Source organism: Sphingobacterium sp. UBA6317, from assembly GCF_002440385.1.
GTDB lineage: Bacteria > Bacteroidota > Bacteroidia > Sphingobacteriales > Sphingobacteriaceae > Sphingobacterium > Sphingobacterium multivorum.
In genome coordinates this window covers 57672-106649 of sequence record NZ_DJTD01000045.1, presented here as the reverse complement: position 1 = coordinate 106649, position 48978 = coordinate 57672, and the positions used below count along the sequence as shown (strand labels likewise).

The window sequence follows — 48978 nt, the reverse complement described above, 5'->3', positions numbered from 1 at the left end:
ATAAATTTGAGACAGCTTCTTTGTTATACAATCTATACCTATTCCCCTCACCGATTATACGCGTTTAGATCCCAGCTTTTCATGCAAAAGATCCTCGTCCAAACTATTTTCATATTTTGAAATGACCAGCGTTGCCGCTGAATTTCCGATCAAATTGGTTATCGCCCTTGCTTCACTCATGAAACGATCCACACCAAAGATCAAAGCGACTGATTCCACCGGTACATGGCCAACAACAGGCAAGGTCGCAGCGAGGGTAACGAAACCACTTCCTGTTACACCTGCAGCACCTTTAGAGGTCAATAACAACACCAGCAATAAGGTAATTTCCTGCTCCAGGCTGAGATGCATATTGAGGGCCTGCGAAATAAAAACCGCTGCCATGGTCAGATAGATACTTGTCCCATCCAGATTGAAAGAATAGCCCGTGGGGATAACTAAACCCACAACAGGCTTGGCACAACCCGCATCTTCCATTTTCTGCATAATTCCAGGCAATGCGGACTCTGAAGAGGAAGTCCCCAATACAATCAGAATTTCTTCCTTGATGTATTTTAAAAACTTAAAAACATTCACCTTGAGATAAAAATACAATACCGCTCCAATCACGATGACCACGAAAATAAAACAGGTTAGGTAGAAGCTCAACATCAACATACCGAGTTTGGATAAGGCCTGGATCCCAAACTTACCGATCGTAAAACCCATTGCTCCCATTGCACCGATTGGCGCCAGGTACATGATCATTTTGATAATGGAGAAGAGCACCTTCAGAAAAGATTGCAATACATGGAGGACCGGCTCGGAAGCTTTCTGCCCGATTTTTGTCATACCGATCCCAAATAGTACGGCAAAAACGAGTACCTGCAACATGTTGTCCGAAGCTACCGCAGCAATCACATTATCTGGAATGATCCCGATGATAAAATCCATAAAACCATGTGGTTTCTTGGATTCTGAGATGTAATGGGATATCGAAGATACATCAAGGCTCGCTGGATCGGCGTTCATCCCGGTCCCCGGCTGTATCCAATTAACAAAGACCAGACCGATAATCAGGGCAATCGTGGTCATGATCTCGAAATAGATAATGGAAGTCAAGCCGATTTTTCCCACTTTTTTCGTATCCTGCATTCCAGCTATACCGATCACAATGGAACTAAAAATCAATGGCGCAATAACCATCTTGATCAGTTTAATAAAAGCGTCTCCCAATGGTTTTAGCTTGACAGCGAAGTCAGGGTAATAGATACCACAGATGATCCCCACAAGTATCCCAACGATGACTTGAAAATAGAGACTCTTAAAAATATGCTTCATGATCGGTTTATTTACGGACAGCAATTTCCCTTGCTTTAATTGGTTTTTTAATTTAGGATATTGACACTAATTGGTACGAATATATAAAAAAAAAGGGACGCATAAATGCATCCCTCTTTAATATAATTTTGAACTTAGCTGCTGAAATATGCTCTTACATTCTTTCCTTCAATCCAGTTCATATACGCTTTGTTAACAACCTTGTTTCCACCAGGTGTTGGATAATCACCCGAGAAGTACCAATCACCTTTATGGTCCGGACAAGCTTTGTGTAAATTATCCAATGTTTGGTAAACTACTTCAAGCTCTGCCTTTAGGTGGTGAGGTCTTACAATACGAGCAATTTCTTCTGAGATCTCTTCATCCGTAAACGGTGCGTAGATCGCTTTAACATAATTCTCGATCTCATGAACATCTTGGGTCATTGACAACACACATTTTTGATAAACTTCATCAATAATATGTGCCATACCACGTTGTTTGAGGAGATTAATTGCCGCTTCGAATGCGACAAACTCACCCATACGTGACATATCAATACCGTAACAATCTGGGTAACGAATTTGCGGGGCAGAAGAAACAATCACAATTTTTTTCGGATTCAAACGATCCAGGATCGTCAAGATACTTTGTTTCAACGTTGTTCCTCTAACGATCGAATCGTCAATGGCAACGATGGTATCTTCATGATCTTTTACAATACCGTAAGTCGTATCGTATACATGTTGTACCATATCGGTACGGTCCGCATCTTGTGTAATGAAGGTACGCAGTTTAGCATCCTTTACGTTGAGTTTTTCAAAACGAGGTTTGATACTCAAGATTTCATCTAACTCCTCATCAGAAATCTTTTCTGAACGATTTAATAGCGTCTCTTTTTGAAAATCCCGAACGTAGGCATTGATACCATCCATTAGGCCATAGTAAGATACTTCGGCTGTATTTGGAATAAACGAGAATACGGTATTTTTGATGTTATTTTTGACAGATTCCAATACCTGAGGCACCAGTAATCTTCCTAATTCTTTACGTTCTTGATAGATATCAGCATCTGATCCACGCGAGAAGTAGATCCGTTCGAAAGAGCAAGAACGTTGTTCTACGGGTTGTCTAAACATCTCTTGGGATACAGTACCATCTTTTTTAGCGATCAGGGCATGACCTGGTTTAATTTCCTTTACAGCACCAATAGGAATATTGAATGCAGTTTGGATGACCGGTCTTTCCGATGCTACCACCAAGATCTCCTCATCCTGATAATAAAACGCAGGACGGATACCCGCTGGGTCGCGCATCACAAAAGCATCACCATGACCAAAGATACCTGCGATGGTGTAACCGCCATCCCACGTTTTGGCCGAACGCTTCAATATTTTGGTAACATCAATATTTTTAGCAATCAGCGAGCTGATCTCAATATTAGAATGACCTTCTTTTTTGAATTGATCGAACAGATCTTGGTTCTCATCATCCAAGAAATGGCCAATTTTTTCCAAAACGGTTACGGTATCCGCTTTTTCTTTTGGATGTTGTCCCAACTCGTATAACTGTTGCAACAATTCGTCCACATTGGTCATGTTGAAGTTACCCGCTACCACCAAATTACGAGACATCCAATTGTTTTGTCTCAAAAATGGGTGACAGCTTTCGATACTGTTCTTTCCATGCGTTCCATAGCGCAAATGTCCTAAAAGTACTTCCCCCGTAAAACTTACGTTATCTTTTAACCATTGCGTATCTTTTGACTCCTCTGGAAATGCTTTCTGAACAGAAGCAAATTTTTTCTGTACATATTCGAATATGTCTGCCACAGCAGTTGAGCCCATAGCTCTGTAACGCGAAATGTAACGATTTCCAGGTTTTACATCAAATTTAATGGTTGCAATTCCAGCCCCGTCTTGTCCACGGTTGTGCTGTTTTTCCATTAATAGGTACAATTTGTTGATGCCATAAAATGGCGTACCATATTTTTCCTGATAATAAGATAAGGGTTTTAACAGGCGAATTAGTGCGATTCCGCACTCGTGTTTAATAGCGTCGCTCATATCTTGATTTGATGTCGCAAAAATAAGAATTATTTAGCACTTAGCGATCGCCCCGCTCACTTTTTCCGCAATAAAATTACAGTGAATAGACAGAGACTCTTTGAGATAGTCACTGAGAACCTATTGAGCAATAAAAACAGGTACTTTCACTGCATGCCGCAGCTTGTTAACTGTCTCACCAAAAACAAAATCCTTCAGCCCATTATGTCCATGACTGCCTACAACTAACAGATCAGCTTTATAGTTTTCACAAATTTCAGCAATGCACTTGATCCGGTTATTGTAACCTAATTCATATTCCGTCTGATGTCCTTTGGACAAGAGAAAGTCTGCATACAATTTCAGTCGTTCCAAATCCTGACGCGATTCAAAATCATCTGTCGAATCTCCGGTATACTTTACCGATGCACTCTCAACAATATGTACAACCACAAAAGAAGTATCCTCGTGCGAAAGCTGTAAAGCATATTGGATTACTTTCTGATCTGAATTTGAGAAATCCAATGCAATCACTACTTTCTTAAAAGAGCCCTTATGCTCAAAATGCAAAGCCTCAAATGGTGGGTGCACCTCCAGCTCCGTTGGTTTTGATTTAAGTAAAATAGGGTATAATACGGTCATCATCAATAAGGCAAACAAGCCCACTGCGCCCAAGATCAATAATACGGTTACTACAATATTGTTGGCCTCACCAATCCAGCCGACCACTTCGTCGTATACTAATTTAAAATTCAAAACAGCGATAATGGCCGCGATCAGCCAGGCCGCTACTTTCGTTAACGGTTTAATGGCAAAAGTGCCCATCTTGACTTTATCGCTCACAAAATGGATCAACGGGATGACGGCAAAAGCGAGCTGCATACTCAAGATCACCTGACTAAAGATCAGCAGCTGACCAACGCGACCTTCACCCGAAATGAGTATCACCAATACAGCCGGGATAATAGCCAAAAGCCGCGTTATAATCCTCCGCAAGGTCGGACTAATCCGCAAGCGAAGGTATCCCTCCATCACAATCTGTCCAGCTAGGGTTCCCGTCACCGTTGAGCTCTGTCCGGCAAGAATCAAGGCAACAGCAAACAATTTTGAGGCCCATTCCGTTCCAAGAAGGTTGCCCAATAGGTGATAAGCATCTTCAAGCTCGGCCACGTCATGCATACCGTTCTTGTGAAAAACAGAGGCTGCAAGAATCAATATTGCCGCATTCACCAAAAAGGCCAGGTTCAAGGCGATGGCACTATCCCAAAAGTTATACTTGAGCGATTTTTGGATAGAAACCTCATTCCTGTCAATTTTTCGCGTTTGCACCAGGGCCGAATGCAGATACAGGTTATGCGGCATGACGGTTGCACCTATAATTCCTATGGCAATATATAATGCAGCGCTATTCGGGATACTGGGGATAAATCCGGTGGCTACCTCTGCAAAATCAGGTTTCGCCAAAAACATTTCTACCATGAAACACATGCCAATAAGCGCGATAAGTCCGATGATAAAGAGTTCCATTTTTCGCATCCCCAGCTTCTGCAGATAGAGCAGCAAGAAGGTATCTGCAAAACTGATCATTACTCCCCAAAGCAAATCGATTCCAAAAAGGAGGTTAAGACCGATTGCCATTCCCAAAACCTCCGCCAGATCACAGGCTGCTATTGCAATTTCAGCAAGCACATAGAGCACAAAATTCATCCGTTTAGGATAGGTCTCTCTGTTACACTGCGCAAGGTCTTTACCGCGTACAATACCTAGGCGCGCGCATAGATTCTGTAACACCAGCGCCATGATATTACTCATCAACAGCACCCAAATCAGGGTATAGCCAAATTGGCTTCCTCCAGCAAGATCGGTAGCCCAGTTGCCTGGATCCATATACCCCACGCTAATGAGATAAGCTGGACCAAAGAAACTAAGTATCTTCTTAAATTTGGATTTCCCTTGATTGACATCGACACTTTCATGGATATCAGATAGGGATTTATGATAAGATTCGTCGTAATGCATAAAGTACTATAAGTGCAATTTCGTGTATTGTCAGCCTTAAAGATAAAAAGCTTTACATTATTAGGCAATTAAACCGCGATATTATTAGAATTTAAATGCCAGCTGGCCAGAATTTTCCTTCGATTGGTTGCCAAATTGGATAAAATCGATGATCTCGTACTGACCTAAATCAGGCTTATACTGCCGCACATGAACGCCCTTGCACATAAAGCTCAGATCGACAGACCGCAACTGTTCTTTTGCGATTTCAAGCTGCTCTGGCTCCAGACGTCGCCCAATCGAAATATGGGGTTCGTCGCTAATCTCGATCAAATCAAACTCCGTCAATGTTTGAACAACCTTCCGCGCCCGGTCCTTGAGATAACTCCGGGCGTGCACAGTTGGTGCAATATAGAAAGCACCACCCGCAAATGATGAAAAATGATCGAAATAAACATACTGACTACGCTCATAGACCAAAGTCTCCTGCAAAGCCTCAATAGCCATTGTCAGTTTACACGCATCTGCTTCAAAAGCACATATCGTTACATGAGCTTTGGAATTGCAACTGGGATACCAGCCTTTGTTTTTGTCGGGAAGCAGTTCGGCTAACGATGCACGTAATCGCCGCTTCAAGCCATCTACCAAGACAATACCAGCTTCATCAGGCTGAAAAACAAACGAATATTTATTGACACTACCCTCCATAACAAAAATCAGTTTCCGATCAGTAGGTAAGATAATAAATACAGTGGAGATAACAAAACCGAAACCTAAGCAAAGCCAATGAAATACTACCACCCGATGCCGTAATCCTCCCCATTGTTGCTACTGCCGCCCCAAAGTGTACGGTGCTGCTGATCGAAATAAATCGCATTGATAGGTCCACTGGTACGATCGCCGAGCTGAATGCTATACCCCATTTTCTTCAATTGTTCAATAATTGCTGGAGCGGTATTTTTGTCCAATAGCAGGCTACCTGAGCGCGGTTTTCGATCATCGGTCTTTGTTCCTCCCAGCGATAGCCAAAGCTGATTACTGTTGATATTGGCCGCCTCGCTGGCTTGTTGTGGCGTCATACCAAACTCGACCATATTCAAGAAAAATTGCAGTAAATTCTGATCCTGAGTATCTCCGCCCTGCACGGCAAAAGAAAGGTAAGGTTTTCCGTTTTTCAAAGCCATCGAAGGGGTGAGCGTTACACGCGGTCTTTTGCCTGGCTCGACCACATTGAACGGGTTAATCAACGAATCTAAGACAAAACTCTGTAGGCGCTGACTCATGCCCACCCCAGTATTCCCGGCAATACAGGCAGGAAGCCAACCTCCACTCGGTGTGATCGAAACGACCCAACCTTCTTCATCCGCCGCTTCAACACTTGTGGTACCCCGTAATAAACGGTCAACATAGGCACTATCCACCGCTAAAGAGGCCAAAAGAGCTGTTTTTGGCAATTCCGTTAGCGACGAACTTGAGCGTGCGTCATGTTTAGGGACAAAATCATTTTTCAGCTCCGCATGTGGTGTAAATTCCTGCTTACGCTGCTCCAGTAACGGAAGATAAGGATTCTGTTTCCCTTCATAGGGATAAGGATCTCCGGGAAGTACATTCGGGTTATTTTGCTTAAGGTCAATTGTTGCGGCCCTCGCCTTCGCATAGGACTCATGTAATAGGCCTTGAATAGGTGTCTTCGGTTTACCGTAGGGATCACCATAATAAAAATCCCGATCGGCAAAGGCTAAGTTCATAACCTGATAGAGTGTATGAATATAAGAAGCAGAATTATAACCCATGGCCTTTAGGTCAAAGTTTTTTAACATTTGCAGGCTCTGTAGCATGGCTGGCCCCTGTGTCCATTCTTGTAATTTATACACGTCAACGCCCTTATAATTGACGTGCAATGGTTCCTCCTCAATAGGTTTCCAATTGGCCAAGTCTGCTTTCGTGATTAAGCCACCTTGCTCCTTACTGCCACGGACAAATTCATCTGCAATATCGCCGGTATAAAACCGGTCGTAGGCAGCCATGATTGCGGCTTTCCTATCTTTTCCCGCTGCTAGGGCCTTCTTTTCGGCTTCTACCAATTTGGACAGGGTCTTATGCAGATCCTGCTGTACAAAAACCTCTCCCGCCTCGGGAGCTTCCCAGGATTTCCCTTCATGTACTAAAAACACCTTTTTACTGTAGGGCCATTCTTTAATGCGGTCTTTACCCCGCTCTATACTCGTTGCTGTTTGTGCATCAATGGGATAACCCGCAGCAATTTCAAGAGCAGGAGCCAATACCTCTGCAAGACTTTTCGTTCCATAATGAGCCAACATATAGCACAATCCGCCGGGCGTACCCGGAGTAACCGCAGCAAGGGGGCCATATTCAGGTGGAAATTCATAGCCCTTTGACCTAAAAAAATCAACTGTCGCTCCACTGGGTGCTACCCCCAAGGCATTTATGGCAATAACCTTCTTTAATTTCGGATGATAAATTAAGGCCTGCGTCTCTCCGCCCCAACTCAAAACATCCCACATCGTACAGGTTGCTGCGAGCATGGCACAAGCAGCGTCCACCGCATTTCCGCCTTGTTGGAATAGTTGGGCACCCGCTGTTGCCGCCAAGGGCTTACCCGTAATAGCCATCCAATGTTTTCCATGTAAAGGTGGTTTCTGTGTGCGCTGAGCTGAACTCAGCATCGGCATACCGGTAGTAAGTAATCCAAATAGCGTCGTCAGTAGCAGGGTACTTCTTCTTTTCATAGCAGCAATCTTTCGTCAAGCAATGGTTTTAGTTAAACCAAGATAGGTATTTTTAAAACAAACAAAAAACTCCTATCAACCGAGATTGATAGGAGTTCTTAAAATCTTATGTGCTCTTGTTTTACCAATAAATAGAATATAAGGCTGTAACCAATAGCGCTACGATCAATGCGATGACCAAAAACGCCCGGTGTGGTTTAAACATCGTGGTATCAACTTCCAATCCAGCTGGCACGACACCACGCTTATTGTCGATAATACTGATGAGAATCATACCGATAATACAGATGACGAAAACAAATCCCATTCTATCCAAAAATGGAATTTCGTACACTCCTGTTGTTGGATTCGGAACAGAGAAACCTGTTGATGACAAGAATGACAGATCGACCCAATCTGGCAATTTTTTGAAGATGATCGAGAAAATAAAACCACCAATTGTTGCAAACAAAGCCGCATTTGAAGTTGCTTTTTTCCAGAAGAATCCTAAAATGAACATCGCAAAAATACCTGGAGATACAAAACCTGTATATTCCTGAATATATTGGAATCCACCTTTCTTATCAATACCTAGATGTGGAGCAATCAGCACGCCCAAAATCATGGCAACCACAACAGTTAGCTTGCCGATGTTGACCAATTTCTTGTCCGATGCTTCTGTATTGAATACTTTTTTATAAATATCCAAGGAGAAGATTGTTGCGATACTGTTTGCTTTACCTGCCAAAGAAGCAACCACCGCCGCTGTCAAGGCTGCAAACGACAGTCCCTTCAAACCAGCTGGCAATAAATTCAATAAAACTGGGTAAGCATGATCCGGATTTACCTCTCCATGTTGCATCATTTCATTTTGGAACAGACCATCTTTCCACATGACATAAGCTGCAATACCCGGCAACACCACAATAATAGGCATTAATAACTTCAGAAATGCTGCAAACAAGATACCGTTTCTCGCGGTTTTCAAATCTGCTCCAAGTGCGCGTTGCGTGATGTATTGATTACATCCCCAGTAGTTCAAATTAACGATCCACATCCCCCCGATCAATACGGTTAGCCCCGGTAAATCGAGATAGTTCTCGTTTTTACGATCCAGAATCATATGGAAGTGGTCGGAAGCTTTTTCGGTCATCAAATGATAGCCTTCCAATACTCCTGAGCCACCATAGTGCTCTGAAACGAGGTTCAAGGCCAGGTAAGTGGTCGCCAAACCACCCAATACCAGAAAGAAAACCTGAATAATATCTGTATAGCCGATTACTTTCATTCCCCCCAATGTAATGATCACCGCAAAAATCGCAATGGCATACATACAGGCTTCCAGACTGATACCGGAAATGCTGCTTACCGCAATGGCTCCCAAATAGAGGATGGATGTCAAATTAACGACAACATACAACAATAACCAGAAAACGGCCATGATCATCGCTACAGTTCCATTATACCGTTTATGGAGAAACTGTGGCATCGTAAAGATCTTGTTCTTTAAATATACCGGGATAAAAAATACCGCAACCACAATCAGTGTAATGGCAGCCATCCACTCGTAAGTCGCAATAGCCAATCCCATCTTAAATCCAGAACCGCTCATACCGATAAATTGCTCGGCCGAGATATTGGATGCAATAAGTGAGGCTCCGATAGCCCACCATGTCAATGATCCCTCAGCCAAGAAATAGTCTTTGGATCCTACAGATTCAGATTTTTTGCGATAATACACCCATAATCCGTAACCTGCCACAATAACAAAGTATATCAGGAAAACGATGTAATCTTTTGTGCTTAAATAATTATTCATGTATTGGTAATTGGTTTAATTTGATCGCCTAATATAGAAATATTTTTAGAACTATATATATCTATTGACCAAATTTTCTAAATACTCCTGTTTACCACTAATCGTTTTCGGCTCACCTAATTCCACTGCCAAATCCCTTAAGTTCTCCAACGTCAAGGTCCGCTCTTCGAATGATGCGCCATTTCCTTTGTCAAAAGAAGCATAGCGATCGGCCCGTATTTTTTTATAATCCGAATCTTCGAGAATACGCTCTGCGGTAAGAAGTGCGCGTGCAAAAATATCCATACCACCGATATGTGCATAAAACAAATCTTCGGGATCTGTCGAATTCCGGCGGATTTTGGCATCAAAATTCACACCTCCACCTTGGAAGCCACCACCCTCTAAAATAATCAACATGGCTTCGGTCAATTCATTGATATCATTTGGAAATTGATCCGTATCCCATCCATTTTGATAATCACCGCGGTTGGCATCAATTGAACCCAATTTACCGGCATCTACAGCGACCTGTAACTCGTGTTGAAAAGTATGTCCGGCCAAAGTAGCATGATTTATCTCTAAATTCAATTTAAAATCATCCAAAAGATTGTATTGACGCAGGAAGCCCAGCACGGTAGCCGCGTCATAGTCATACTGATGTTTTGTAGGCTCACATGGTTTCGGCTCAATAAAGAAAGTTCCTTTAAAACCGTTTTTACGGGCATAATCCTTGGCCATATGTAAAAACTGTGCAAGATGCTCCTGCTCACGCTTCATGTTGGTATTTAAAAGGCTCATATACCCTTCTCTTCCGCCCCAAAACACATAGTTTTCACCACCAAGTGCGATCGTTGCGTCCAATGCTGCTTTGACCTGAGCACCACCGTGTGCAAGGACATGAAAATCCGGATTCGTTGCGGCACCATTCATATAGCGTTTATGGCTAAAAAGATTGGCTGTACCCCAAAGCAATTTTATTCCGCTTTCCTGTTGTTTTTCCTTCGCATAATCAACAATCGTGGAAAGGCGTTTTTCGTTCTCAACAACATTATCCGAATAGTCAACTAAATCGACATCATGGAAGCAGTAATAGGGAATGTTTATTTTACTGATAAATTCGAATGCTGCATCCATTTTATCTTTTGCCCTAGTAATTACATCACTGCTTTCATCCCACGGAAATTGATGTGTGGGTCCGCCAAATGGATCCGAACCGTTACCATTGAACGAATGCCAATACGAACAGGCGAACTTAAAATACTCTTCCATGGTCTTGCCAGCAACAAGCTGTTTTGGATTGTAATAACGGAAAGCCAATGGATTTGTACTGTCTTTTCCTTCGAATTGAATTTGACCAATGCCTTTGAAAAATTCCTTTTTCCCTTTGATAATATTCATCTTATTTTTTATTTATTTGTTTATTTAATACTTCCTTCCATTGCTGGTAATGCTCTTCATATTGCGCTACAAATTGCGGTTCGACTGTATACACTGGCTTCAACGAACGAAATGCTTCTGTAAAGTCTGCATAATAACCACTTCCTATACCGGCTCCAAGAGCGGCTCCAATACTCCCGTCGTGATTGAAGATTTCCACAGGAACGTTTGTTGCCCCCACAAATGACTCCCGAAAAACGGAGCTCAAGAACAAATTTGCATACCCAGCGCGAATCATATTTGGATACAAATTGTTTTCACGCATGATATCCAGGCCATAGCGGAAGGCATAGGCAATTCCTTCCTGTATAGCGCGTAAAATATCGCTTGTCTCATGTCTGTTCAAATCTATTGCTGTAATTGATGCCCCCACTGTTTGGTTATTGAGCATGCGTTCGGCGCCATTGCCGAATGGGACAACCTGTAATCCTTTGCTACCAATAGGTGATGCGCCGGCCAGCGCATTAATCTGTTCATAAGACAAATCTCGTCCCAGTAATCTCCTGCCCCAACTATTCATAATACCGGTCCCATTGATACAGAGCAATACCCCTGTACGGATATCATCCTCGCGATAATTGACGTGTGCAAATGTATTGACGCGCGATTCACGGTCTGCAATCAACTGGTCGCTCACCCCATAGATAACCCCTGAAGTACCCGCGGTCGCGGCAACTTCGCCGGGTTGAAGGACATTGAGGGAAAGTGCATTGTTGGGCTGATCACCAGCTTTATAATTGATAGTCACCGTGCCAGAGAGGCCAAGCTCTTCGGCAACAGCTGTTTTAATCTGTCCATGGGTCGAAAACACGGGTAAGATCTCAGGAATAAGATGATCCTCAAAGCCATAATAATCCATGATGGTATCCGACAGCTTATTGTTTTTGAAATCCCAAAATATTCCCTCAGACAAGGCTGATATGGAAGTTGTCACCTGTCCCGAAAGTTTCATGGCGATAAAATCGCCCGGCAGCATGATCTTATCTATTTTTTCATAGATCGCCGGTTCATTGGCCTTCACCCAAGCCAGCTTAGACGCCGTAAAATTCCCCGGAGAATTCAAGTGATGACTCAGATTAAAGGAACGTCCAATTTCTTCAAAAGCCCTATTCCCCAGTTCAACAGCCCTGCTGTCGCACCAGATAATCGCATTTCGCAGCACATGCTGATCTTTATCGACCACGACTAAGCCGTGCATCTGATATGCAATGCCAATGGCAGAAATCGCTTTTGGATCGTACAGTCCCAAGCTGTTTGCCTTCAATAAAGCCTGTTTAAAGTAGTCCCACCAATCGAGCGGGTTTTGTTCAGCCCAATTGGGCTCCACCGTTATAATGGGAGCTTCTACGTCCGGATATTGCACCGAGCAAACCTTGCGTTGCGAAGATGCCTCAACAATCGAAACCTTTACGGAAGAAGTACCTACGTCTATACCTAATAAATACATGGTAATTAATTGAAACTGGTTATTTTAAAACAAAGGCGGAAACAAACATTGCAACCGGTTGCATAAAAGTAGGATATGTTTCTGAATTATCAAAATATTAAATAAAATTATTTACTTTGGAGCGTGAATAAAAAAACGACAATTTACGATATTGCCCGTGCGCTTGGAGTGACAGTCTCTACCGTATCGCGCGCATTGAATAATGTGCCTACGATCAGCGAGGCGACACGCAAGCTTGTGCTTGATAAAGCAAAGGAATTAAATTATAGTGTCAATAAGCTAGCGTCCTCCCTTTCCTCGGGCAAGTCCAATACAATTGGAGTCATCGTACCGACCATGCAAATTCATTTTTTTGCAGAGGCGGTACATAGTATTGAAAAAGAGTTAAAAAAACACAATTATAGTCTATTGCTTTATCAATCGAATGAATCTTTTGAGGATGAAGTTAATGGCGTGAAGACTTTACTGGAAGCCCAGGTGGACGGCATTATTGCTTCGTTGTCGCTAGAAACGCAGGAAACCCAGCATTTTCAGGAAGTGATCAATCAGCGCAAATGTTTGGTTATTTTTGACCGTACGCATAAAAATATTCCTGCTCCCGTGGTCAAACTTGATGATTTTAAAGCAGGCTACCTCGCGACACAGCATTTACTTGAACAGGGCTACAAAAATATTGCCTTTATCACAACGGATAAAGAAATAGCGATTTTTCAGGATCGTTTCCATGGTTTCGAAGCCGCCCTAAAAGACGCGCAGATTTCCCCGCAGAAGGACTTTATTATTCGCGGCGACTTATCCATTGAAGCCGGTATCAAAGGAACCGAACAGATTCTAAAATCTGCAATCCAACCTGACGCCTTTATTGGTGGCGATGACTTTACAGCTGTCGGGATAATACAAGCATTAAAAACTGCAAATATTGCTATTCCAACAACTGGTGTGATCGGTTTTGCAAACCAGACCTTTTCTTCTTTTATCACGCCCACACTGTCAAGTATCGACCAGCAGGCCAACAAAATGGGCGAAGAATGTGCTAAGCTCTTTCTGAAAATGGTCAAACAAAAAAGTCCATACGAAGCAATCGAACAGATTGTTCTTGACCCTATATTGATAAAAAGAAAATCTACCAATAGAATAGACAAATAATCAGTACCTTTGCCTAAATTTATTTAAATGCAAGCCCGGCAGAAATTTAGGATAATAAGCATCTGTTTATTATTTGTCATTCAGGCCCTTTTTTTAGTGGCCATCTTTGTAGAAAACACACATTCTTATATTGTATTGGCTTTTATCGGCCTACTGTCCTTACTGATCTTATACAGTTACCTCAAGTCGCCCATTCATCATCACAGGCATGAATATGAATCGATTAAAATTGCTATTTGGGTACCTGTAGGAGCGATTGCATCCTACTATTTCAATCAGATTTTCGGTTTGGGCCCTGTGTTGGGCGCAGCACTGACAGGTACCATCGCCTCGTTCATTCCCAATATCAACAAAAATTCAAGCTATCTACCCCACCTTCCGGCAGCAATTTATTGCGGTGCATTTGTAGGGATGTCCAATGCGCAGGTGGCGCATGGGTTCTCTTTTATTTTAGCAGCCAGTATTTTTACAGCGATCTTTCTGATCGTATCGAAAAGTTTATTAAATGGTGTCGGCGGTAAACTAGGAACATTGGCCTTCCTGGGTGTTTCACTGACCTACCTCCTGTTATACATTTTTAAGTAATATGGAAACATTCATTTTATACCTCGTTGGAGTTATAGGGAGCACAGCGACCTACTATGTCAATACCAAATTTCACCAAGGAGCAGTGCGTTCATCAGCATTGCTGACATTATTTGTCGCAGGTTTTCTTCATTTCTTCCCACAAAGTGTTTCGCCCTATCTTGCACAATATATTCCGCCGATTTTTATCGGTGCATCATTTATAGGTATGGTATCAAAAAGTCAGTTATCAACTTATTTTGGTTTAGCCCTTGCCGGCATTATCTTTACAACGATTCTGCTTAATACAAGTAAATTTTTCACCGGCTACGGTGGAGCACTTGGAACTTCGGCCTGCATCGCACTGTTGGTCGTATTGAGTATCCCTTATTTTAAATCACCACGGAAAATGACCGTTGGATTTCTCCAGCTCCGCAAAACAATCTTAAAAAAACAGGGGAAAGTTTCAAAAAGACGAGTAGATTTGTTTAAAAAAAAAGCATAACCACATGAAACCTTTATTTCTTGCCCTTATTATCCAAATCTTTCTCCTGAGCCATTTGAGTGCTCAACAAGCAAACATTAACATCGTAAATCAAGAACGAAATAGCAGCTACAGAGGTTTAAGTGTAGTTGATGATACAACTGTATGGGTAAGCGGAAGCAATGGGACAGTTGGGCTCAGCACCGATGCTGGAAAAAACTGGCAGTGGGTCAATCCAATTGGCTACGAAAAAACAGATTTTAGGGATATCGAAGCATTTGATGAGCATGAAGCCTTAATTATATCGGCCGGTTCCCCTGCCATTATCTTAAGCACACAGGATGGTGGTCGAAGCTGGAAAGAAGTATTCAATGACAAGCGGCCCGAAATATTTTATGACGGTTTTGCTTTTACATCAAAAGGGGTCGGCATTGCCTTTGGCGACGCCATTCAGGGAAAAATGCCGCTATTGAAAAGCACCGATTTCGGAAGGTCCTGGAAAGATATATCCCCGAATATGCACTTTACCATTACCGATGGCGAGGCCGGTTTTGCAGCCAGTGGAACATCAATATATTGCGATAACAACGGAACATATTGGATTGCCACAGGTGGGACAGTTTCCAATATCTACAGCAGCAAGGATCAGGGTAACACATGGCAACGTTACAGCTGCCCCATCATTCAGGGCACAAATAGCACCGGCCCTTTTTCTGTCGCATTTTACACATCAAAAACGGGTATTGTCGTCGGTGGCGATTACAAGGCAGATAAAAACAAAGACAAAAATAGCCTGCTAACCAACGATGGCGGCAAAACATGGTCTGCACCACAGACAGCACCCGCTGGCTTTAAGTCGGCCGTTATTTATCTTTCAAAAAAACAGCTGATCAGCACGGGCACTTCGGGTACAGACCTATCGAATGACGGCGGAAAAAACTGGACGCCTATTGGAAAGGAAAGTTTCAATGCCGTCCAAAAGGCAAAAAAAGGTCGAGCGATATTTTTAGTGGGCGATAAAGGCAAAATAGCGAATTTAGCATTATAAGCTAAATTCGCTATTTCCTGCAACACTACACACTATTTTTTGCAGCACTGTGCCGCTAGGTTTTGTCGTCCAAAACCGAGATTTACGCACTTATAAATAACTACTTACGCGACAAACGCGATTCCTCCAAATCCAGGGAATACTCGATCTCTTTAATGACATCGCTGTCAAAAGCCTTGCTTTCCTTGATCTTGTACAGACCATCACGACGCAGCGCCAAAAGTTCCAGCATAATTTTATTATAGAGCCCCCTTACTGCCGAAAGCTGCGCGCGCGTATCCTCTTCTTTCGCTCGTTCGGATGCATTTACGCTTCGGATAATCTGCTCTTTGACGCGAGCGATGGTCTCATGTTCCAGCATTTCTTTTGCATAATGTTTATCCAGATATGCAATAGATTCTTTGCCAAGCCGTACACGGATCTCATCAATTTGCTCTTCCATTGAAGCTTGCTCGTCGACTTCCTTAATTTTTATCAATTTAATCAACAAAGGCAATGTAAGCCCCTGAAAAACAAGCGTCACTAAAATCACCACAAACGTAATGAACAAAATCAGATTTCGGTGTGGGAAGGCCGTTCCATCGTATAAAGTCAATGGAATCGCTAATGCTGACGCCAAAGAAACCACGCCTCTCATCCCGGCCCAGCCAACGACCAGGGGCAGTTTCCACCCTGGACTCTTTTCCTTGATGCGAACCCGTTTGAATAATATTCTGGGAACAAAAGCCGAAAGATAAACGGCGATTAAGCGCAAAACAATAACAATTACACAGATCGCCAAGGCATAATCAATAGCTTCCTCCATGGAGTATTCACCCAATCCATTGATGATCACCGGAAGCTCAAGTCCAATTAAAATAAAAACAAATCCATTTAATAGAAAGCCCACTGTCGCCCAAACCTCCTTCGTCTGGATGCGCGTATGGTAGTTGAGGTAATCGCCTGCCCGGAAGGAAAGAAACAATCCACCACTAACCACCGCCAAGACCCCCGACCATTCAAAATGCTCCGCAACAATATACATCAGGTAAGGTGCGATGAGGGTAATGGGTGTTGAAATACTGGACGATTTCGCGACATAGCGTAAGAAAATATAGAGGATGTGACCGATGACCAAACCAACTACAACACCCATGACTGATAACATCAGAAACTGTGTCTTCGCATTGCTCATTACGAACTGACCAGTAAGAATCGCGATGGATGCAAATCTAAAGACAGTCAATGAGGCCGCATCATTGACCAGGCTTTCTCCTTCCAATATTGCAATTCCCCGTTTAGGAATACTTACCCCCTTCAGGACAGAACTCGCGGCCACGGCATCTGGGGGAGAGATAATCCCACCCAGTAAAAAGCCCAGCGCTAAGGTAAACCCAGGAATAATACTGACCGAAAAGTAGGAAATGGCCAATGATGTGAAAAAGACTAAACCAAAGCCCATGATGAAAATAGACCGTCGCCACTTTAGAAAATTCCCCCAATTGGTATACCAGGCTGCTTCGAAAAGCAAAGGTGGCAAAAACACCATAAATACGATATCGGGATCAACACTAATAACCGGCGCGCCCGGAATCAGCGAAATCACCAGTCCGCCAATAACCAGCAGGATGGGGTAAGAGATTTTTAAGCGTTGACTCAGCACAAATAACATGGCCATAAAGAAAAACAGCACCATAACCAATAAGAGGTTGCTGTGAATTTTTTCACCGGCCTTCCCGCCCACGGTAGACTTGACATCCTGATAGGGAACCGACATGGACATGCTGTATTGACGAATCTTCCATTCATTATCCAGCTTACTTAATACCCCCACGCCACGAAAAGACTTGGTATTGATCTTAAAAGATTCATCAAACCACGCTGTCGTACTATCTGCATTAAAGCTGATATGCCGCTTATCATAGGTGTAGGTCCAGGCATTTTTTGGATTGAAATATTGATCGGTGAACTTCTCTGCATGTGCTTTATCCCACCTTTCATCATGATCAGTACCCAAAATAACGCCATCTGAAGCAATAACATTCAAAAACGGGCCATACTTTACCTCGCCCGAGGTTTTGTGCCAACGATCTAACAGCCCATTGATTTCGTCCATAGGCTGCTGGGCATTTGTCGGAAAGACAAATAAGATTAAACTAAGAAAACAATACGTACCTAAAATGATCTTTCTAATCATACATTATAAAACTTCGTAATCGCTCAGACCATACGCTTTCGCTGAGATCAGTCTTAAAACAAAAAGCTGCGTATGCAGCTTTTTATCTTTATTTAATTATTTCTTCAATTTCGCTGATAATCCGCTGCGCGATCTGCTCAGCAGCTTCAGGCGTAGGTCCCTCCGAGTAAATCCGAATAATCGGTTCGGTATTCGATTTACGCAAATGCACCCATTCATTTTCAAAGTCTATTTTCAAGCCATCGATTGTCGAATGGTCTTCATGCTTATATTTTTCCTCCATTTTGGCCAATAGGTTGTCAATGTCCAATTCCGGAGTCAGCGTGATCTTGTTTTTTGACATAAAGTATTGCGGTAAAGAAGCACGATATTCGGAGGCTTTTTTACCAAGCTTAGCCAAATGCGTTAAGAAGATGGCCACGCCTACCAGCGCATCACGGCCATAATGAGATGCCGGGTAGATAACACCACCGTTTCCTTCTCCGCCAATGACAGCATCGACTTCTTTCATCTTTGTAACCACGTTGACTTCGCCCACAGCCGCCGCATAGTACTCGCCACCATGTGCTTTAGTCACATCATGTAGTGCGCGTGTAGAAGATAAATTGGAAACGGTATTTCCTTTTTTATGCTGCAATAAATAGTCCGCTACGGCAACTAGGGTATATTCTTCACCAAATAGCTCGCCATCCTCCATCATAAAGACCAATCGATCTACATCCGGATCTACGGCAATCCCTAAATCAGCTTTGTGTTCAATAACCGCAGCCGATAGATCCGTCAAATTCTCTTTCAATGGTTCTGGATTATGAGGGAATTGACCATTTGGCTCACAATGGATTTTATAGATTGTCTGTACACCAAGTGCATCCAACAACGCTGGAATAAATGTACCACCGGTACTGTTGACTGCATCCAAAGCAACTTTAAAATTAGCCGCTTTGATGGCTTCTTTATCCACATATTCCAGTGCCAACACAGCGTCTACATGTTTCTGTAAGTATGAATAATCTTTATGATCTTGTCCCAGTTCTTCCACTTCGGAAAAATCAAAGTCTAAGGATTCACCAAGGGCCAATACTTCTTGCCCTTCGGCATCTGAAATGAATTCACCCTTTGCATTCAATAACTTTAGTGCGTTCCATTGACCGGGGTTGTGTGAAGCAGTCAAAATAATACCACCCGCTGCTTTTTCCATCGGTACGGCAATCTCTACCGTTGGCGTTGTTGAAAGCCCCAGGTCAACCACATCAACACCGATGCTTTGTAGGGTTCCAATCACCAAATTACTTACCATCTCACCAGAAACACGCGCATCTCTTCCGACAACAATTTTTTTGATACCACTCTGCTTAACAATTATTTTGCCATAAGCAGCTGTAAACTTAACGATATCTATTGGGGTAAGTGCCTCTCCAGCACGTCCGCCGATCGTACCTCGTATTCCTGATATTGATTTAATTAAAGTCATTTCTTTTGAATTGATTAACGTGTAAATTTAGCACAATGGCAATAAAATATCGAATTAAAATTATAATTAATGAATATTTAACGTATATTTGTTGCAACAAAGTTGTTTTTAAAAGAAACAACCGTTTGCAATGAAATTATTTTTACTTTTGAAAAGTGAGTTTTTAAAGTTTGGGAATTTCATTGTCATCAGCAACATTTATGATTCAACAATTAGTACACATCGATCAAGAGATTTTTCTGGCCATTAATCAAGGCTTGAGTAACCCCGTATTTGATTGGTTATTGCCGATATTACGCAATCCATACACTTGGGCACCTTTGTATTTATTTCTGATCATATTTTTCATTAAGACCTATGGAAAAACAGGTATCCTAATTGTTGCCATGACCTTGGTTACTTTCGGAATTTCCGATGGTATATCCTCTCATTTGATCAAAAAGACTGTAAAAAGGATTAGACCATGTAACGACGTGGAGTTTAAAGAAAATGTCAACATCCGAGTGCGATGCGGCTCGGGCTTCAGCTTTACATCCTCTCACGCGGCCAATCATTTTTCCCTAGCTTTTTTCTGGATTGTACTTTTCCGGAGAAGATGGAAACATGCGCTTTGGCTTTGTATTACCTGGGCAACCCTAATCTCAGTCTCTCAAATTTATGTTGGTGTCCATTACCCGTTTGATGTCCTGTGTGGTTCAGCCTTAGGTATTCTGGTTGGATTGGCAACAGGCTACTTATTTAAACGGTTTGTGCCTAGCTTTTTTAAAACTGAACACGTATAATGAATTCAATTTTATTGATTTTAATTTTATTCATACCTGCATTTGCAAGTGGAATTGCTGTATTTTTTGTACAAAAGAAAGGAACCAGTTTCCTTAAACTCATCCTTTCTTTTAGTGGAGCCTATTTATTCTCTATTACTGTGCTTCACCTCATTCCGCATGTCTATCAGTCCAACAATACTTCACCTGAAGTATTGGGTATTTATGTACTTGCTGGATTTCTTTTCCAGCTATTTCTTGAACAGTTCTCCCAAGGGATCGAACATGGCCATATCCATACCGAAAATGATCACGACCACCATAGCCATCGTTTTCCAATCGGTATTATGTTCAGTCTATGTCTTCATGCTTTCCTCGAGGGAATGCCACTTGCGGCTACACATCAGACAGAACTTGCACTAGGCATATCCATCCACCACATTCCGGCCGCATTTGCGTTGGGAAGTATTCTAATAAGCACACATTTAAAGAAAAATACCATCCTCATTACACTGGCTTTATTTGCGGCAATGACCCCTTTTGGCTTTTTACTGAGCAAAGCCATCAGTACAGGTGAAGTAGGGAATATCCAGCAATATTTTGATAAAATCATGGCCGTCGTTATTGGTATCTTTTTACACATATCGACGACGATACTTTTTGAATCGGGCTCCATTGACCATCATAAATTCAATAAAAAGAAAATGATCGCTGTGATTGCAGGTGTTGCGATTGCACTCGGAAGTTTCTTATTTGTCGGAGAACATAATCATGGGCACGATCAACACCAACAACCGCATGATCATGAACATCATGATCATGCGCATTAATTTCTTTAGCCGCGAAGTTTATCCAACAGTGTACTTAACGTCATTGCCTCTTCTTCGCTAATTCGATTGGGTAAAAGATCCTTCATCAGCATTTCCTCATCAAGATTCTTAAGAATCTCCAAACCCTTCTCGGTGATAACCAAATCCACAGCCCTTTTATCTCCACCCGATTGACAACGTGAAACCAATTCTTTGGAAACCATGCGATCAATCATACGCGAGATGTCAGGGGTGGTACTCAACATTCTTGATTTAATCAGATTATTGGTTGCAGGCTTAGGATATTGGCCCCTCAATATGCGCAAGACATTAAACTGTTTCAAAGTGATCCCTTCTTTGGCAGCTCGCTGTTCAAGCTCATTGTTAATCCAATTGTACGTATATAGAATATTTACCGTACAACGATGCCATTCATTGCTGAATTTACTTACTTTGATTTCGTCCTCAATCTTCATTCTGGTTGATAATTAATCGTTCTGAATAGTAAAGATAGCTGTTTTTTACTAAATACATAACTATGACATTAGAATCATTCTAAATGGTAGAAATTCTGTATATTTGAAGAATTCAAAAAAACAGGCAGATGCGTAATAGAACTAGCTTAGATAAGCTAAAAAAAGGGGAAAAAGCGGTAATTATTGATTTTGATTCACACGAAATTCCAGCTAAATTTTTCGAATTAGGGTTTATACCTGGTACCGAAGTAGAAGTGAAACATATCGCACCTTTGGATGGTCCCATATGTCTAAATATTAGTGCTAATAACGCCTTAATTGCTATCCGCAAATCAGAAGCTAAAGTCATCCTTATTGATCAGAAATAATGAATAACCCGATTATTGCACTTTTGGGTAATCCAAATGTGGGTAAAACATCTCTATTTAACCGGATTACAAAATTAAATCAGAAAGTAGGAAATTATCCCGGAATTACGGTCGAAAAACGTGAGGGGCAAGTAAAAGCCAACAACAAAATTTATCGTATTATTGATTTACCGGGAACATATACCCTGTTCCCAAGTTCGCTGGACGAAGAAGTTGTTTTCAACACTTTAGTCAATAAAAAAAGTAGTTTCAGACCTAACCTTGTCGTTGTCGTCGCTGAACCTACGAACTTAAAGCGGTCTATTATTCTTTATCAGCAGGCCCGGGAGCTCGGTCTGCCGGCCATCTTTGTCATCAATATGATCGATGAAGCCAAAGAAAAAGGAATTACAATAGATGTTCAGAAGCTTGAGCAGCTATTAAATACAAAAGTCTACGAAACCAATGCACGTACGGGACAAGGTATCGATCAGCTGATCAAAAACTTTGATGCTGTTCCGCCCATGTATATCAGCAAATTCAGCCTACCCAAGGAAGCTGATGCCGCATTAGAAGAAACCAAACGTCTTTTTCCATTAGATACGGAATACCATACCTGGCAATACCTGGCCAAAGGCGAGGTATCCTTTTTATCGAAAGAAAAAAATCAGGCGATTCAACAAATCCGTGAAAAACACCAATTACGTGCCGAGAGACTGCAAAAAGACGAAGCCATTTTGCGTAGTAAATCCCTGGATAGCAGCCTTGCTGAAATCTATGCAAAGGATGAATCCTCCAATAAAAACAAAACCAATACGATTGATAGCATTCTGCTTCATCCCATCTTTGGCTATGTCATCTTCTTTGGAATCCTCTTTTTAATCTTCCAGGCAATTTATACCTGGTCTGGACCAGCCATGGATTTTATCGATGGTTTATTTGGTGATCTTGCAGCCTATATACAAACAGCATTGCCGGCAGGGCCATTGACCGACTTGCTCAGCAATGGTATTATCAAAGGTATTGGCGGAATTGTGATCTTCATTCCACAGATCGTTATTTTATACATCTTTATCTCGATCATGGAAGAAACGGGCTATATGAGCCGTGTTGTTTTCCTGATGGACCGCTGGCTTCGCCCTTTCGGGCTGAATGGAAAATCAGTGATTCCATTGATTTCGGGCGTAGCCTGTGCTGTTCCTGCAGTCATGTCTGCACGTAACATCGAAAATAGCAAAGAAAGACTGGTCACTATTCTGGTAACGCCTTTTATGACCTGCTCAGCACGTCTACCTATTTATATCGTTCTGATCGGACTGGTGATACCGGACACGAAATTAGGGGGTTTTCAAATACAAGGTATTGTATTGTTTGTGATGTACCTACTTGGAATATTCGCAGCTTTGCTATCGGCGATTATCCTGACCAAAGTCATCAAATCAAAACACAAATCATTTCTAATCTTTGAACTCCCTACCTATAAGACTCCAGATTGGAAAAACGTAGCCTTAAATGTATGGGAAAAAGCATCAAGCTTTGTTTTCGGCGCAGGTAAAATCATTTTAGCCATTTCCGTTATCCTATGGGCATTGGGTAGTTTTGGTCCGAACGATAAATTTAGCCGGGCGGAGGAATATGTGACAAAAAATAACCCCAACCTGTCCGAAGCCGATTTGGACCATGAAATTTCATCTTATCGTCTGGAACATTCTTTTCTTGGCTATCTTGGCATGGCTATTGAACCTGTTGTTGAACCATTAGGCTACGACTGGAAGATGGGCATAGGTCTTATTTCTTCGTTTGCTGCCCGTGAAGTTTTTGTAGGCACAATGGCCACAGTATATAGCCTTGGTGACGAAGTGGATATCGAAGATGAAGCATCTAAAACAACGGTATTAGGCAAAATGAAAAGCGAAATTAACAGGAATACCGGTTTACCGGCTTATAATTTAGCTTCTGGTGTATCCTTATTACTGTTCTATGCTTTTGCTATGCAATGTATGAGTACAATTGCAGCAGTAAAGAGGGAAACAGGCTCGTGGAAATGGACTTTGATACAGCTTGGTTTTATGACAGGCTTGGCGTATTTCAGTGCCTTGATTGCTTATCAACTTTTAAAATAAAAAGCTATGGATAATTTAACAGTACAATATCTCATCGTAGGAATGCTCGTTTTGGCGGCTGTATGGTATGTCGTTAAAAATGTCCGAACATCACTAAAGGGCAAGTCGAGCTGCTCGAAAGGCTGCGGATGCGACTGCGGCGTAGAAAAAACACAAAAAGCAAATTAATTTATCTTTTTGAGTAGCATTTACAAATAAGATTTCGTTATTAGTTAGAGTGGCCAAAAATCACACTAGCTGCTAATTCATAAAGCGCCGTATTTCCAAATTACGGCGCTTTCTATTTCTGAGTCAAACAGGCCCCTCGCTATTGTTTATAAAAAAACAACGAAATACATTAAAACCACAACAGAATGTGCACAAATACCTAAGTGTTTTATTAACTTTATGCGCTTAGGGCAAATCGTTCGCTGGGAAGCTTTACGATAAACAGGTAATTCTTCTGGCGTCATTGATTTTGCTCAAACGATCCTTGGTGGGAGCAAATAGCCTCATGGGTTTTTCCGTATCTAAGGACCAGATTAAAACAGACTAGTAACCGTATTAACCATACACATGGAGAAACAGAACAATAAGGAGGAGTTAAAAAGAGGACTTCAAAACAGACATATTCAATTAATTGCCCTGGGTGGTGCAATCGGAACGGGCTTATTTCTAGGTATTGGGAAGGCTGCCACATTGGCTGGGCCAGCTGTTATCCTCGGCTATGCTTTCGCCGGAATTATTGCTTTTTTTATTATGCGCCAGTTGGGTGAGATGGTTGTTGAGGAACCTGTTTCAGGAAGTTTTAGCTACTTCGCCAATAAATACTGGGGTTCTTTTGCGGGTTATGCTTCGGGCTGGAACTATTGGGTGCTGTATATCTTAGTCAGCATGGCCGAACTCACAGCGATAGGCGTTTATGTACAATTCTGGTGGCCGGAAATACCTTTATGGGCATCAAGTTTATTTTTCTTCTTTGCAATCAACGCCCTTAATCTTGCCTCAGTCAAAATTTATGGCGAGACGGAATTTTGGTTTTCCATTATCAAGGTTGTTGCAATCATTGCCATGATTGTTTTTGGTGCATATTTATTGGTAAGCGGTACTGGAGGGGAGCAGGCAAGTCTCAGCAACCTGACTTCACATGGTGGTTTTTTCCCAAAAGGTTGGTTTAGCCAAACAGCGAATGGAAGTTTTGAAGGCCTTCTTTCCGCCATAGCATTGATCATGTTTTCTTTCGGTGGCCTGGAGTTGGTTGGTATCACTGCTGCCGAGGCCGAGCATCCCGAAAAGAACATCCCCAAAGCGACCAACCAGGTTATCTATCGAATCTTAATCTTTTACGTAGGTGCATTGATTATTCTTTTCTCTTTGACACCGTGGACAAATATCACCGCCGATACAAGTCCCTTTGTGCTGGTGTTTGACAAACTCAATGGGTTTGAATTTACGATCTTTGGAAAGACCTTCTATTTCACAAAAATTATCGCAAATGCGCTAAATCTTATTGTCCTTACCGCTGCATTATCTGTTTATAATAGCAGCGTGTACAGCAATAGCAGAATGTTATATGGATTGGCAGAGCAGGGAAATGCACCCCGTTTTCTTTCGAAACTCAACAAGAATCATGCACCTATTAACGCGATTTTAGTTTCGGCACTGTTCGCGGCGATTTGTGTATTTATCAACTATGTAGCACCTAAAAATGCCTTGGAGATCCTGATGTCGCTGGTGGTATCTTCACTGATTATAAACTGGGTCATGATTTCCATTACACACTTGTATTTCAGAAAGAATAAACTCGATGCCCACTTACGCACCAAGTTTCCATCCTTTCTGTATCCTTTAAGTAATTATATCTGTCTGATCTTTTTGATCGCTGTACTTGGCATCATGTGGATAACAGGGATGAAACTTCCGGTAGAATTGATCCCTGCTTGGCTTATATTACTCTATGTGAGTTATATTTTGATCAAAAGAAAGAAATCTTAGTTCACTGGAACCTCGATCTTATCAATAAAAAAAGCCTGATTCATTGCATGAATCAGGCTTTTTTGCTAAAATTTAAAGCGGGTATTCCTCCTCGATAATAGCAAATTCATAATTGTCGCTCCAACCATCTAAAATAAGCCCAGCTGCATTCCTGCATCGGGTAAGCGGAAAAGATCCCTTCTCAAGGATGGAAGCGTCCCATTATTCATATATTTCTTGACGGAAAGCTTGAATAAATGCTGTAAGCTCTCGGCCATATGGCCATCCCCCTTTATCCTCCGTCCAAAATCGGTATCGTTAATTTTTCCACCATGACAGGCTTCGATCCAATGTAAAACCTTTTCAGCACGATCAGGATAGTTCTGATAGAGCCAATCTTTAAAGATACCACCAATCTGTCCATTGAGCCGCACGATGGTATAGGAGGCCGTAATGGCTCCCGCATCTGCTCCTGAACGGATCAAATCTGAAATCTCATCACTATTGATCCCCGGAACGATGGGAGCCATCATCAGCATGACGGGTACACCTATCCCAGTCAATCCCTCAATCAGTTTCAACCGGGCAGATGCTGTAGCAGTCCGAGGTTCCATTTTCTGACGAACCTCTTCGCGTAGCGAATTGATGGTCACGGCAACGGAAACCAGCTTGTGCGCTGCAAGCTCGCGCAAAAGATCAAAATCCCGTCGCATTAGTACATTTTTGCTGATGATGGAGACCGGATGCTGGTATTTGACCATCAATTCTAATAGCGAGCGTGTGATACCCAGCTTCCGTTCAATCGGTTGATAACAGTCTGTATTGCCTGAAAGCATAATCAAATCGGGTTGGTAGCTCGATTTTCTAAACTCCTGTTCGAGAAGCTGAGCCGCATTGTGTTTTACCAAGATCTTACGCTCAAAATCCAACCCAGCACTAAAGCCCCAGTATTCATGCGAATTGCGCGCGTAACAGTAAATACAACCATGCTCACAGCCCTGATAAGGATTAATGGATCGTTCAAAACGTAGATCCGGGCTATTTGATTTGGATATAATGGATTTTGGATGTGTCGGAATAAATTGTGTTTTCTCGGCACCCAAAAATTCTTCATCCAGCCCCTCCACATGTTCCTGCACGTATTGATTAGAAAAAAATTTGTTATTGGGATTGATCTGCGCCCCTCTGCCCTTCAAATATTCCGATGAATTCATAGGTTAAAATTACTAATTTTATTAGTAAAAACAAATTAAAATTTCCCATTTTCCACAAAGAGAGAAAGCGAATATCTTCTAGTTTGAAGTCCCAACAAAACGTATTTTAAACCAAATAAAAATCCCTATACTGCATCGACAGTATAGGGATTAAAATTCTTATTTTAGATCTCAGTCCAGCTTCTATTTATTTCATTAAGAAACCACCACCGAGTAAATCATTGCCTTCATAAAAAACGGCCGATTGCCCTGGAGCAATACCTTTCACATTGTGCACAAAATCTATACGCACTTTATCGCCTTCTTGGGATATGGTCGACAAAGCACCAGAGTCTTTGTAACGTACCTTTGAAATTGCTTCCATCGGTTGATCTAGTCCTGCATATTTCACAAAGTTCACATTACGAACGTAAGCATGTGACTTTTCAAGTTCATGTTCTTCACCCAATACGACCGTATTACTTTCCGGAAGGATCTCAATCACAAACATCGGTTTCCCCAAGGCAATTCCTAAGCCTTTACGTTGACCGATGGTGAAATAAGGGTAACCAATATGTTTACCTACAACGGTACCATCGGAAAGAATAAAGTTACCGGGACCAATTTGTTGATCCAACGTTGGCACCTTATGTCTCAAAAACGCACGGTAGTCGTTGTCAGGAACGAAACAGATTTCATAACTCTCCGACTTATTGGCCAATTCCTTCTGTCCCATATCCAAAGCCATCTGACGAATCTCCTTTTTCGTGAAAGATCCTAACGGAAACTGTGTCCGGGCAAGATTTTCTTGTGACACGCCCCATAAAACGTAAGATTGATCTTTGTTTTCATCCTTACCTTTTGATATCACATAGCGACCATTATCGTGCATACGGATATTCGCATAGTGCCCGGTAGCGATAAACTCACAGTCCAATTTGTCAGCGCGTTTCATCAAAGCCTCCCACTTAATATGGGTATTACACAACACGCATGGGTTAGGCGTGCGCCCAGCAATATATTCTTCTACAAAATTGTCAATCACAAAATCTCCAAACTCATCACGTATATCTAATATATAATGAGGGAAACCATAGTTTACGGCTAATGTACGAGCGTCATTGATACTATCAAGGCTACAACATCCGGTTTCTTTCGACGAGCCACCTGCGGATGCATAATCCCATGTCTTCATCGTGATACCGATAACCTCATATCCTTGTTCGTGGAGCATGACAGAAGCAACGGAGCTATCTACCCCTCCACTCATTGCAACTAAAACTCTTCCTCTTTTACTCATCTCTAATTATTGAAATGCAAAGATACAGCTTATTCCTTTTCCTATATGTTAGTTTCTTGTAATTTTATCTCGATCAAAATCAACACGTTCGAAAAAAGTACGAAAATAATCTGCATAAAAGTTTTAGAATTCAAATTATCGGACTATATTTGCATCGCAATAGGGGAACAAACCCATAGCAAAAAAGCGGTGCCATAGCTCAGCTGGTAGAGCAAAGGACTGAAAATCCTTGTGTCCCTGGTTCGAACCCAGGTGGCACCACGCTTCAATCTGATGATCACAGATTTAAATAAAAGGTCAACTGGTGCCATAGCTCAGCTGGTAGAGCAAAGGACTGAAAATCCTTGTGTCCCTGGTTCGAACCCAGGTGGCACCACAAAAAAAGCTTGTTCAATGAACAAGCTTTTTTTGTTTTAGCTAACTGCATTTTATATAACATCCCCCCACATCTCCGCCGTATAGAAAATTCATCATACCCCTACTGCCTGAATTCAATGGGTGTTATTTTCATTGATTGATTGAGGGATATTATTAAGAAAAAGATCATGGATTTTGGAAATGAACCGGCGTTGTCTTTTTAAAATCCACTCAAGTTTAATTTCCAAAACCCAATCGCTTTTCTGCTACGATTCAGCAATAATCGACCGATCAAGATGCACATAGCCACCGTCCACATGAATCAATTGACCAGTTGTATGACTGGATTTGTTAGACAGCAAAAAGACTGTTGTATCGGCGATTTCCGCTGCTGTGGTCATGCGATGCTCCAATGGAATGCGGTCCGTAATTTTTTTCAATGTCTCCTCCGGATTTGATAAGGTTTGAATCCAGGTATCGTATTGGGGAGTTGCACATTCTGCCACAATAATGGCATTGACACGAATCGAGTAAGGCAACAATTCTACGGCCCACTCGCGCGTAAGTGCATTACGTCCACCATTGGATGCCGCATAAGCCGAGGTATTGCCCTGCCCTGTTTCACCAGTTTTGGACGAAATATTCACGATACTGCCCTTAGATGCTTTCAACGCATCCAAAGCGTGATGTGCCATCAGATAGTAGTGAATTAAGTTCTTATGCAGCGAAGCAACAAATTTTTCATAGTTGCCCGATGCCAATCCAACACCATCATTTTGTCCGGCATTATTCACCAAACCATCGATCCGCCCATACACGTCCAATGTCTTTTGAACGGCTCTTTCACAATCTTCTGGTTTTGATAATTCTGCTTCGATACAGAGTGCATCCACACCAAATTGCTTTATTTCTTCCTTGACTTTTTCATTATCGGCTTGTTTACGGCCAACAATGACGGGAATAGCCTGTTCTTTAGCCAACGCGTGGACTACAGCCCGCCCGATTCCTTTTGCTCCGCCGGTAACAATAACAACTTTATCTTTTAAATGAAGATCCATAATACTTTTATTGAATGGTTTGTTTCATTGATTGTGGTTAACATTCGCAACAATGAATTCGTTCTCTGGTTATTGATTAATTTATATTGACGTCATTAAGCCCATTATCCAGCTTCATGACCAATAAAAAGCTTCAGCATGCTATTTTTCCCTTTCATAGCATGCTGAAGTTTTTCCTTTTAAAGATTATACACGCGTATTGCGTTCTCTGCCCAAAATGCGTTCTTCTCTTCAGCCGTAAATTGCCCTAATTTATCCTCAACGATGGCAATACTTTCTTCGTAGGATGCCGCCAATAGACATACCGGCCAATCTGACCCGTACATAATGCGCTCCTTTCCAAAACGCGCAAAGATATGCTCCAGATATTGCTTAAAATCATCAAGTTTCCATCCTTCCCAATCGGCCTCTGTTGCAAGTCCCGAAACTTTACATACGACATTTGGAAAGGCAGATAGCGCATCGATAAACGCCGCCCACTCATCAAATGCTTTCGACTTGATCGGCGGTTTGGCAATATGATCCAATACAAATTGAAGATTTGGATTTTGCTGCACACAATCCAACGTTGCCGCATAATGTCGTGGACGGATGAGCAGATCATACGTATAACCATAATCTGCTAAGGCCTTCAGCCCGTTTAATACCGCAGGGCGAATGAGAAAATCAGGGTCAGCTTCTCCTTCAACAATATGACGAAATCCTTTGATGACCGTAGCTGATTGATAGCCATCCAACTGTTGTCGAATATCCGCTGCTTGAAGATCAATCCAGCCCACTACGCCTTTAATAAAAGGATAATCACTAGCCAGCTGAACCAAATAAGCAGTCTCTTCGTTGGATTGATCCGCCTGAACAGCAACACTCCCTCCAAATCCATTTCGTTCAAGCACAAATTGAATATCCAAAGGGGTGAAATCACGTCTGATGACTTGCATTTCTTCGGTAATCCAACTATCTCTAATTGGATCGAATTTCCAGAAATGCTGATGGGTATCTATACGCATAATGAAAAGAAAACCTAATGAGCAATTAATTTTTTGAATACGCTACCACAGTCTGACGGGATTCTCCAAGACCATCTGCTCCTAACTCGATCACATCGCCAGGCTTCAAATAAATCGGTGGGTTAAATCCTAAGCCAACACCTGCCGGAGTACCTGTTGATATCACGTCTCCTGGCAACAAAGTCATAAATTTAGACACATAGGATACTACATGCGCCACCGAAAAGATTAAATCCTTGGTATTACCATCTTGGTAGGTTTTTCCGTTTACCTTCAACCATAGACGCACATTGTTGATATCTTTGATTTCTTCTTTGGTCGCCATGAAAGGTCCCATCGGTGCAAACGTATCACATCCTTTTCCTTTATCCCAAGTACCGCCACGTTCCAGCTGATACTCACGTTCGGAAACATCGTTGTGCAATACATAACCGACCACATAATCTAAAGCTTCATGCTCTTCTACATAAGAAGCTTTTTTACCGATCACAATACAGAATTCCACCTCCCAATCTGTTTTTACAGAATCTTTCGGAATCATCACATTATCGTATGGACCTACCAACGAAGTGGTCGATTTCATAAAGATGATCGGTTCAGCAGGAATTGGTGCATTTGTTTCCTTGGCATGGTCTAAATAGTTCAATCCAATACAAACAATTTTGGATGGGCGGGCAAAAGGTGCTCCGATACGTTCGCCTTGAGGAACTTCAATCAACTTACCTTCATTTGCCTTCACAAATTCTTCTAAACGGGCTACACCATTCTCGGCAAAGAATTGTTCATTGTAATCACCACCAAATGCGCTTACATCGTAATTTACACCATCGATCTGAACACCGATTTTCTCCTTGCCTTGAGCTCCAAAACGTATTAATTTCATTTTTATAGTATTGAGATAATAGATATTTTATTTTTAGCTTTTTAATTATTCAATTTAATAAAACCACCGTCAATAGGGTAGTCATTTCCAGTAATAAATCCAGCATCGTCACTACACAAGAAAAGTGCTAATTTGGCAATTTCTTCCGGTTGCGCCATGCGGCCTATTGGTTGGCTTGCTGATAGTTTTTCAAACATTTCTTCCTCTTTTCCAGGATAGTTTTTTGCGATAAATCCATCCACAAATGGGGTATGTACACGTGCAGGCGAAATGCTATTGCAACGAATACCGTAGGCCATGTAATCCCGTGCTACAGACATTGACATCGCGTAAATAGCCCCCTTGCTCATCGAATACGCAAAACGATCCGTGATACCAACCCATGCAGCTATGGATGCTAAATTAAGGATTGCTCCCGAACCCTGCGCCTTCATCATCGGCACAATAGCATGCAATGCATTATAAGCTCCCTTAACATTCACATTAAAAACACGCTCAAAATCTTCTGATTGACAATTTTCCAAATTACCAACATGAGCGATACCAGCATTATTTACTAAAATATCAATTTTTCCGATATTTTGTGCTATAGCAGTAATTTCTTGTTGATCAGTTACATTACAACGATTAAATGCAGCCTGACCACCCAAAGCCAAGATCTCATCAACTACAGCCTTACCGCCATCTTCATTCAAATCCAGAATATGAACTTTTGCTCCTTCTGCAGCAAATTGCAGACTGATCGCACGGCCTATCCCACTACCACCACCGGTAATTACAGCTACTTTTTGTTCTAATTTTCCCATTGTTATTTAATTGTTAATGTCAATACCAAATCTGCTTCATCTGTCGATGTTGGCAAATCCAAGCGTAGACTATTGTTCTTATAACTAAACTTAATCTCTTTCTTTCCGATAAATGTGCTTACTTTTTTCACCTGATAAGGAAGGTTATTAATCAACAATTCCTTTTTATCCGTTTTAAACACATGTAGATACACTTGGTTTCCTTTTTTTGTCAACGCATAATCGTCTGTTGGTGACACCGCCCCACCCGCTGTTCCATAGATTGTTTCACCATACACCGATAGCCATTTTCCAAGTTCTTTCAAGCGCTCCTGTTGATAGTCCTGAATCTCACCGTTTGGCATCGGGCCAACATTGAGCAATAAATTGGAACCATGACTAGCTGCCTTGACCAGGTATTTCAGCACTTCCTGAAAGGATTTTCGTGTCCGATCTTTCAGCTCAAATCCCCAAGATCCTGCAATTGTTCCACATACTTCCTTCGGTAGTTTCCCAACATCATGCGCTTTCGTGCCGAACCCAGTAGTATTCTCCCCGGGTAAATCACGTTCGAACATCTGAAAATCTTCCCCTTCAAATGGCGCCAGATGGTGGTTGTTACCCACCAAGCACTGTGGCTGTAAGGTATGAATCAATTCATAGATTTCTTTGAAATGCCAATCTTCATTGGGCTTGTCCCAATGACCATCAAACCAGATCCCATCGATCTCACCGTAGTTGCTCAACAGCTCCGTTAATTGGCTTTTCATAAACTGGACATAACGATTCCAATCCCCTTTCGTTGAATCGCGCCCCGCAATGCCACCACCCGTTTTACCAACAGGCAGATAATCATCCCGGTGCCAGTCTAAAAGCGAATAGTAGAACATCACTTTTATCCCTTCGGCACGGCAAGCTTCCACCAACTCTTTCACAATATCGCGTTTGAAGGGAGATTTCTTCACCACATTATAGTCCGAAACCTGGCTGTTCCACATCGAAAATCCATCATGATGTCTGGTCGTAAAGGTGATATACTTTGCCCCTGCCTGTTTAAATAACTTCGCCCATTCTTTCGCATTAAAGGAAATTGGATTGAAAAATTTAGGCAGCAATGCATATTCATCCAAACTGATATTCTGGTTGTTCATGACCCACTCACCATCCCCCAGCACACTATATACCCCCCAATGGATAAAAACACCAAACCGAGATTGTTCAAACCACTCCCTATTTTTCAGATTTTCGGGACTCGGTTGATAATGTTGCTGGCTATAGCTCGCGGATACTGATCCCATCAGCAAGGCTAAACCACAGATTACATGTTTAAGTTTCATATGTAAATGATTAGTTGTCATGGATTTTCAATAAACTCATTATACCCAACTACAAAGAAACACCTCTACGCCATGGTATGAAATCGTCTTGCCCCAACAACACCGCCTTCGGTTTCACTTCACCAGAAGCAACTTCTATTACATAATCCAAAATACGGTGTGCGGCTTCCTCAATAGTCTCTGTACCTTCGATTATGGTACCACAGTTCAAATCCAGGATATCAGGCATTTTCTCAAAAGTCTTGGTATTTGTGGAAAGTTTCACAACCGGTGTAATCGGGTTACCTGTAGGTGTACCCAAGCCCGTCGTAAACAAGACGATATTGGCACCTGCTGCCACTTCTGCAGTTGTACTTTCCACATCGTTACCAGGCGTACATAATAAGTTTAACCCCGGACCGTTGGCCAATTCAGGATAATCAATCACTGCTGCAACAGGTGATGTTCCTCCTTTTTTGGCGGCCCCAGCAGACTTAATTGCGTCAGTAATTAAACCATCACGAATATTGCCCGGAGAAGGATTCATATAGAATCCCGAACCATCAGCTTCAGCTTTTGCATTGTAAGTACGCATCAGCGACATAAAACGCTCCGCCGTTGGCTCATCGATACAACGATCACTCAACTCCTGTTCCACGCCGCATAATTCAGGAAACTCCGCCAGAATCACCGATCCGCCTAAAGTCACCAAAATATCTGATACAAATCCGAGCGCCGGATTGGCCGAGATGCCCGAAAATCCGTCTGAACCACCACATTCCAGACCTATACACAATTTGTCCAATGAGGCTGGTTTGCGCTCATTTTTATCCGCTTGCATCATCCCTGCAAAAGTTGCTTTAATCGCCTTTTGCATAAGCTCTTTTTCAGTTCCTTCTTTCTGTTGTTCGAAAATATACAGTGGGCGATCAAAACCTGGACTTCGCTTTTCAATTTCAGCTTTCAGAATGGAAGCCTGCGCATGCTGACATCCTAAACTCAATACCGTTGCCCCCGCCACATTCGGATGGGTGATATAACCAGCCAAAAGGCCACATAAGGCATCCGAATCCATGCGGGTTCCGCCGCAGCCCATTTCATGGTTTAAAAACTTGATTCCATCGACATTTTTGAACAGGCGTTCCTGCTCACTGGAAGTCGAATTAGCAAGTAGATCCTGACTAAGAATCGCATTTACATCAGCACCAGACTTATATAAGCTAATGAGATCTTCTACCTCAGACACGTAATTATTGGCTTTTACTTTATAGCCCAACTTTTCTTCAAAAGCAGCCTTCAGGGTCAATACATTTCTATTTTCGCAAAAAACCAATGGAATAACCAACCAGTAATTGGCCGTTCCAACAGTCCCATTTGAACGGTGGAATCCATTGAACGTTTTATCTTTAAATGCAGAAACATCAGGTCTTGTCCAGGCTGTCTTGCGATTGCCCATTTTAAAATCTTCCGACGCATGGCGCAAGTTTTCAGTGGTAATGAGTTCCCCTTCAGCTAGGGGAGTATTCAATTTTCCTACCAGAACACCATACATCAATATCTCCGTATCTTGTTCCATTGGCTGGATGGTGAATTTATGTTTGGCAGCAACAGCTTGCTTTAATGTAAATTCCTTACCTTCAAAAACAATCGTTGTTCCCGCAGCCAAGTCCTGTAATGCAACAAGGACATTATCCATTGGATGGATCTGTAAATAGCGCTGTATAGCCATAATTATACTAATTCAAATATTTTTGTCATCATTACCCATTTCTCTCCCGGCTTTGCCCCCGGAATGGCCGCCTGGTATTTCCACATCAGCTGTTCCCATTCCTGTACTTTTTCATTGGCAGCATCCATAGCCGATTTTTTCTCAAATGAAAAGTCTTCACCCACCTCCATGTTCATAAACAATCTATTTTCAAAACGATAGATCTCCATCTGCAGAATACCTGCATCCAGAATCGAACGTTTTATTTCCGGCCAAACCTCACGGTGGTAATCCTCATATTCCTTGATCAATTGTGGATCGTCCACAAGATCTAAAGCCATGACATATCTTTTCATTACTAACTAATTAATGTGATTTAAGATTTTCGGTTTCCGCAATACTGACATTTCTATTTTGGAAAGCAAACAATAAGACAACAATAAAACAAACCAATGGCACAAAATAGCCATACTGGAAATGTCCTGTTTTATCCGAGATAAAGCCCAAAATTGGAGGTAACAAAGCACCACCAACAATAGACATGACGATCAAACTGGAAGCAGATTTGGTATCGGCACCGATACCTTGTACACCAAACGCGAATATCGTCGGAAACATAATAGACATAAAGAATGCAATACCGATCAATGCATACAAGGTCTGAATACCTGATCCGAAGATGACAAATAGGGATAGAACGATCGCTATAGCGGAATAGATGATCAGAAGCTGGGATGCTGATACAAAACGCATAAAAAATGTACCGATAAACCGGCCCAACATAAAAGCCAATCCCGCAAACCCAGCATAATCGGCCCCATCCTTACCCGATATGCCCGCAGCTTCTGTTGCATACAATACCAGGAAGCTTAAAATACAGACTTGCGCTCCCACATAGAAAAATTGAGCCACCACGGCCCAACGCACATTTTTATGACGCAACGCGTGGAAAAAACCAGCTCTACCTTCTTCCTCGGCATCTTTGATATCAGGTAATTTGGTAAAGAAAAACAAGGCAGCGATCAATAAAATCAATATTCCCAATACTACATAAGGCAATTTCACAGCAGCTGTTTCCGACTGAATATACGCCATCTTTGCCTGCTCAGCCATTTGCGCCAGTTCTTCCTGTGATTTGGGTTCATGGGATAAAATAAATTTTCCACCAAAAATCGGAGCAACAAAGGCTGCTAGTCCATTAAAGGACTGCGCAAAATTAAGCCGTTGCGCCGAAGAAGCTGGATCTCCCAAAATCGCTACATACGGATTTGCAGCGGTTTCCAGAATGGTAAGACCACAGGCTACAACGAACAATGCCCCCAAAAAGAAAACATAACTTATCGTATTGGCCGCAGGTACAAAAAGAAAACAGCCAATGGCAAAAAAGATCAATCCGATCAAAATACCCGCTTTATAGCCATATTTTTTCATGATAATTCCAGCAGGAATCGCCATCACAAAATAAGCGATAAATACAGCCGAATCGACTAAGGAAGCCTGGAAATGGGATAAACTAAACGCATTCCTCAAATGCGGAATTAAGATCGGATCAAGGTTATGAATAAATCCCCAGAAAAAGAACAAGGATGTCACCAAAATCAAGGCAAATGCGTAACTCTTTTTATTCGTCATATTTTTCAAATGGTTATAAGTAGTTATTTAATGTAAAATAAGCTTAAAAATGCTAGACAATATTCAAGTATATTATCAAATTATTAAGCTATATTACCATAGCTAAACTGAATTATGTAACTTTACTGCATATATTTCATAATTATGAAAGCACAGCTGCTTCATTTAAACAGCAATCTTGAGCATTCGTTCAACGCGCGTAGAGACAATACACCTCAGTACCATAATCTTTGGCATTACCACGAAGAACTGGAATTAATTTATTTCGCCAAAGGCTCAGGCACCCAATTTATTGGCGATAGTGTCCGGCGCTTTGAATCGGGCGATATCACCCTTGTGGGTTCAAACCTACCTCATTATTGGTTATTTGACGAAATTTATCTTCAAGAGGAAGAAGCAGAAAGCGCAGATATTCGTGTGCTTCATTTTAAAGAGAACTTTTGGGGAAATGATTTTATTAATTTACCTGAAAATAAATCCATCAAAGACCTTATTCGCGTCTCCAAAAGAGGCATTTCATTATTGGAGTGCAGCCGACTAAAAACTGCGCAATTAATTGACGCTATCTTGGCAGCAACAGGTACCCCACGTATTATTCATTTATTAGAAATATTACAGTATATTTCGGCCGAAGAACAACATGATCTGTTAACGAGCCCCACTTTTACCATCCAGCTGCAAGATCAGGATGCCAACCGTATGCAGATTGCCATGCAATATATCGGTGAAAATTATCGCGACCAGATACGCCTGCAAGAACTTGCCTCTCTCACGGGAATGACCCCAAATTCCTTCTGCCGTTATTTCAAATCACAGATCGGAAAAACGCTCTTTCAATTTCTGATCGAAATGCGCGTGAAAACCGCTTGCAATTTATTAATAGAAAACAAACAGACGGTGAAGCAGATCTGCTTTGAATCAGGTTTTCAAAACTTTTCAAGCTTCCATAAATACTTCAAAAATGTAACCGGCACCACGCCGCTCAGCTTTCAGCGATCAAAAACTTAAGACGATTTTACCCAATAAGCTTGAATCTTCCATCAATCGATGGGCTTCAGCAGCCTCGGCAAAAGGAAGCACCCGGTATAAGGTCGGTTTGAAATCGCCAGCGCTAAGTTTCGGCCATACCTGAGACCAGATATCATCCCGTAGCACTTGCTTAAATTCACGGTCTCTCGCCCGTAATGTACTTCCCGTTAAAACAATCCGTTTCTGCATTAATTTGAGCAAGTTTAACTCGACTATTACGCTTTCCATCGCATTAATATATACTAAACGACCATCGGGGTTCAAAAGGTTGATATTTTTCTCAAAATATGAACCACCAATACTGTCTAAAATAACATCAACCCCCAAAGGCTTCAGCGCCTCCAGAAAATCCTCCGTTTTATAATTTATTGTTTTGGTTGCTCCCAATGATTTACAAAAGCTAGCCTTTTCAGATGAGCTGACTGTCGTATATACTGCTGCACCAAACAAGGCCGCTAACTGAATTGCCGTACTGCCAATCCCACCAGCACCACCGTGTACCAAAAAATGATCGCCGGTCTGCAAATTCCCTCTTCGAAAGACATTGTCCCATACTGTAAATACGGTCTCAGGCAGCGAGGCTGCTTCCGCGAAATCTAAATGATCGGGAATAGGCAAACAATGTCCCTGATAGACCTTAGCATAGTTTGCATAACCTCCACCCGCTACGAGTGCACATACACGATCACCAATGTTCCAGTCAGCGACCCCGGTTCCCTTTGCGACAATAACCCCTGCTATTTCTAATCCAGGTATCCGCGCATCCACCCCGGCAGGTGCCGGATAGTTCCCTTTACGCTGAAAAACATCAGGTCTATTTACACCTGCAGCCTTTGCTTCTACTAAAACTTCCAGTTCACCGATCTGCGGCATCTCCACATCGCGGACTTCCAAAACTTCGGGTCCACCCGGTTCAGTAATAATGACAGCTTTCATCATGATTTTTTGGGATATTTCTGTAATCTTATATTGAGCGAAAGCATAAAATAACGAGCCAAACGATTGTTTCGAACGTCTAAAATATCATTTCCCACCACGGCACGTGAAATTCCAGTATTCTGATTCATTAGATCGAATCCCTGAAATCTCAACATACCCAAGTTATTCCTTCCAAAAGTATATTCCATATAGGCGTTGATTATCGTTGGATTAATATTGTTCCATGAGCTCGAATAACCCGCATTAAATTTTTGAGAAAGTTCAAGTCCCATGGTAAAATGTTTGCCCAAATAAGCTTTAGATCCCAAACCAACGATTCCGGAATGCGCCGTGATATTATCTTGTACAGGCCAGTCAAATGTGGCCCTGTTCAACGAATAGTTGCCATTTAATTCCGCTTCAAAAATATCACTCCAGGTATAGCGGAATTGAAGGGCTTGTGTAAACAAAAAGTGTCCACCAAAGCTCTTTTTATCATTGACGTACGAAATATTGTTGTAATAATCTGCATTGCCATTTAAGCTCATCTGCAAATTATCCGACAATAAAGAAGCTGTAAACAAATAATAGCTCTTAATATCATAGTAGCCTTCTGTATTGCGATAAGTCGTTTTCTGTATCGTTGAATTAGGTTCAATTGTCCGGTTGGCTACAATCTTATCATTTACTAAGTTAAAAGCAAGACTGGCTTCCAGATATTGTCCCCTCCGCGTGATGGATTTGCGATACTTTGAAACAATACTATGTGCAAATTCAGATTTCAAATCCTTATTTCCGATCACAATATTCTGTGTGTTGGTATTGTCCACCACCGGCTGTATCTGATAGAAACTAGGCTGGTTATTACGTCCATAATAGTCCATAGAAAGATCCTCTTCTTTGGTAAACTTCCATTTCAATCCAGCAGAGGGCACGAGATTAACATTTGAATAGGAGGTTTTTATCAGTTTATCTGTTGAACTTCCCGTTAATTCGGACGGCTGAACTGCAAAACCGAAGTTTACCTTTACTTTTTCGCTTAAGTCTTGGCGGTAAATCATGCCGACTTTATTGCTTGCGAAAGAATAGTCGTACTTCAAACTAAGTGAATCCACCAGTATGGGCCCGTTGTTAAAATTATTGTTATTGTCAAAAGTAGAGCGACGGGCATCAATTTTGGTATAATCGAAATCGTAATTGATCTCCAAGGTACCACCTAAATCAACGGGCTCCACCAACGACAAGCGACTTTGGATATTTTTATTCTCATTGCTGGAACGGACCATTTGATTCAGGTAAGTTTCCGTTATTTTTGGCACGTTCAAGCTGCTGTCGATCGCTCTATTAAAATCGCGCACTTCCTCATCTTTATCCAAGGAATTAAAATCCGTATGCAAAGTATAAAGTACTTTCCGCCCCGGTTTAGTAAAACTTCGCACGTAAAAAAGATCTAAAGCCGCAGCAGGGCTTTCTGTACTATTGGCCGCGCCGTAGTTCCCCGTACTACTTAACCGATTATTTTGGATCCTTCTATCTTTTAACGTATTGCTGGTCGAATTGGTCCAAGATAGTTTGGGCGATATTTTAAGCTGATCTTTGGGCGACAGCTTCATATCAAAATCCCAGTCCATTTTATGGATACGATCGATTGATTTTATTTTGTAATCTTCAAAATTACTAATCAGATTATTCGCGGCTTTGCCATACCCATATATCGATTGTAATAAGGAATTTCCCTGGATATAATTATTACGTTGCGTAAAGCTATATTTTCCGCTTGCTGTTACCGTTTTAGAAAGCGGACTAGAGAAACTACCACCTACAGAGCCGATTTTATTGACGCCGTCTGTCGGGTCCGCAAAATCCGCTAGCTCACCCATTTCCCGCTCCCGTTCCCCGCCATTGGGAGAACCGAAAGAAAAAAGGTTGGTATTGGTATTATTGACCGAGGCAATAACAGAGTACTCTTTACCGTCATTGAAACGATTCAGTCCAGCACTCCCCAAGTAACGATCTACCGAACCACCGCCAAGCGTAGCTTGACCAAAAGTAATTTTCTTCTTATCATCTTTGAGCACAATATTCAGAACTTTTTCGGATTCAGCACTTTTAATTCCTTTTGCCGTCGCCTCGTCACCATAAAAATCAATAACTTGAACGCTTTTCACAAAATCTGCAGGAAGATTGCGTGTGGCGGTGAGCACATCGCCACCAAAGAATTTTTTACCATCCACCTTAACAGAGGATATGGGCTTACCGAAGGCGTAGACAGAACCATCCCGCGAGACCTGAATATTGGGTAATGCCTTAAGAGCCTCTTCTAAGAGTGCCCGACGATCAAATTGAAAAGCATCCAGATTAAATTGAACAGTATCCTGCTTATAGACAATGGGTTTATATTTTAGTACAACAACTTCTTTTAAAAGGGATACATGGGGAAACATGGTCAATTTTCCAACATCCAATTTAGCTGTCGTGCTATTGTACAAGGGATAACTACGTTCCAAGATACTAAGGCCCAGCTGGCTACAGCTAATACGAATATCATTACCCAGTACACGATTAAAATGAAAATAACCTGTTGCGGAAGTTGATGAGAACAAGGTATCGCGGGAACTCGTCAGGTGAACACTTACACCATTTAGGGGCCTTCCAGCTGTATCGACAACAATGCCATAAACCTCTTTTTTTGACACCTGCCCTAAAGTGGTTTTGGGTAAAAAAAACAAGTTCGTTATAGCTAAAAAAAGTACTAACCGGATAATATTCCCGTCCTTTAGTTCCATCAAATAGACTTTGCAATAATACAATTCAATATAAGAATTCTTAAGCTATTAACGTAAAAAGTTGTGATTTTGTATATAAAAAAAACGAGCTGTTTTCTCAACAGCTCGTTTCTTACACTATTTTTTACAATTTATTATTCACCCGCAAAGGTAACCTTAACGAGGTGCTTATCAATTTCCCAACGGCCAGTACCATCTTCACCGATTACATCGAATAATTCAAGAATACGTCTTGCAACAAACTCCTCCTCCACTTGCTCTTCCAAGAACCATTGAACAAAGTTAAAAGTTACGTAGTCTTTTTCCTTCGCACATCTATCCGCAATATTATTGAATTGTTCAGTAACAAACATCTCTTGTTCCAATGTTTGCTCAAATACACCACGGAATGATTCAAAATCTTGAGGAATACCTGTAACTTCCGGAGAAATTGCACGACCACCGCGGTTGTTAATATAATTGAAAAGCTTCAACATGTGCTCGCGTTCTTCGTTGGATTGTTTCGCAAAAAACTCGGAAGCATTTTCCAAACCCTGATCATCACACCATGAAGACATTGCCAAATATAATGCTGAAGAATGAGCTTCAACTTTAATCTGTGCATTCAATATATTTTCGATCTCTTCTTTCAAAGAAGATTTTAATTTCAATAAATCTTTCATATTTACCTTAAGTTTAATTTCTAAAACATGAACAAGTGAAACACATGATCACCTGACTACATCACAAAGATACAGCAGATATTCAAAATGTGTATCAAGAATATGTAATACAAATTCAGTCTAAATTAGACAAACAAACCACAACTTGTTTAGAATCAATACAATTACAAATACGTAATATTGATACTTTCAATAAGCCATCAAATAAAACAATAAGTGGCAGAAAGGACTTAAAATCAGGAATGCCAACCAAAAAACAAAAGGTAGTCCATTGAGACTTATTTAAATTAAAATTAAATAAGGTCACCACAAAACAAAAAGCGGTGTACATCATAGACGTACACCGCTTTTTAAATTCGTTTATATATACTACCTAAGCGAAAACCGCAAATGGCGAAACCTGCAAACAAGTTCTGACAACGCTATTCAATTCCATCATAAATTTAGCGCCATCTAATAATTCGCGCAACTGGAGCACATCCGCTACAGTTAAGATGAAACATCTTTCTGTACGAAAAGGCATAATGATTTCAAAATCAGATGAGCGTGTTGTATCATGAAGCATATGCTCAACATCAATCCCATCGATACGTTTCTTAAATTTCAAAAAATCCGATACCGAGAAAGACGTTGTTTCATTATTATATTCCAACCAGAAACAATTTTTGCGGCTACATTGATAAACTGTACCTACTATAGTTGAAAACACTTCCTCAACATGTGCTAACGGACAAACCAATTTTGACATTTCTATTTCCCTTATCATTTAAATCGATCAAAAATAAATATTATTTATAATCAATCCAAGTAAAACAGAAGATTATTTTGATTTAATATAAATAAGCCTTTCAGCGAGTAATGGAAATAAATCCTTCCTAATTTCACATGGATCAACAGCCCCGAAAATCCACGTTAGGTTCTTACGGACCAATTACAATAGAGCGGTACAAAAAAAGAGGCCAGTTTCTATAACTGACCTCCTACATTTACATCTATATTTTAATAGTTATTAATCGTATTCTTCCTCTTCTTCTTCCTCTAGGGTAAGAACTTCATTACGTCCATTGATAACTGTATTTTTTGTCTTTGTTTTATGTTTATTAATCTGTCTACGCAAGGATTCGACAGCAATATCTGTCGCCTCCTCAAAGCTCTTCGCTTGCCCTTTCGCAAAAAGCTGGCTTCCCGGGATATTTAATTTAATTTCTGAAATTTTATTTGCCTCATCATCGACATTTTCCAATCGCAGGTAGCATTCGCCACCAATAATGGAATCCAAAAACTGCTCCAATTTTCCTGTTTTCTTTTTGATAAACTCGATTAGCTTTTGATCAGCAGTAAATCGAATGGATTGCACAGTAATGTTCATTTTTCCTCCTTTTTTTAAGCTTTTGGATGAGCTTGTTTATAAATTGACTTCAATCGTTCTGCTGAGTTATGCGTATACACTTGTGTTGCCGCAAGCCCTGCATGCCCCAGCAGCTCTTTAATTGCATTTAAATCCGCCCCGTTGTCCAACAGGGCCGTGGCGAAAGTATGTCTCAAAATATGAGGACTTCTCTTACCTTGAGTAGAAATCAGCGTCAATTGCCGATGTACAATAGCATAGATCAGCTTGGCATATGCTGGCTTTCCTTCTTTCGTAACGATTAGTAAGCTGTTATTAGTATCAACAAATTGCGTCGCCTTTTGTTGCAAATAGTTTTTCAATTCTTTCAATAAAAGATTATTGATCGGAACCAAGCGTTCTTTGTTCCTTTTACCTAATATAAGAATATTTTTATTAAAAAAATCTATATCCTGCTCCTTAATTTTCAACAATTCTGCCAACCGAATCCCGGTACCGAACAACAATTCCATAACCATATAATCGCGGCAGGATTCAAACCCATCCTGCTCCTGCCCCATCTGATCCAACAAACGGACCAGCTTTTCCTTTTCAACAACAACCGGTAATTTTTTAGCAGTTTTTAACGCTTTAATAAGCGTCATGGGATTTTTCGCAATACACTCTTCTCTTTGCAAAAATTTAAAATAAGTTCGCATGGAGGACATACTCCGGTTGACTGAACTTGCATTTTTTCCGGACTCTACCATTTGCGCGAAATAATGACGTAAATCACGGTATACGATATCCTGCACAGTCAGTCCCTCACGATCCAAAAAAGACTGGAACATCTCCAACTCATGCTTATAGGCAATAACCGTATGTTCTGAATACCTTTTTTCAATCTGCAAAAACCGAATAAACTCCTTTTCCAACATATTTTCCCTTGCTATATAGCTTAAATTACAAACTTAAAAGCACAAAAAAAAGGGAAAAGCATTGCTTTTCCCTTTATATTTTAAAATTCTCAGCGAATCAATTAGTTAGCTACATCTTGATTCAAAGATTGTTTGTAAATCGCTTTTTTCACTTGAATGCGACGAGTTACAGATCTCTTTTCGTAAGCTTGACGTGAACGCAACTCTCTTAAAACTCCAGTTTTTTCGAATTTCTTTTTGAAACGTTTCAATGCTCTATCTAAAGATTCTCCTTCTTTTACATTTACGATAATCATGCGTTATATATACCTCCTTTCGCCGCTTTTAAATTTAAAGTGGGACAAAGGTAAGCTATTTATTTTTAAAAAGGAAAACAAAATTATTTTTTATAGCAATTCGAATTCTTCCAACAAAATTCTTAGCGGTTTCTCCTTCGTACACAATGCCGTATGCCAACCCAATTGTTTTGCTGTCGCTAGATGTTGAGGGCTGTCATCAATAAATAAAGTCTCCGCCGGATCCAATTGTTGCTCTTGCATAACCAATTCAAAAATCTCCGCATCAGGTTTGCGCATCCCTACCAAATGAGAGTAATAGGTCTTTTCAAAAAAACCTTCATTGTCGGCAACACCATATTTCTCATGAATATCATTCATACAATAGGCATAATGAATTGCATTGTTGTTACTTAACAAAAAGGTACGGTATCGATCTTTCAACTGGACTAAAATCTCATGATTTCCCTGTGGTACACCGATCAGTAAACTGTTCCAGGCCGTATCAATCTGTGCGTCCGTCAGTGCTGGGTTTTGGGTTAATTCTCTTATCCCTTCACGAAATTGCGTCGAATCAATTTTTCCTTTATCAAAATTATCAAAAAGTGCACTTTGACCATGATGTCCAAATACGGCATCAACATTTTCTATACCTAACTGAGTAAAAGCATCTTTCAATTTTACAAAGTCGATCATAAAGATCACATTCCCATAATCAAGAACAATATTTTTAATTTTTTCCATCGAATTATTTTGAAATATCAATACAAATATCGATAATTGCATCGTCAAAACGGCACAACAGCTGTTTAAATTGACAAAACAAAAGACCTGCTCCTATAGCTCAGTCGGTTAGAGTAGAAGACTCATAATCTTTTGGTCCCTGGTTCGAGCCCAGGTGGGAGCACAAAGCAAAAAAGCGGCTTTTCTATGCGAAAAAGACGCTTTTTTCGTTTCTTCGCATCAATTTCCATTGATGTGATGGCCATGGGTAAAGTACCCTATTCGGCCAGTTTTGCATAGTTTTTTGTTGAACTTCACGTAAAAATGTAACAAATATGTAACGGTACTTTTTACGTGCTAAAGAAAAAAAATTATGGCAACCGTAAGCGCAAAAGTTTATGAACACCACAAAAAATCTGATGGCACCTACAATGTAAAAATCTGTGTCTATCACAAAGGAGAAAGAAGGTTTTTGGACACTAACCATTATGTCGTTCAAAAGCAGCTGACCAAAAACAAAAAGATCAAGGACACATTTATTCTTGATAAACTAAATGAACAACTCAAGGAATATCGCAAAGCAATCAGTGACCTTGACGCCATGCTGGAAAATTTTACGGCTGAATCTTTAAGGGACTACTTAAAAGACAAGGATGAAGATGTAGAATTCATTCAATTTTGCAAGGAACATATCAATAGCCTAAAGACAGACGGTAGGACTGGAACCGCTAAAAATCATTCAGCGATCTGCAACAGTTTAGTAGATTATTTCAAACGGCAGAAGGTATCTATAAAAGAAATAAACTCAAACATGTTATTATCATATGAGAGATTTTTAAAATCAGATCGGATTATGACGAGGTTAAATCAATTCGGCAAACCTGTTGTAACTACAGAAAAAGGTTTATCTGATAGCGGGTTACATAATCACATGCGTGACCTCAGAACACTATTTAACGAGGCTAGAAGAAAATATAACAATGAAGATTTAGGCATTTATAGAATTAAGCACTACCCTTTTCAACGATATAAAGTCGGGTCCCCTCCGATAACAAAAAAAAGAAACAATGAAATCGATGATGTTTTAAAATTAAGAGATTGTCCTACAGTTCCAAATAGCAGAGCTGAATTAGCCAAAGAACTTTATATGCTATCCTTTTATCTCTGTGGAATCAATGCTGTTGATCTCTACTATCTTAGCTTACAAAATATTAGAAACGGTCGAATTGATTATAATCGAAAAAAAACCAAGGACTTACGAAAAGATAACGCATTTATTAGCATTAGAATAATACAAGAGGCAAGACCACTTCTTGAAAAATACGTTGAAAAACTAAAAAGCAGATATAAAAGTCCAAATTATCTGAATTATGCACTTTCTAAAGGAATGGCTCATCTACGTAACTTAACCGGAATTAAAAATCTAACCCTATATTGGGCAAGACACACTTTTGCTAGTACGGCCAGGAATAGATGTCGATTAAATAAAGATGATGTCGCTCTCGCTTTAAATCATGTAGATGAAGGAAATAGAGTTACTGATATATACATTGAAAAAGACTGGAAAATTGTTGACGATGTTCAAAAGAAAGTTATGAGAATTCTTAGAAAAATCGAGTCTAAGAAAGATAAACCTAAGAAGTCTAAAAAGAAGAAAAATAAAAATAAACAAGCGGCATGAGTTATACTGCAACGAAATTATCCGTTGCAGTATATTTTCAAAATAATTTCTAATCTTATATCATGAAAACAATTCTGTTATTCTTTATCATTTGTATACTATCGACAATAGGTTTCTTAGGTGCACTCAGCATGACGACGCCTTGGATTGGATTTTCGGTGACTTTTTTTGCTTGGCTTGCATTTATTTGGATTACAACGAAGCCTAATAAATATTGACGAACCACAATTATATTTAGAATTATTGACAGCATTTTAAGATAGACAAGTCAGAATCGAAACCCAACTAAGGGTGTTGGTTGTCCCGACCAATCTTTTAATATGTCCATAAACTATAAAAAAGAAAAAACTAACTTTTTGGAATGAGTATACTAGAATTCTTTTTTTAAGAGATAAAATAAGGAAAAATTAATCAATTCAAGTTATACTATTAATTTTTTGAAGAAGGTAATTCACCAATATTTGATTTATACATGAAATTGTACTAAAAGGCTATTCCAAAAAATTCAAATTGCTACCAGCAGAAGTGTTGAATTTTGAAATACCTAATTTAAGTCTTTATGATCTAGAACAAATTATGATTAAATTGATAGTTTTTAATTGTTGAACCTCATTTAGCTTGGAAACAATGATATAGTTGATTCGTATACACTATTTGAGACTATAACATTAACCAAACAATGGCTGTTTTCCAAAATAATTAGAAGTAAGGCTATTGATCATTGTTCTAGTTATTAATTCAAAGATAATTCAGTATGAATGAAATTAATATTCTTATATTTATGCCATGCTGCTGTAACCTATAATTTGAAAGATCAATGTCAATTACTAAAACACAGAAAGATTCATCGGCATCAGACACTTCCATTGGGTTTGATTATCAATTTTATTATTTCTTTTTTCTATTGCTCGATTTAAGGCATGGAGAAAAGATTGGGCTAGAAGAAAAGGACGATGTACATGTAGAATTAGCTAATGGTTCAATAATTTTGATACAAACAAAGCATTCGCTACAATTAAATGCTTCCGGGGACATAATTAATCTTACAGAAAGAGATAAGGACCTTTGGAAAACCCTTTTTAATTGGAGTAAAATTATAGAAGAACAAACTGACCCAATTGCTTACCTTAAACAGACGACTTTTTTAATTTCCACAAATAAAAATGGTACTAACAATCCTTTTATACTTGAACTATTAAAAGCACAAAATGGTGAAATTAAAACTAAAGAATTTAAGGAGTACTTAAAATCTCTTTCCACTAATACCTCTGATTTAGAAATCAGAT

42 protein-coding genes and 3 tRNA genes (1 of these 45 cut by a window edge) are annotated in these 48978 nt (G+C 40.7%); 16 read left to right on the top strand and 29 right to left on the bottom strand.

The genetic code is table 11. The annotated features are described in order from the left end of the window. Positions 1–54 precede the first annotated feature (54 nt). The 8 genes from dctA to B3E92_RS15030 form a co-directional block, all read right to left on the bottom strand. Positions 55–1320: a C4-dicarboxylate transporter DctA gene (gene dctA / locus B3E92_RS15065; protein WP_115047427.1), complete on the bottom strand. Its 1266-nt coding sequence runs from the start codon at positions 1318–1320 to the stop codon at positions 55–57. Positions 1321–1454: 134 nt separating this feature from the next. Next, positions 1455–3365, bottom strand: a complete 1911-nt coding sequence (locus B3E92_RS15060; protein ID WP_112375767.1) for a class II glutamine amidotransferase — start codon at positions 3363–3365, stop codon at positions 1455–1457. Positions 3366–3485: 120 nt separating this feature from the next. Beyond that, complete coding sequence (locus tag B3E92_RS15055) at positions 3486–5363, bottom strand: Nramp family divalent metal transporter (RefSeq protein WP_286897466.1); 1878 nt, start codon at positions 5361–5363, stop codon at positions 3486–3488. Positions 5364–5447: 84 nt separating this feature from the next. After that, positions 5448–6050 (bottom strand): 2'-5' RNA ligase family protein, encoded by a 603-nt coding sequence (locus B3E92_RS15050; protein WP_115047425.1) that lies wholly within the window; start codon positions 6048–6050, stop codon positions 5448–5450. Between the two features lie 86 nt (positions 6051–6136). Beyond that, the gene (locus B3E92_RS15045) at positions 6137–8092 is read right to left on the bottom strand and encodes a gamma-glutamyltransferase family protein (RefSeq protein ID WP_286897465.1); all 1956 of its coding nucleotides are present in this window, start codon (positions 8090–8092) and stop codon (positions 6137–6139) included. Between the two features lie 121 nt (positions 8093–8213). Beyond that, a complete protein-coding gene (locus B3E92_RS15040; protein ID WP_286753271.1) occupies positions 8214–9890 on the bottom strand; it encodes a sodium/sugar symporter in 1677 nt (558 codons plus the stop codon). 51 nt (positions 9891–9941) lie between these two features. Further along, positions 9942–11270, bottom strand: a complete 1329-nt coding sequence (gene xylA, locus B3E92_RS15035) for a xylose isomerase (RefSeq protein WP_286897464.1) — start codon at positions 11268–11270, stop codon at positions 9942–9944. Position 11271: 1 nt separating this feature from the next. Then, on the bottom strand, positions 11272–12756 hold the full coding sequence (locus tag B3E92_RS15030; protein WP_286897463.1) for a xylulokinase: 1485 nt from the start codon (positions 12754–12756) through the stop codon (positions 11272–11274). A 123-nt stretch (positions 12757–12879) separates the two neighbouring features. On the opposite strand from B3E92_RS15030, the gene B3E92_RS15025 reads away from it, so the two are divergent. The 4 genes from B3E92_RS15025 to B3E92_RS15010 all read left to right on the top strand — a co-directional run bounded on the left by B3E92_RS15025 (position 12880) and on the right by B3E92_RS15010 (position 15998). Then, the gene (locus tag B3E92_RS15025; RefSeq protein ID WP_070563701.1) at positions 12880–13902 is read left to right on the top strand and encodes a LacI family DNA-binding transcriptional regulator; all 1023 of its coding nucleotides are present in this window, start codon (positions 12880–12882) and stop codon (positions 13900–13902) included. 96 nt (positions 13903–13998) lie between these two features. Continuing rightward, positions 13999–14487, top strand: coding sequence for a hypothetical protein (locus tag B3E92_RS15020; RefSeq protein WP_239468737.1), 489 nt, complete (start codon positions 13999–14001; stop codon positions 14485–14487). A gap of 1 nt (position 14488) precedes the next feature. After that, positions 14489–14971 carry a hypothetical protein gene (locus B3E92_RS15015; RefSeq protein WP_286897462.1) on the top strand — a complete coding sequence of 161 codons (483 nt, stop codon included), beginning with the start codon at positions 14489–14491 and terminating at the stop codon, positions 14969–14971. 4 nt (positions 14972–14975) lie between these two features. Then, positions 14976–15998: a WD40/YVTN/BNR-like repeat-containing protein gene (locus B3E92_RS15010; RefSeq protein WP_286897461.1), complete on the top strand. Its 1023-nt coding sequence runs from the start codon at positions 14976–14978 to the stop codon at positions 15996–15998. A 100-nt stretch (positions 15999–16098) separates the two neighbouring features. Here B3E92_RS15010 and B3E92_RS15005 read toward each other — a convergent pair whose 3' ends face one another. Together B3E92_RS15005 and glmM are read right to left on the bottom strand one after the other, a co-directional pair. Next, entirely contained in the window at positions 16099–18174 is a 2076-nt protein-coding gene (locus B3E92_RS15005) for a Na+/H+ antiporter (RefSeq protein ID WP_286897460.1), read from the bottom strand. 88 nt (positions 18175–18262) lie between these two features. Next, entirely contained in the window at positions 18263–19645 is a 1383-nt protein-coding gene (gene glmM / locus B3E92_RS15000) for a phosphoglucosamine mutase (RefSeq protein WP_286897459.1), read from the bottom strand. 200 nt (positions 19646–19845) lie between these two features. On the opposite strand from glmM, the gene B3E92_RS14995 reads away from it, so the two are divergent. Next, positions 19846–20427 carry a phosphatase PAP2 family protein gene (locus tag B3E92_RS14995; protein WP_120336230.1) on the top strand — a complete coding sequence of 194 codons (582 nt, stop codon included), beginning with the start codon at positions 19846–19848 and terminating at the stop codon, positions 20425–20427. Beyond that, positions 20427–21236: a ZIP family metal transporter gene (locus tag B3E92_RS14990; RefSeq protein ID WP_286897458.1), complete on the top strand. Its 810-nt coding sequence runs from the start codon at positions 20427–20429 to the stop codon at positions 21234–21236. Before B3E92_RS14995 ends, B3E92_RS14990 begins: the two co-directional genes overlap by 1 nt. Before the next feature lie 5 nt (positions 21237–21241). On the opposite strand, the gene B3E92_RS14985 is transcribed toward B3E92_RS14990, so the two are convergent. Continuing rightward, entirely contained in the window at positions 21242–21691 is a 450-nt protein-coding gene (locus B3E92_RS14985) for a MarR family winged helix-turn-helix transcriptional regulator (RefSeq protein WP_070563722.1), read from the bottom strand. A gap of 128 nt (positions 21692–21819) precedes the next feature. Between B3E92_RS14985 and B3E92_RS14980 the strand changes: the two genes are divergently transcribed. The 4 genes from B3E92_RS14980 (at position 21820) to B3E92_RS14965 (ending at position 26135) form a co-directional block, all read left to right on the top strand. Beyond that, positions 21820–22059, top strand: a complete 240-nt coding sequence (locus B3E92_RS14980) for a FeoA family protein (RefSeq protein WP_046672175.1) — start codon at positions 21820–21822, stop codon at positions 22057–22059. Beyond that, positions 22059–24161: a ferrous iron transport protein B gene (gene feoB / locus B3E92_RS14975; RefSeq protein WP_286897457.1), complete on the top strand. Its 2103-nt coding sequence runs from the start codon at positions 22059–22061 to the stop codon at positions 24159–24161. The genes B3E92_RS14980 and feoB overlap by 1 nt, the downstream gene beginning before the upstream one ends. 6 nt (positions 24162–24167) lie before the next feature. Further along, a complete protein-coding gene (locus B3E92_RS14970) occupies positions 24168–24329 on the top strand; it encodes a FeoB-associated Cys-rich membrane protein (protein ID WP_286897456.1) in 162 nt (53 codons plus the stop codon). A 387-nt stretch (positions 24330–24716) separates the two neighbouring features. Continuing rightward, positions 24717–26135, top strand: coding sequence for an amino acid permease (locus tag B3E92_RS14965; protein WP_286833623.1), 1419 nt, complete (start codon positions 24717–24719; stop codon positions 26133–26135). 128 nt (positions 26136–26263) lie between these two features. Here the strand turns inward: B3E92_RS14965 and B3E92_RS14960 are convergent, their stop codons facing one another. Further along, on the bottom strand, positions 26264–27328 hold the full coding sequence (locus tag B3E92_RS14960; RefSeq protein ID WP_286833625.1) for a PA0069 family radical SAM protein: 1065 nt from the start codon (positions 27326–27328) through the stop codon (positions 26264–26266). Between the two features lie 187 nt (positions 27329–27515). After that, entirely contained in the window at positions 27516–28607 is a 1092-nt protein-coding gene (gene mnmA / locus B3E92_RS14955; protein WP_046672147.1) for a tRNA 2-thiouridine(34) synthase MnmA, read from the bottom strand. 188 nt (positions 28608–28795) lie between these two features. Between mnmA and B3E92_RS14950 the strand changes: the two genes are divergently transcribed. Both B3E92_RS14950 and B3E92_RS14945 read left to right on the top strand, forming a co-directional pair. Then, positions 28796–28868, top strand: a tRNA-Phe gene (locus B3E92_RS14950). Positions 28869–28910: 42 nt separating this feature from the next. Continuing rightward, positions 28911–28983 (top strand) — tRNA-Phe (locus B3E92_RS14945). Positions 28984–29230: 247 nt separating this feature from the next. Here the strand turns inward: B3E92_RS14945 and B3E92_RS14940 are convergent. The 8 genes from B3E92_RS14940 to fucP form a co-directional block, all read right to left on the bottom strand. Continuing rightward, on the bottom strand, positions 29231–30022 hold the full coding sequence (locus B3E92_RS14940; protein WP_286833627.1) for an SDR family oxidoreductase: 792 nt from the start codon (positions 30020–30022) through the stop codon (positions 29231–29233). Positions 30023–30201: 179 nt separating this feature from the next. Beyond that, positions 30202–31029 carry an amidohydrolase family protein gene (locus tag B3E92_RS14935; RefSeq protein WP_070563734.1) on the bottom strand — a complete coding sequence of 276 codons (828 nt, stop codon included), beginning with the start codon at positions 31027–31029 and terminating at the stop codon, positions 30202–30204. 25 nt (positions 31030–31054) lie between these two features. Continuing rightward, on the bottom strand, positions 31055–31912 hold the full coding sequence (locus B3E92_RS14930; protein WP_070563737.1) for a fumarylacetoacetate hydrolase family protein: 858 nt from the start codon (positions 31910–31912) through the stop codon (positions 31055–31057). 41 nt (positions 31913–31953) lie between these two features. Further along, complete coding sequence (locus B3E92_RS14925; RefSeq protein WP_046672143.1) at positions 31954–32718, bottom strand: SDR family NAD(P)-dependent oxidoreductase; 765 nt, start codon at positions 32716–32718, stop codon at positions 31954–31956. A 2-nt stretch (positions 32719–32720) separates the two neighbouring features. After that, complete coding sequence (locus B3E92_RS14920; RefSeq protein ID WP_286710414.1) at positions 32721–34034, bottom strand: alpha-L-fucosidase; 1314 nt, start codon at positions 34032–34034, stop codon at positions 32721–32723. A 49-nt stretch (positions 34035–34083) separates the two neighbouring features. After that, positions 34084–35742 (bottom strand): UxaA family hydrolase, encoded by a 1659-nt coding sequence (locus tag B3E92_RS14915; protein ID WP_070563740.1) that lies wholly within the window; start codon positions 35740–35742, stop codon positions 34084–34086. Between the two features lie 2 nt (positions 35743–35744). Next, on the bottom strand, positions 35745–36077 hold the full coding sequence (locus tag B3E92_RS14910; protein ID WP_046672141.1) for an L-rhamnose mutarotase: 333 nt from the start codon (positions 36075–36077) through the stop codon (positions 35745–35747). 10 nt (positions 36078–36087) lie between these two features. Beyond that, on the bottom strand, positions 36088–37353 hold the full coding sequence (fucP, locus tag B3E92_RS14905) for an L-fucose:H+ symporter permease (RefSeq protein WP_070563743.1): 1266 nt from the start codon (positions 37351–37353) through the stop codon (positions 36088–36090). A 144-nt stretch (positions 37354–37497) separates the two neighbouring features. On the opposite strand from fucP, the gene B3E92_RS14900 reads away from it, so the two are divergent. Next, positions 37498–38361, top strand: a complete 864-nt coding sequence (locus tag B3E92_RS14900; RefSeq protein WP_070563746.1) for an AraC family transcriptional regulator — start codon at positions 37498–37500, stop codon at positions 38359–38361. Here the strand turns inward: B3E92_RS14900 and B3E92_RS14895 are convergent. From B3E92_RS14895 to B3E92_RS14860, 8 genes are all read right to left on the bottom strand, one after another. Continuing rightward, a complete protein-coding gene (locus B3E92_RS14895; RefSeq protein ID WP_313372512.1) occupies positions 38350–39321 on the bottom strand; it encodes an NAD(P)H-quinone oxidoreductase in 972 nt (323 codons plus the stop codon). The two genes, B3E92_RS14900 and B3E92_RS14895, sit on opposite strands and share 12 nt — an antisense overlap. Next, complete coding sequence (locus tag B3E92_RS14890; RefSeq protein WP_239468738.1) at positions 39318–41996, bottom strand: TonB-dependent receptor; 2679 nt, start codon at positions 41994–41996, stop codon at positions 39318–39320. Before B3E92_RS14890 ends, B3E92_RS14895 begins: the two co-directional genes overlap by 4 nt. A gap of 224 nt (positions 41997–42220) precedes the next feature. Continuing rightward, complete coding sequence (locus B3E92_RS14885) at positions 42221–42748, bottom strand: ferritin (RefSeq protein ID WP_070563752.1); 528 nt, start codon at positions 42746–42748, stop codon at positions 42221–42223. 373 nt (positions 42749–43121) lie between these two features. After that, entirely contained in the window at positions 43122–43496 is a 375-nt protein-coding gene (locus B3E92_RS14880) for a DUF6686 family protein (RefSeq protein WP_070563755.1), read from the bottom strand. A 261-nt stretch (positions 43497–43757) separates the two neighbouring features. Beyond that, positions 43758–44117: a ribosome hibernation-promoting factor, HPF/YfiA family gene (hpf, locus tag B3E92_RS14875; RefSeq protein ID WP_070563758.1), complete on the bottom strand. Its 360-nt coding sequence runs from the start codon at positions 44115–44117 to the stop codon at positions 43758–43760. Positions 44118–44131: 14 nt separating this feature from the next. Beyond that, complete coding sequence (locus B3E92_RS14870; protein ID WP_070563761.1) at positions 44132–45013, bottom strand: tyrosine-type recombinase/integrase; 882 nt, start codon at positions 45011–45013, stop codon at positions 44132–44134. Between the two features lie 101 nt (positions 45014–45114). Then, entirely contained in the window at positions 45115–45309 is a 195-nt protein-coding gene (rpsU, locus tag B3E92_RS14865) for a 30S ribosomal protein S21 (protein ID WP_046672133.1), read from the bottom strand. A gap of 90 nt (positions 45310–45399) precedes the next feature. Then, positions 45400–46032 carry an HAD family hydrolase gene (locus B3E92_RS14860; RefSeq protein ID WP_175441966.1) on the bottom strand — a complete coding sequence of 211 codons (633 nt, stop codon included), beginning with the start codon at positions 46030–46032 and terminating at the stop codon, positions 45400–45402. A gap of 89 nt (positions 46033–46121) precedes the next feature. Between B3E92_RS14860 and B3E92_RS14855 the strand changes: the two genes are divergently transcribed. The 3 genes from B3E92_RS14855 to B3E92_RS14845 all read left to right on the top strand — a co-directional run. Next, positions 46122–46195 (top strand) — tRNA-Ile (locus B3E92_RS14855). Between the two features lie 189 nt (positions 46196–46384). Further along, the gene (locus B3E92_RS14850) at positions 46385–47692 is read left to right on the top strand and encodes a site-specific integrase (protein WP_286897455.1); all 1308 of its coding nucleotides are present in this window, start codon (positions 46385–46387) and stop codon (positions 47690–47692) included. A gap of 817 nt (positions 47693–48509) precedes the next feature. Next, positions 48510–48978, top strand: the start of a protein-coding gene (locus B3E92_RS14845; RefSeq protein ID WP_286897453.1) for a hypothetical protein. 752 nt of this gene lie beyond the right edge of the window; only the first 469 of its 1221 coding nucleotides appear in the window; its start codon is at positions 48510–48512; its stop codon lies beyond the right edge, outside the window.

What these genes read in the sequence shown, in the direction of transcription:
- dctA (WP_115047427.1), bottom strand. Translation starts at nt 1,320, where the DNA reads ATGAAGCATATTTTTAAGAGTCTCTATTTTCAAGTCATCGTTGGGATA.
- B3E92_RS15060 (WP_112375767.1), bottom strand. Translation starts at nt 3,365, where the DNA reads ATGAGCGACGCTATTAAACACGAGTGCGGAATCGCACTAATTCGCCTG.
- B3E92_RS15055 (WP_286897466.1), bottom strand. Translation starts at nt 5,363, where the DNA reads ATGCATTACGACGAATCTTATCATAAATCCCTATCTGATATCCATGAA.
- B3E92_RS15050 (WP_115047425.1), bottom strand. Translation starts at nt 6,050, where the DNA reads ATGGAGGGTAGTGTCAATAAATATTCGTTTGTTTTTCAGCCTGATGAA.
- B3E92_RS15045 (WP_286897465.1), bottom strand. Translation starts at nt 8,092, where the DNA reads ATGAAAAGAAGAAGTACCCTGCTACTGACGACGCTATTTGGATTACTT.
- B3E92_RS15040 (WP_286753271.1), bottom strand. Translation starts at nt 9,890, where the DNA reads ATGAATAATTATTTAAGCACAAAAGATTACATCGTTTTCCTGATATAC.
- xylA (WP_286897464.1), bottom strand. Translation starts at nt 11,270, where the DNA reads ATGAATATTATCAAAGGGAAAAAGGAATTTTTCAAAGGCATTGGTCAA.
- B3E92_RS15030 (WP_286897463.1), bottom strand. Translation starts at nt 12,756, where the DNA reads ATGTATTTATTAGGTATAGACGTAGGTACTTCTTCCGTAAAGGTTTCG.
- B3E92_RS15015 (WP_286897462.1), top strand. Translation starts at nt 14,489, where the DNA reads ATGGAAACATTCATTTTATACCTCGTTGGAGTTATAGGGAGCACAGCG.
- B3E92_RS15010 (WP_286897461.1), top strand. Translation starts at nt 14,976, where the DNA reads ATGAAACCTTTATTTCTTGCCCTTATTATCCAAATCTTTCTCCTGAGC.
- B3E92_RS15005 (WP_286897460.1), bottom strand. Translation starts at nt 18,174, where the DNA reads ATGATTAGAAAGATCATTTTAGGTACGTATTGTTTTCTTAGTTTAATC.
- glmM (WP_286897459.1), bottom strand. Translation starts at nt 19,645, where the DNA reads ATGACTTTAATTAAATCAATATCAGGAATACGAGGTACGATCGGCGGA.
- B3E92_RS14995 (WP_120336230.1), top strand. Translation starts at nt 19,846, where the DNA reads ATGATTCAACAATTAGTACACATCGATCAAGAGATTTTTCTGGCCATT.
- B3E92_RS14990 (WP_286897458.1), top strand. Translation starts at nt 20,427, where the DNA reads ATGAATTCAATTTTATTGATTTTAATTTTATTCATACCTGCATTTGCA.
- B3E92_RS14985 (WP_070563722.1), bottom strand. Translation starts at nt 21,691, where the DNA reads ATGAAGATTGAGGACGAAATCAAAGTAAGTAAATTCAGCAATGAATGG.
- B3E92_RS14980 (WP_046672175.1), top strand. Translation starts at nt 21,820, where the DNA reads ATGCGTAATAGAACTAGCTTAGATAAGCTAAAAAAAGGGGAAAAAGCG.
- feoB (WP_286897457.1), top strand. Translation starts at nt 22,059, where the DNA reads ATGAATAACCCGATTATTGCACTTTTGGGTAATCCAAATGTGGGTAAA.
- B3E92_RS14970 (WP_286897456.1), top strand. Translation starts at nt 24,168, where the DNA reads ATGGATAATTTAACAGTACAATATCTCATCGTAGGAATGCTCGTTTTG.
- B3E92_RS14965 (WP_286833623.1), top strand. Translation starts at nt 24,717, where the DNA reads ATGGAGAAACAGAACAATAAGGAGGAGTTAAAAAGAGGACTTCAAAAC.
- B3E92_RS14960 (WP_286833625.1), bottom strand. Translation starts at nt 27,328, where the DNA reads ATGAATTCATCGGAATATTTGAAGGGCAGAGGGGCGCAGATCAATCCC.
- mnmA (WP_046672147.1), bottom strand. Translation starts at nt 28,607, where the DNA reads ATGAGTAAAAGAGGAAGAGTTTTAGTTGCAATGAGTGGAGGGGTAGAT.
- B3E92_RS14940 (WP_286833627.1), bottom strand. Translation starts at nt 30,022, where the DNA reads ATGGATCTTCATTTAAAAGATAAAGTTGTTATTGTTACCGGCGGAGCA.
- B3E92_RS14935 (WP_070563734.1), bottom strand. Translation starts at nt 31,029, where the DNA reads ATGCGTATAGATACCCATCAGCATTTCTGGAAATTCGATCCAATTAGA.
- B3E92_RS14930 (WP_070563737.1), bottom strand. Translation starts at nt 31,912, where the DNA reads ATGAAATTAATACGTTTTGGAGCTCAAGGCAAGGAGAAAATCGGTGTT.
- B3E92_RS14925 (WP_046672143.1), bottom strand. Translation starts at nt 32,718, where the DNA reads ATGGGAAAATTAGAACAAAAAGTAGCTGTAATTACCGGTGGTGGTAGT.
- B3E92_RS14920 (WP_286710414.1), bottom strand. Translation starts at nt 34,034, where the DNA reads ATGAAACTTAAACATGTAATCTGTGGTTTAGCCTTGCTGATGGGATCA.
- B3E92_RS14915 (WP_070563740.1), bottom strand. Translation starts at nt 35,742, where the DNA reads ATGGCTATACAGCGCTATTTACAGATCCATCCAATGGATAATGTCCTT.
- B3E92_RS14910 (WP_046672141.1), bottom strand. Translation starts at nt 36,077, where the DNA reads ATGAAAAGATATGTCATGGCTTTAGATCTTGTGGACGATCCACAATTG.
- fucP (WP_070563743.1), bottom strand. Translation starts at nt 37,353, where the DNA reads ATGACGAATAAAAAGAGTTACGCATTTGCCTTGATTTTGGTGACATCC.
- B3E92_RS14900 (WP_070563746.1), top strand. Translation starts at nt 37,498, where the DNA reads ATGAAAGCACAGCTGCTTCATTTAAACAGCAATCTTGAGCATTCGTTC.
- B3E92_RS14895 (WP_313372512.1), bottom strand. Translation starts at nt 39,321, where the DNA reads ATGATGAAAGCTGTCATTATTACTGAACCGGGTGGACCCGAAGTTTTG.
- B3E92_RS14885 (WP_070563752.1), bottom strand. Translation starts at nt 42,748, where the DNA reads ATGAAAGATTTATTGAAATTAAAATCTTCTTTGAAAGAAGAGATCGAA.
- B3E92_RS14880 (WP_070563755.1), bottom strand. Translation starts at nt 43,496, where the DNA reads ATGTCAAAATTGGTTTGTCCGTTAGCACATGTTGAGGAAGTGTTTTCA.
- hpf (WP_070563758.1), bottom strand. Translation starts at nt 44,117, where the DNA reads ATGAACATTACTGTGCAATCCATTCGATTTACTGCTGATCAAAAGCTA.
- B3E92_RS14870 (WP_070563761.1), bottom strand. Translation starts at nt 45,013, where the DNA reads ATGTTGGAAAAGGAGTTTATTCGGTTTTTGCAGATTGAAAAAAGGTAT.
- rpsU (WP_046672133.1), bottom strand. Translation starts at nt 45,309, where the DNA reads ATGATTATCGTAAATGTAAAAGAAGGAGAATCTTTAGATAGAGCATTG.
- B3E92_RS14860 (WP_175441966.1), bottom strand. Translation starts at nt 46,032, where the DNA reads ATGGAAAAAATTAAAAATATTGTTCTTGATTATGGGAATGTGATCTTT.
- B3E92_RS14850 (WP_286897455.1), top strand. Translation starts at nt 46,385, where the DNA reads ATGGCAACCGTAAGCGCAAAAGTTTATGAACACCACAAAAAATCTGAT.